Below are 57,671 nucleotides of genomic sequence, written 5' to 3'. Positions count from 1 at the left end.
GTCGACGAAGCCTACGAAGAAGCGCGACGACTCGGTTACGACATCGTGCATCCACTGACCACCGAGGAGTGGGGAGTCCATCGATTCCTGGTTCGCGCCCCTGACGGAAACGTCGTCAACATCGTCGGTCATCCCAAGCCGTAGTCGGGCGGTCAGCTGGTGAGGATCACGAGTCGTTGCGTTGCCCGGGTCATCGCCACGTAGCGGTCGACCGCGCCTTCGATCCCGGTGCCGAATGCCGCCGGATCGACGAGCACCACCAAGTCGAACTCGAGTCCCTTCGAGAGCGCTGGTGTCGACGATCGGATACGGGGGGAGGGTGTGAGCGCGGAACTTCCGATCACGCAACCCGTTCCATCTGGATGCTCCTGCACCCAAGCTTTGATCGTCGCATCAAGATCCGACGTGTGGCCGTGCGTCACCGGTATTCCGCTGCGGCGAATCGACGTCGGAACATTCGCGTCCGGGAACTCGCCCAAAATCACCGGTGCGGCCTCCCACATCACTTCTTCAGGGGTGCGGTAGTTGATGCTCAATGTCGCTATGTCGACGTGATCGAGACCCGCCCTTCTCAGTCGCTTCTGCCACGACTCGGTGAATCCACGGCGCGATTGAGCGCGATCACCCACGATCGTGAAGCTCGACGATGGACAGCGCAGCCGCAACATGTGCCATTCGGCGTCGGTCAGCTCCTGCGCCTCGTCGACGACGATATGCGCGAAAGGACCGGCCAGATGGTCGGTGTCGGAAGCGGGCAGTATGGCCCCGTCGACGAGGGCATCGCGGATTCCGCCCTGGCGTAGCTGCGCGATCATTCCGTCCTCGTCGTCTAGTTGCAGCATCTCGTCGACGACATGGTCCATTCTGCGACGCTCGGCGGCGATTACAGCGGCGCGACGTTGCTTTCTTTGTGCGGCCTTCGGGTCACCGAGCCTCTGTCGCGCGGCATCGAGAAGTGGAAGGTCCGACGTCGTCCATCTGTGTGCCTCTGTTCGCTGGAGAAGTCGAACCTCGTCGGTCGTCAGCCAGGGTGCGCACTCTCGCAGGTACGCCGGCACCGTCCACAGATCACCCACTAGATCTGTAGCGTCGATCAACGTCCATGCGTTGTCGAGTGTTGCTCGCAATACCTCGTTCTCCAGCAGGGAGTTTCGGACCACAGCGGTCGAGATGTCGCCGGTGTACTTGTCGACCAGGATGGTGACCAGCAGGTCCCAAATCTGTTCTCGCGCCTCGTTGTGCGGAGTGCCGACGTCGGGTGCGTCGAACGCTTCGACCCAGTCCCGAGGATCCAGTTGGATTTCGGCCCAGTCGGTCTCGACGGTCATCCCCGCAGTCGGCGGACGCTCATAGAACCTGACGGCGGTCTCGATCGCCTCGACCATCCGCGCGGTCGACTTTGCATCGGCCACAGCTCGATCTGCTTCGTCGGTAGCGGCCGCGCCCTCGGCGACAAGCTGACGCAGGGTGCAGGTCTGGACGCCTTCCTCGCCGAGACTCGGCAGTACGTCGGAAACATAGGCCAGGTAGTGCTCATGTGGACCCACGAAGAGCACACCGCCATGATTGTGACCGAGCCGCGGATCCGAGTACAGAAGAAAAGCCGTACGATGCAGTGCCACAACCGTTTTACCGGTTCCTGGTCCGCCGTCGACGACGAGAGCGCCGCGAGAGCCAGCACGGATGATCGCGTCTTGATCCGCTTGAATCGTGCCGAGAACGTCTCGCATCCGAGGCGAACGAGTAGCTCCGAGGCTGGCGATGAACGCGGATTGATCGTCCAGTGCCGCACGCTCCGGTTCGTCGAGTGAGTCCGCCGTGAATATCTCGTCCCAGTAGTCGTTTATTCGACCACTCTTCCAACGGTATCGCCGCCGACGAGACAGTCCCATCGGCCGGGCATGGGTCGCTCCGAAGAATGGTTCGGCCGCGGGGGAGCGCCAGTCGATCAGAAGTTGGTTGCCCCTGTCGTCGAGTAGCCCCACCCGTCCGATGTAGACAATGTCCTGGCCGCCTTCGACGACCATGTGTCCGAGGCACAGGTCCAGCCCGAATCGACGAAGTGACCGCAGTCGCGCAGTGAGCCGATGCACCTCGAAATCTCGTTCCATCAGTTCTCGGCCGGAGCCGTCGGTCGCCCAGCGCGCCTCGTCGAGCTTGGCAGTCGCGTCAGCCATGGACGATGCAAGACTCTCGGCGACCGCTACGAAGTGGCGCTCGTCGCCTGCGATCAGTTTCGGGTCGAGCTTGGGAGACTGGCTATCGTCGAACTCGAACAGGTTCGAGGCCGACCTTGTCGACGTGGGTGTGGTCGGTGATGTGTGCATGCGGTGGTTCCCATCTCTGCAGACTCAGCTTCGATGGGCAATTCTGGAGTATGCACGGGGTCTTGCGGCAAGACCCTGGGTGCGCTATAGATTGAAGGTGGAAAGGGGCAACGCCCCAGTTGGTGGCCACTCTCGGGGCTTGGCACGGCTGATGGCCCCTATTCTGCGAGCTTCTCCGAATCCCTGAACATGGAACCCGGTCGCTCCGTACTGAACGATCCTCAGCGCCTCTACAATCGGGACGATGTTACCGCTCGGACTGTCCATGCTCTGGGAATCCGTGGAGGCTACGACAGCACTCCGAGAGAGATTCGGCTTCGTCGACTTCGACACGATGGGGGATTGGGTCTCGGACACGCTCGACAAGACTTGGGGTGTTGCTGCCGGCCAATGCAGCCGGATGGTGATCAGTGACCACAATGCGCTCGTGTGGATGGAGACCGACCAGGGCCGCGTGGTAGTGAAATGGTCACGTGCACAGGAACGATTCGCCGCTCTGGACGCATCGACCCGACTCCTGCGCCTGCTTGCTGACAGAAAGATCCCGGTCGCAGCACCCATCGCGACCTCGAACGGTCTCTGTCGAGTGGAAGTTCCTGGCCCCACCTGCGCGCTGTCGATCGCTGTGCTTCCCGAGGTAACAGGGAGCTGGTTAGATGTCACCGACCGCGCCGCAGTCTTTTCGGCAGGAGCCTGCCTGGCAGGCGTACACGAAGCGCTGCGAGACATTTTGGACAGCCCCACAGCAATGCCGAAGCCGAAGAACAAATTGAACGATCGGATCGATCGTTGGTTGGCTGTTGCAGACTCCGGCCGCGCTCCCGAAGCGTCACGCAGGCTCGCGGAGCTGCTCTCGGCTGCATGCCCTCTCGATGACGAGGTTCAGCTGGTGCACAACGACTTTCGAGCAGCCAACCTCTTGATGCAGAACTCTCAGGTAGTTGGGGTCCTCGATTTCGACGACGTGATCGTCGACCATCGAGTGAAAGACCTGGCCAAGGCCAGCGTGTATCTGGGCACTTTGTTCACTGACTGGCGGCCGACACCGGAAGCCGCACGGAACATATTTCGCACGGGTTACGAGTCGGTACGGCCGTTGAGTCCTGCAGAAGATTCGTGGTTCGAGATTTTGGTGCTGTGGCTGGGCATTGCGGCAATACCGGAGAATGACTCCGCCGGATGGGCCTCTGCTGTATGAACACAGACGTGATCAACAAAGGTGGATGGCCGAAACCTGTTGACCGCCTTCATAGCAGGGCCTCGCGAACGACCATCAGTAATCCGGTTGATCCGACTACAGCTGGTCGGTGGCGCGAACGGCGTGCGGCCAACCGAACTGGGTGGACACGCCGGGTGCGTACAGCACCGAGTCCGGTGGCCGGTTGGAGACGTTGGGCAGCCCCGCCGCGCCGACGAGTTGGTCACGGCAATGGGTGACCTCGGCGTCCACCAACTGCCACCGTCGATGAACATTCGGCACATAGAGAAGCCGACCCGCCAAGGATGTGTGCAAACCCCAACGCGCCGTCAGGAATCGAGCGAGCGCGTCGTCGGACATGTCCCGCGATCCGCGCACAACGCCGAAGTCCGTCGTGACGCCTCGATGTGGCGGCGCCAAGCGCGTACTCCGGTATGAGATCGCAGATCGGTCGTCCTCGATCGCCATGGATCCCCAGCGATACGGAACGCCGGCGAGGTTGGTGCCGAGCACCACCGCGAGACGGCTCGCTTCGAGAGATCGGAACACCACGCCGCGGCGGCCATCGGCGTCCACCGAATACAGTCGGACATTGATCTCGGGGAAGGTGCCGAAGTAGGGGATAGGCCTCCGATATCCGAAACCAGCGCCGACCATGTGAAACCCGATCAGGCCAACCCAGGATGAACCATCGAATTCGTCGGGGCTACATCCCTTCGGTAGCAGCGGAGCTACGAGGCGGCTCGAGACACGCCAATGCAGAAAGACTAGTCGCTCCCAGCGTTGGTCCATCAGAATCGGGCGCGGCAGAATGGGTGGCCTCGGCCAGACTCGCCGTCCTCCATCGTGGTCCACACCATGAACAGTAGGCGTGATGTACTTTTCGAACCGAGAAGCCCAGGAATCGTGAGATTGTGCGGCCGCTGCACACACCACTATCTATCAGCGGACAACGCGGTAGCGCAGGTGAGCCACACCAGGTGCCTCGAGAACGCGCGCCAGTTCGAGTGAGGGGACACCTGCATCGAAGCCGTCGAACAATCGCTCACCCGAACCCAAGATCACCGGGCTCAGCTGGAGATCGATTTCGTCGACGATGCCTGCGCGGATCGCCTGGCGAGCGCAGGAGGCGCCGCCTGCGATGCTTATGGGGCGCTCGCCTGCGACCTCGACTGCCCGTGCATAGGCGGACTCGATTCCGTCAGTGACGAAATGAAAAGTTGTGCCGTCGAGTGCGATCGACTCTCGTGCATGGTGGGTCAGCACGAACACAGGGCAGTGGTAGGGCGGTTCGTTGCCCCACCATCCGGTCCAGTCCGAATCGGCCCAGTCGCCGCGAATCGGCCCGAACATATTGCGACCCATGATGGTTGCTCCCATGCCATCCATCATTTCACCGACAACTTGCTTGTTCACGGGGTGATCTGCCGCGGTTCCCATGTGCCAGTCGTGCAGGAGCTGACCGCCGACGCCCAGCGGATGGTCTTCACTTTGGTCGGGGCCGGCTACGTAGCCGTCGGCAGATATTGACATCGAGAGGTTGGTCCTCGGCATGAGCTTTCCAATCGTGGGTTCGGGGACTACGTAGGAGGCAGACTCGGATGGGCACTGAAACTCATCGAGGGGATGCTGCCACCGTAGCCCTCGGGATTGCTTGTGCCACCCGGACTACCAGCCCCACCCGCGCGGTCAGTCCAGCGGGGAATGGAAATACCAGAGCTGGCCCTCTGCATCGCGGGCGCCGTACTCGCGAACCCCGTAGTTTTGGTCCACTGGCTCCTCGATGATGACGGCGCCAGCCGCGACGCTTCTCGCGTAATGCTTATCAGCGTCCTCGACGTTGATGACGGTCATCCCGCTGACACCACCGAGTTCACTGGGTGACCTGAAGCCCTCACCGGCTGGGTGCATCCAGATCACCTGTTCACCGGCCCTGACCTCGCCGTGCACAACGGTGCCGTCCGGTGTGCGTTCCAGCGGCCCGGGCGTCAGGCCGTAGACCCGCACCAGGTATTCGTGCGCGGCTGGCAGGTCGTCGTAGATCAGTATCGTCGTAGTGCTGTGTACGGATGAATCGAGCATGGCCATCTCCTCGAGAGCCCCGAACATCTGATCCGGGGATGGGCTGGTGGTGTGTGTGGCCAGTTGATCGGCCATGACAGTGAGCCGGTCGCGCAGCGCGGATGCGACGGCGGCCCGCCGTTGGGTGTCGGTGAGGTGCCGCTGAACTGCAGCCGAAAGGTCCCAGTCGGGATCATCGAGGACGTGCGAGATCTGCTCCAGCGGGAATCCCAACCGTCGCAACAGGCTGATGCGATAGAGCCTGGCAACGTCCTTGGTGGTGTAGAGCCGGTGACCCGCGCCGTTTCGGCTGGTCGGGCAAAGTAAACCGACGTGATCGTAGTGATGCAGCGTACGAACGGTGAGACCGGTCGATTCCGCCAGTGCTCCAACTTTCCAAGGTTCGATCTCTGCCCTGATCGTCATGCTAGTGACGGTACGACCTGACGACGCGTCAGGCGCAAGCCAAGCAATCACGCCTTCATCACCGGCAGCGTTCGCCGCGGTCAACGGGTGCGGGTGCTCATGTAACCGCATGTGCGCATTATTGCCGATAGCCAATCCGTTAGTTGACATAATGTTGATTATCGGCATTTTGTAGGGCTGCAGTACACAAGTATTCGAATGTGTCAGCAACGCAACCGACAACCTGGAGGCACCGGCCGTCGGCGCCCGTGAGAATCATGCCCGCCGACCAGCTCGTCGGTGCCGTGAATATTTGGGCCGGATACCCTCGTGCACAACCACTGTGGCGAGTGATACGACGGCCGGAACCTCAGACATCAGAGCCGCGGCCGGCGAATGAGTTCATCGAGGCGCCGGCCACGCCCGTACATATTTGTCACTGTGACGAAAGAATGACGCCCATGTTCGGCTCGTGGACACCTCCGGCCAAACCCGCTGAATCCTGGTCGCCGAGTCCGCACCGTGCACGACGTCACCTTCCATGACGCAGCCGACGGGCCACACGATCTGATTGATTCCGCCTACGCGAAGAAATACCACAGGCTGGAAAGATCAATTCGTAAACCGTCAGTGACCGAGGTTTGGTTGAAAGACGCTGTTCAGCCCGTGACCCGAAACAACCAGTATTGCCGCTGGCCAACCAGTCACATTTCTAGCGTCGACCTCCAGCAGGTTTTACGTTGCGTTGCACCGCTCCGGTATCGCTGATATTCAGGCCCCAGAGATTGATCTCCACAAGGGATCTTCCGGACCGATGTCGTAGCTGCATTCCGACGGTCGTGGATCCGGAACAAATGCCCACAGAAGCGCACCCGCAGTGCCGGCAGCCCGCTGCCCATCAATTTTTGTTTCGATGCTTGCTGCGCGGTCCTCTGTCGCCCCACACGAGCCAGCGAGTTCTCCGATTTCGGCGACCAGAAGTGGCTTACCCGACTCGGTGCTCTGTGTGATGCGGCGGGCTAGACCGTTCCACTGATCGCCGGGTAGCGGAACACCGTCGGCGCCGTAGTCGTGATATTGCACGACGTCGACGAACGGTGACTCGGCAAGGTAGCGATACTCCTCGCCCTGGCTTCCACATTGACCGCCGCCGGTGAGCCCTGCCGTTATCAACGTGCGAGGATCGTGAGCACGGACCTGGGCCCCAGCAGTGTCGAAGAACGTCCGTAGGACCTGTGCCGCGTCGGGCGCACACGTGCGCGTCGACCAGGAGCACGTCGAGTCTCCGCAAGTACTGGTTTCGGGTTCACCCACCAACTCCCACGCGGCAAGAGCGGACGAGTTCTTCCACCGATCGACCGCTACCGTCATCCACTGCTGAAAGCTGAGGGGAGCACCGAGTTCCGGTGTCGACCATCCGTCGACATACCACTGGCGGTCCTTGAACACGTTGCTCTCGCAGGCACCGTCCTGAGGTGACAATACCGGTATGAGGAGTTGGTCGTGTGCTTCAGCGGCAGCGAACACCGCATCCATCGGCCCGAAGTCGAGCTGTCCTGTGAACTTGTTGGTTGCGAGAGCTTGAAAGGCGTTGAACCGCGTCATTGAATGCGGTGGCAGAGCCGAAACGTAGGCGTCGAGATCAACCATCGCCCCGCAGCCTGCGTTCACCGACCAATCGGTTGCCAGTTGATATGCGTTGAACCCCGTTGGCCACCACGGTTCGTCGTCGAGCCGCAAGCCTCCAGCCTCGACCGTAACCCTCGCCGTCGATTCCAGGGCAGCCGAGGCCGCCGGCGGAGTCGCGGCGCCGTGCATCATCGCGGCGAGCACTAACACGATACCCAGCCGTTGCGTGCGAGTCATGAACAGATGTTAGCCAGTGAACGCATTTACAAGCAGACAAAAAAATAAAACTTTGGTGTCCGAATATCGAAGCTTTCAGAAGGTTTTGGACGAATACAACGTTGAAACAGAATTCATGCCTATTTATGGTTGCTAATTCGGTCTCACGGTTTTTTGACGTGCGGACCTATCCAATGGAATCCGGGTCGTTGTCGTCGCGGACGAGGAAATGGCAGCGGTCCCAGGTAGTAAAGTCAGACTTGACTGTGTCGGTTCCTCTTCCCCGAAGGCCAAACTCAACCCATGCCCAGTGTCCTACGTATATCCACGCGACGCGCCTTCTTACTTCCGGTAATTCTCGCGATCGTTGTTCTGCAGGCCACTCCGGCATGGGGGCAGGACATCGACGAACCCGCCTCTGGACAACCCGAAACAGGGGACGGTCCGGAACCGACATTCTCTTTCGGTATCAGCGACCTCGGACTGGGAGGCTCGCTTCCTGTCTACGGCGTCGACGGTCGCACTCAGATCACCGTGCCTGTGCCGACGGGAACCGCCCCAACGACGTTTGATGCGGCAGTCACGATCCCGGCGTGGCTCGACCGGGGATGGATCGACTTCGAATCCGACGGCAGGCCCATCTCTCGTCTCGTTCTCGCCCAAGATGCTGCATCGATGCCTGTCTCGATCCCCCTCGGGGCGGCGCCGGTGATCGACGGAGCGGTGACGCTGGAGGTGTCATCGACACTGATCCCAGACGGTGGCTACTGCCCTGACGTACGGGTAGACCCTGTTCGGTTCATCGACGCCGCCGTCGCGTACACGGGGTCCCCGACCGTCCCGCGCACAATATCGGAGTTTCTGCCTCCGGTGCTGCGGCAACTCACCATCTTCGTTCCTGCCCAGCCCGACGCCGACGTCGTTGGTGCAGCTCTGGCGTTGACCACGTCGGTGACCCAGTACTACGGGGCGCAGACCGTTCGGGTAGTGGTCCGGCCGGATTCGGAACTCCTGGCTGCGCCATCCGACGGTCCGTTCGAACGGTCGATCGTCTTGACCGAGAACCAAGACACCGCCGCCGAACTGATCTACCCCATGGACGCCGCTCCCCCACGTCTGTTCATCACCGGATCAGAAGATGAACTGCAGACTCAGACGAGACTCATCACAAGCAACGTGGCAAAGTTGGCGGTCTCGACAAAAGCTCTTGCAGGAGAATCGAATCCACCTGCGGTCCTTGCCCCGGACCAGGCAACCCTCGACGCGCTCGGTGTCGGAACGGTCACCGGAACTCCCACTGCGTCGGTCTCCTTGGATCAAACCAGGCTCGGCCGCTCCGCATCCGGTGTGTCGGTGCACCTGTCCGGTTACTATAGCCCGGGCGAAGGATCACTGACCGCGTCGATCGACGACCGAACGGTAGACGTCTGGCCCGCTGACGACACCGGTCTTCTCGACCACTGGATCGAGATCCCCAACGCGTCGTTGGGGCGCGTCACTACCCTCGACGTCACCGTCGAACATCCGTTGATTGGTGCGAGTCAGTGTGGAAACGAGGCCTCGACCGTGACCGTCGACGGTTCGAGCACCGTCGAGTCCTCCAATTCATCGACGCCCACCCCCCTTGGGTTCGGTTCGCTTCCGCAGGCGTTGATGCCGAAGGTGAACGTCTCGTTGTCCGACAACTCGTTCGCGAACGTCGTTCGCGCGGTGACGATCGTGCATGGACTACAGAGGATGTCGACGAGGCCCATTCTGCCGACGGTGGTCTCGGTCGACGACGCGGTGGCCGGTTCCGATCCGGCAATTGTCATCGCGCCGAACGGTGCGCTCCCCGAGTCGGTGTCCCTGCCACTGTCCTCGACCGGGACTGCTACGTTCACGGTCGCCGGCGGCGACGTGCTGACACTCGGTACCGATGTGCCGTACGCGACCGTGCAGGTGGCGAATACCGAGAACGACGCGGCGCTGGTGGTTGCATCCTCGAACGATGCACCCGAGCAGCTGGACGGCCTCTTAGGGTGGCTCGATTCGGATCCAACGCGATGGTTCGGGCTCTCCGGTGACGTGTTGTTCGCAGCCGCGGACATTGCGCCCCTGTCGCTATCCAGCACAGACCTGGCCGGAGCCGAAGCGGACGCGCCCGCCGCGGACAACAGCATCAATTGGCTGACGGTAGCTGCCGCGTGCGCCGGTGGCCTCTTGCTGTTGGCCGGAATCGTCGCGGCAGTACTCGTGTGGCTTCGGTCCAGGAAACACCGTGACGGTCGTGGCGAACCCACGCCGGCGCCATGACCATCGACATCGGGATTCCAGATACCGAGAACGATGCGCCGACTCCGCTGCCGAAGAGGGCGCAGCGTTCCATCGGAGTGATCGTCGCGTACTGGCTCGTGCTCCTTGCTGGTTTGATCGTGGCGTTCTACCCGACGTGGGTCCGGCTCGTGGACGAGGCGGCCGACGGCGCGATCACCACCTACATCTTCGTCCTCCCGTTCCTGGCTGCGGTTGCGGCACAGGGGATCGCACGCCGTCGATCGGGTGAGCTGCCGATCCACGACCGTCAGACCGATATCATCGTCGGTGGACTGGTTCTGTTGACCGCCTTCGCGATCAAGGCTCTGTGGTTGCCGCGGTACGCCGACCAGTACGAACTCGTGCACCTCGACGTGCTGGCCGGTCTGGTGTTCTTTCTCGGCGGCACAATTCTACTGTTCGGTCTTCGCCCTGTCGGACGTTTTTGGTCGGTGTGGTTACTGCTTCTCTCCCTGAGCCCGCTGCTGTACCGAATGGCAGCAATCACCGTCGGTGGCAGCCGATTCGCCTACGGCGCGGTTCTTGTCGTCCTGGCCGGGGCGGCTGGAGCAATTGCCGTCGGCCGAACCCGACGCCGCGGCTGGCTCGGGTTCGTGTGCACGGTCATCGCCGGATTCGCAATTCTGGCAGTGATGTTGGCGGGATGGCCGGGTGCGCACATCTCGATGCTGCAGCTCATCCCGACGGTGGGAGCCGCTGCCACAACCGGCATCGTTTTCTATTTCGTCGCGCGCCGCGGAAAGTCGAAGAGCCCGCTCTCCGATCGCATCGCACCGGTGACAGCGAAGCGATCAGTCAGCTCGGTGGTCGTCGTTGGACTCTCGGCGCTCGTGCTGCTCATCGTTCCGCTACCGGACCAGACCGCGATCGCCGGGACCCCCGGCCCTCCCGGGACTGAATTGACGGTGCCCGATGGGTGGGCACAGAACGGTGTGGAGGAATTCAGCTGGGCCAAAACCTATTTCGGTCGTACTGCGACGCTCACCCGGCAAGAAATGCGGGCGAATGAGGGAAATCCGGCATGGGACATCGATTCTCGCCCCCGGACCGTCGTCGTGGATTCACTGTCGACGGTCAATCGCGCCAGCCTGGCGGTCTACCCCGAGAGCACGCTGTACCGTCTCGGTAATACACGGACCAGCAACGCACTGTCGGTCGATCTCGGGCACGATGTGACAGCGGCGTTGTACACCTCGGTCAGCGATGCGCTGCTGCTGACCTGGACGAAGCTGGTATACACCTGGGTGCGCGGTGACGTTACTCAGCGGGTCACCGTGATCAGCGTCGACAATCACGAAGCCGACGCCGTTTTCCCCCAGCCGGCTCCGTCCATGGCGTCGAACCTCCGTACCGGGTTCGCAACCTTCCTGCGCGGCAACGCCATCGCCGTCGACAACAATCCCGACTACAAGGACCGAGAACTCTTGACTGCTTTCGGCACTGCTCTCGTCGCCGAGCAATGGGATGCCTCGTGAGCGTCCCTCCTCGCGTCGTCAGCGTTCCTCCTCGCGTCGGGGAGGAATCGGATGAATTTCGAGCATTCGCGCTCGACGACGCCGTCAACGGATTGGCCCGGCGACACCCGTTGGCGTCCGCAGCGGTCGCTTTCGTTCCGTGGCAGAAGTACACCGCGCTCTCGTTCGTCGCCGTGATGGTGGTGTGCGCAGTGCTGGCGCCGCTCTACACGCTGTTGGCGATCACGGTCTCGAGCACCATCGGCTACATCGCGATGATGGCCGACAGATTGTTACTCTTTTCACGCGGACTGGATGCGTCGGCGATCGTCACAGTGACCGACGAGGAAGCGCTTGCCATTCCGTACGATCGGCTGCCCTTGTACACCATCCTCGTCCCTGCGTACGACGAACCAGAAGTGGTCGGTGACCTCATCGCGGCGATGACAAGCCTCGACTACCCAGCCGACAAACTGCAAGTCCTGCTGCTTCTCGAAGAGGACGACGACGTCACCATCTCCGCCGCGGCAGCGAGTGGAGTCAGCGAGATCGTCGACGTCGTACTCGTTCCTGCGAGTGACCCACGGACGAAGCCGAAAGCCTGCAACTACGGACTGCACTTCGCGACGGGCTCGATCATCACGATCTTCGACGCCGAGGATCTCCCGGAGCGATTGCAGCTGCGCCGCGTCGTGGCCGCGTTCGAACGGCTGCCCTCGACTGTGGCATGCGTGCAGGCGAAATTGGCCTTTCACAACGGTTCTCAGAATCTATTGACCGGCTGGTTCACCGCCGACTACGCGTTGTGGTTCGGCTACCTGCTGCCGGGGCTGATGAAAAGCACGTCACCGATCCCTCTGGGCGGAACATCCAACCATCTTCGCGCCGACGTCATCGAGGAAGTGGGCGCGTGGGACGGATTCAATGTCACCGAAGACGCCGACCTCGGGGTCCGCATCGCTGCCTCCGGATATTCCACCGCGGTGCTGGATTCGACAACGCTCGAAGAGGCGAACAGTGACCCGATCAACTGGATCAGGCAACGGTCCCGCTGGTACAAGGGCTATCTCCAGACCTGGTTGGTGCATATGCGTCGCCCGCGGGACACGTGGCGTGCGCTCGGACCGGTCGGAACGTACCGATTCACGCTCCTGCTTGCCGGAACGCCGATCACCGCGTGCATCAACATGATCTTCTGGTTCACGACCGCGGCCTGGATCCTCGGGCAACCGACGCTGATCGCGGCGTTGTTCCCTCCGTACATCTACTATTTCTCCTTGGTGTCGTTGATCGTCGGCAACGTCGCCACCGTGTATATGTACCTGATCGCAAGCCGGGAAAGCGGCAACGCGTACTTGCTCGTCCCGAGCCTCACGATGCCGCTGTACTGGATGATGATGAGCGTCGCCGCGATCAAGGGATGCTGGCAACTGGTTCGCAACCCGTCGTACTGGGAGAAGACTTTTCACGGATTGTCCGCACCAGCACGCGACCCCGCCGAGGAGCCGGTGGAGTGAGCGCGCGTCCAGGCCTGTTCTTCGCGGCCTTCGCGGGGTACTTGGCGATCGGCCTGACCCTCAGCCTCCGATTCGGCTACATGCTCGGTGACGCGCTCGCTCGGACCTCGGCCGCACAGTCGGTGCTGTTGAGCCGAGACCCTCACGTCTCGGCCATCGGTTTCATCTTCACGCCGCTCACCGCGCTGCTGCAGTTACCGCTCGTGGCGCTGTCTGCGTGGTGGACGGGCATCACGCGGTGGAACATCTCGGGCATCGCGGTCTCCGCATTGTTCATGGCCGGGACGGTGATGATAATTCTCGGAATCTGTCGCGACCGAGGACTCACCGGGCGCCACAGCTCATTGATCGCTGTTCTGTTCGCGATCAACCCGATGATCTTGTTCTACGGCGCCAACGGTATGAGCGAAGCGGTGTTCCTGTTCTTCACCTGTTGGGCTGTGCGGCGGCTGATTCGGTGGGTGGATACCGACGATGTGCACGATCTCATTGTCGCCGGGATCGCTTTGGCGCTCGCCTATCTCACCCGGTACGACGGTGTCGTGGCCATCGCCGGGGCGGCATTTCTGGTGGCTGGTGTGACGTTGCTGCGTTGCGGGCGAGGCTCGTGGCGGACCATGCGCCGTCAGGCACTTCTCGACGCGGTGCTCGTCGCCGGACCCGGTTTCGTCGCTTTCGTGGTGTGGAGTGTGACGAGTTGGCTGATCACCGGGGAGGCGCTGGCTCAGTTGTCATCGAGTTACGGCAACGCAGCCATCCTCGAGCAATCCGGGGGATCTACCGGAGCGCCGTTGAGCAATGCTGTCTATGCGGTCGCAGCGATCATTGTGCTGGGTCCGATCCTGCCGCTGGTTCTGCCCGCAACTGGAGTCCTTGCACGGGCGCGGCGGGACTTGGGGGCTCTGGTGGCTCCCGTCGTGTTCGGTGCGATTCTGGCGTTTCAAGCCGCCAGCTACATCAGCGGCTCGACCTTCGGATTCCTGCGTTTCTACATCTGCGCGATCCCGCTCGCCGTCGTCGCGTTGATCCAGATAGTGCCTGGTCGAGCTGCTGTACGCACCCGCAGACCAGGCGCGTTCCGCCGCGAACGATTTGCTGAGGTTCGGGTCGCTCCGGCGTTGATCGCGGCCACAGTGGTCCTGTCCGTACTGGCCATTCCCGTGACGGGGTGGGCCATGTTGCGGCAGTCATTGTCGAGCCAGCAATACGCGTTGGGTCACCTTCTGGACGACCGCCCACAAGCTGCCGACGCCGAAGCGGTGGCAGCGCAGCGCATCCTGGCGTCGTTCTCCACCGAGCGTAAGCTCGCCGCGTACCTCGATCGGCAAGATCTGCCCGACGGGTCGATCATCGTCGACACCGTCTACGGTTTCGCGGTGCTCGCAGCCTCTGCTCATCCGACGCGGTTCGTCGTACCGTCCGACCAAGACTTCACCACAATCCTCAACGATCCCGCAGCAGCTGGAGTCCGCTTCATGTTGACAGTGCCCAACACGGGCCGCGGGCAGTCCGACGCTCTCAACCGCCGGTATCCGAGCATCTACGACAACGGCGGCATGATCGCAACACTCGACTATGAGGTTCCCAACACCGGTGCCGATCAGCCGAATTGGCGGGTCTACCGCATAGGAAGCTGATGCGGCCTACCCCCTCCCCCAACCACCCACCCGCGAGTACCGCACGCGGTTGATGTACTCCACGCTGGTGAAATACGAACGCGAGTGCCTTTGGCCCCTCGGCCTGCAGACCGGCTCGCGTGTACCCCTGACGGTCTTCTCCGCGTAATCTACCAACCGGACATAATAGAACGATCTATCCAATCGGAGGGATTATGCCCACTGTGGTTTTACCAGCAGGTCCTCTCGACTACACCGACACCGGTGGGCGCGGACCCGTACTGGTGTTCGGACATGGCCTGCTGATGAACGAGTCGCAGTGGCGCAAGGTCATTCCGCAGCTCGACGCCTACCGATGTATCGCGCCGACTCTGCCCCTTGGTGCCCACCGTCGGCCGATGAACCGAGACGCCGATCTCAGCCAACTCGGTGTTGCTCGGATTCTCGCCGACTTTCTGGACGCGCTGGAGCTCTCCGACGTGACATTGGTACTCAACGATTGGGGCGGTGGCCAATTCATCGTCTCCGACAACCGCGCGGATCGTCTCGGTCGATTGGTACTGATCTCGTGTGAAGCCTTCGACAACTTCCCGCCCAAGCCTGCGCGTCCATTGGCGGCCTTGTGCCGGATCCCCGGTGGCACAAGGTTACTGATGCAGTTGTTTCGTACCAGATTCTTTCGGCACGACCCGAAGACTTATGGAGGGCTGAGCAAGCGCGGCGTTCCGGACGACATCATGGACGATTGGTTTTCGCCGGCTTCTGACGATCGCAAGATTCGGCGCGATCTGAGCAAGTTTGCGACCGGTACGCCGAGTCGGAAAAGTTTGCTGAAGTGGAGCTCTCGCTTGGCTACCTTCGATCGCCCGGCATTGGTGGTGTGGGCCACGGAGGATCGGATGATGCCGTTGCAGCACGCGCACCGACTCGTAGAATTGTTACCCAACGCAGAGCTGATCATGATCGACGACTCCTGGACCCTCATCCCTGAAGATCAACCAGGTGCGCTGATCGCTGCGCTCAAAGGATTCGTACCGATTCACTGACCTTTTCAGCGTGGCTGAGTTGTCGGTGACCGCCGTCCCGAAATTCGCGCGGCAGGCACCTGAAAACAGGTTAGGGTTTTCCAGTGGACTTTCGCGAGTATGCCTCGTTCGACGCCGTCGCTCTGGCGGAACAGGTTCGTGCCGGCGCAGTGACCGCAGCGCAATTGCTACAACTCGCGCGGAGCCGAGCCGATCTAGTGGACGGTGATCTCAACTCCATCGTGGTGGCGATCGGTCCGGAGGCCGACGCCCAAGCCTCGAGTGCATATTTGTCCGGCCCGTTAGCCGGTGTGCCATTCTTGATCAAGGACCTTGCTCAAGAATACCGGGGATATCCGACGTCCTACGGTTCGCGCTCGCTCTCGCGCGACATCGCCAGCGAACACGCACTGATCACGCAGCGTTTTCTCGACGCAGGACTCGTCATTTTCGGCAAGACCAACACTCCTGAATTGGGTGCCAAAGGGGTGACCGAGCCGGACTTCTGGGGACCATCCCGAAACCCGTGGAATCACAGCCGAACTCCAGGCGGTTCCTCGGGCGGATCGGCTGCAGCGGTGGCAGCCGGGATAGTGCCTGCTGCGGGTGCGAACGACGGAGGTGGATCGATACGAATCCCTGCTGCGTGTACCGGCCTGGTAGGTCTGAAGCTCGGTCGCGGTTTGTCACCGTACGGACCGCAGAGCGGCGAAGTGATGTTCGGCATGGTCAGTCAAGGAGTCGTCAGTCGGACGGTCAGGGACAGCGCCGCACTGTACGACGCGATCGTGGCACCCGACCCCAATGCCGACTATCTCGCCGGCTTCCCGACAGAGCCCTACGCGAAAGGCCTGAACCAGAGGCCTGCCGGGCTCCGAATCGGATGGACGACGAAGTCTGCGGTCAATCCTCACCCAGACCGAGAAGCGGTAGCTGCGGTCGAGAGGACAGTGAAACTGCTCGACGACCTGGGCCACAGAACGGAACAGGTCGCCCCGCCGTACGACGACTGGGCACTCTCACGTGACTTCCTGTCGATTTGGTTCGCTCAGGTCACAGCGCAGGTCTCCGACATCAAACAACGCACCGGCGCAAAGAATTCGGATTTCGAAGCCGATACTCTCGGAATTGCCGAGTTCGGTCGATATAGCGGGATGACGACTCCTGTTGCCGCGCTGGAGAACACCAAGACCTACGTTCGATCCCTCGCAGCATTTCACGAGGGTTTCGACTTTCTGCTGACGCCCACTCTTGCGACTCCCCCGCCGCTGATCGGCTTCACGGCCACCTCTCCCCTGGTCCACGCGGCCGCGCGCGTCGTACACGCCCTTCATGGAGGTCGGTTCATGTCGATCAGCGGAGTGTTGGATCAAACGGTCGAGGACGGCCTGGGGTGGGTTCCTTACACTCAACTCGCGAACGTGACAGGTCGCCCCGCAATCAGCATCCCACTCCACTGGACCGACGACGGGCTCCCGCTGGGTGTGCAGTTCGTCGGCGCATTGGGTTCCGAAAACGTCCTGTTGCGTCTGGCCGCACAACTCGAAGAAGCCCAGCCCTGGATCCATCGGTTTCCGCCCGTCCCACGCGATCGCTGACCGGGTTGCCCCGTCAGCGACTCAACGGTAGGCGCGTGGAAGAACGAACCACAGCCCCACAAGGATCAGCCCCACGACAGCCGCGGCCGGGGCGGCGGCGCTGAGACCGAGAACGATCTCGAACGTCAACGCCACGGCCCCGACAAGGGTAACCCCCAACATGATCAGTCCGCTGATCGCGAGGCGATTGCCGACTCGTACCAGCACGCCGAGCGCTCGTCGACGAAACAGCAAGCGGTGCATACCGACCGGGGCGACGAGCAATATCGTCGCCATGATCGATGCGGACACTGTAAACAAGTACACCACGTGCCCGGTTGTCGACAGATCGTCGAAGCGACTCTGAAACGGCACAGTGAGCAGGAAGCCAGTCAGAAGCTGAACACCGGTTTGTACAACCCTCAGCTCTTGCAGAAGCTCCAACCAATTCCTGTCCAACTGCTGTGTCGGAGTTTCGTTGCGTACCTTGCTGTTCCATGCAGTCTGATCGTCGTCCTCGTGTGCTGCCATCGGCTCAGACTAGACGGGTCCGAGCGTCACAGTTCGAATTCGACCGGGTCGATGCCCACAGCGAAGCAGGCATTGCGAACCGCAGTCTTCTCGTGGTCATCGAACAGCCCATCGGCGCCGCCGATGATGATGCCGATCTGGATCACCGCGCGAGCCTGATCCGGTTTGCTCTTCAACTTTCCGATCGTTGCTGTAGCTTCGACCTTGCCGAAGTCGAAATCTCCGTCGAGTTTGTCGCAGTACCAATCGAACTTCTGACGCAACTCGTCCGGTGGGAACACCTTGAGTGCTTCGTTGCTTGCGATCAACGCGGCTGTCTTCTGACGTTCGGCAGGGTCGATTTTTCCGTCCGCGGCGGCGATCAGTGCGCACATCGCCATGCTGCCGTTGGCAAATTCCTTGTTCTTGAACTGGACGGTCTTGGTCTGAAGTTGCCCGTTGAGTTCGGTGGCTTTCGCCTTCAATTGGTCCCAGAAAGCCATGAAAATCCTTCACTCTCGCATTTTCGCGCCGCACTGCCGTGCGATCGCCACCATTGTGCCCTTCAGACGACCGATATGCCCGAATCTGCTGCTAGGGCTGCAGTGGGCCGTCATATACGTGCACCGGCCATTCGCCGTAAGCGCGGAGTGTCCGGTTCCCGACCACGTTGCTGCCCGTCCCGCGAGTTTTCAGCGGAGCCGCTCGGCGTCCTTGGCTCGGGTCACCAAATCGGCGCACATCAGCGCGAGTTCGTTCGACTCAGCACCCTCGTTCACGGCCGTTGCCACGTCTTCGGCAGCACATCGCACCTCGAACATTCGGTCGACGAGTGCAGACGCCTCGTCCGCGGACAACACGACTGCATCCTCGGGAATCGACGTCCCCTTCACTGCGCTTCGATGCTCGTAGGCCCGCTGCCTGCAGGATTGTCGGCAATACCGTCGGCGACGACCCATTTCCGAGTCGGCGACCTCACGGCCGCACCATGCACACGCGTGGACCCGGCGCGACTTCACAGACATGGTCCCGAGCCTACGTCGGCGACGCGGTAGAATAACGCGGACGTGTGCGCGGAGCCATCCGTGTCGTCGGCCGAACCGGGAACGATTCGAACCGAACGCGCGTTGAACAATCTGTGAGTCGAGTGCAGCTCGCGTGAAGTCTGCGCGCCGCACAGCACCGGACCGGAAGGGTGACCTTCGGGCCGTGGACGAACACGCACTATCGAGGGAGAGGACTTCATAATGGCAGATCGCGTACTAAGGGGCAGTCGACTCGGAGCCGTGAGCTACGAGACCGATCGTGACCACGATCTCGCGCCTCGTCGGGTTGCTCGCTACCGCTGCGACAATGGCGAAGAGTTCGATATCCCATTCGCCGACGATGCAGAGATTCCCGGCACGTGGGCCTGCCGCAACGGCTTGGAAGGTTCCTTGCTCGAGGGCACCGCGCCCGAGGCGAAGAAGGTCAAGCCTCCCCGCACTCACTGGGACATGTTGCTCGAGCGGCGGTCCGTCGAGGAGCTCGAGGAGTTGCTGAAGGAAAGAATGGACCTTTTGAAGGTAAAGCGCCGCGGAGCCTGACTCCGCAATCCGAATAGCTGCGCCGCACGAATTGAAAACATTCGTACGGCGCAGTTTTTTGTTGGTTTCAGATCATGCGGTTTGTTTCGAGAGCCAGTTCGGCGTCGATACGAAAACAATTGTCCGACTCCCGGGTAGTCGGGATGCCACTGCCACAAGTAAATGCAATTATGGTGATCCTGCTATTCGATCGAAGGTAACGATCGACGCCGAGAGGACGATCAATTTGTCAACTGCCGTAGTAGAGCGAGGCAGGAAATCGACAGTGGACCAAGGGGGCGACGACACGTGATCGACGAGCATGGCATTCACTTGACGTCGCTACGCCGAGACCTCGATGCCGTGGACGAGCGACTACGTGAGTGCATCAGAGAACGCATCGAGATTTGCTCGCGTGTTGCACTCGTGAAGAGCGAGTTCGAGATTCCGATGATGCAACCGGGTCGCGTAGGCGTCGTACAAGAACGCGCTCGTGACTTCGCGCGGGAACATGGCATGTCCGAGGATTTTCTGGCCTCGGTGTACGAACTACTCATAGCCGAGGCTTGCCGAGTGGAAGACCTCATCATCGAGGCGGATTCCACCGCGGGCGATCGTGGATAGGTGACGACGATGGCAGTGCGCACTCTGTTGATCGACAATTACGACTCGTTCACATACAACCTCTATAGCTTGCTGTGTGAAGTCAACGGAACCCCTCCAGTGGTCGTCCGCAACGATGTGGACTGGGATTCGCTCGAACTGGACAGCTTCGACAACATCGTCGTCTCGCCCGGGCCCGGACGGCCATCGACTCCACATGACCTGGGGATCAGTGCGCGTGCAGTTCTCGACAGTCAGCTTCCCTTGCTCGGCGTGTGCCTGGGACACCAAGCCCTGTGCCAGTTGCTGGGCGGACGGGTCGATCTGGCGCCGGTTCCGATGCACGGCCGAGTCTCGGAGATCACCCACACCGGGACGGATCTCTTCGAGGACATCCCGTCTCCCTACTCCGTGGTCCGATACCATTCGCTGACTGCGCTGGAACTTCCCGACGAGCTGGAGCCGTGTGCATGGACGGCCGACGGAATCATCATGGCCGTCAGGCACCGGAGCCGGCCGATGTGGGGAGTTCAATTTCATCCAGAGTCGATCAGCACTGAGTACGGCCGCAAATTGCTCTCCAACTTCCGTGATTTGACGCGCTCGTTCGGTGCTGCGGCACCGGTAGCGGAACAGTCGCCGTATGTCATCGAAACTCGCTGCATCGAAGGCGATTTCGATACTGAACAGGTTTTCGGAGCTCTGTTCGCGTCGGGACCGAACAGTTTTTGGCTAGATGGAAGCGCGGCCGTCGAGCCGGATTCCCGGTTCACGATCATGGGAGATTCTTCCGGTCCGCTCGCGGAGTACATCACGTATCGGGTCGGCGAACGACGGGTCGATGTCCATCGACCGGACGGAACCGTCCACTCGGTCGATTCGACGGTCTTCGATTATCTGAATCAGCAACTCGAGAACAGAGCCACTCCCCCACTTCACGATCTTCCCTTCTCCTTCGCGCTCGGGTACGTGGGATACCTCGGGTACGAACTGAAAGCAGACGTCGGCGGTCAGTTGGTCCACACCGCGCCGACACCCGACGCATCCCTGGTGTTCGCGGACCGCGCGCTAGTTTTCGACCACAACACCGGAACCTGTTATGCGATGGCACTTGTGGTCGACCACACGGACCCTGAGGCTGCGAACTGGTTTGATTCGATCACCGCGTCGCTCGCCAGTCTTCGCGATGGTGGCAAAGCCCTGCCGTCATACCAATCACCTCTCATCGCACCGCAGTTCGACACCGAACTTCCGCTGCGCCACGACCGTGAGCACTACCTTGCTCTGATCGAGCAGTGCCTGGCCGAAATTCGATCGGGCGAGACATATGAGGTCTGCCTGACCAACAGCGCCACCTTTCCCGGGCCCATCGATGCATTCGGCACGTATTCTTACCTTCGAGAAATCAATCCGACGCCCTACAGCGCGTTTCTCGGTTTCGACGATCTCTCCGTCTCGAGTGCATCACCCGAAAGATTTCTTCGAATCGACGCCGACCGAATCGTGGAGTCGAAGCCAATCAAGGGCACACGTCCTCGCGGCCGGACTCCGGAAGAGGACTCGTTGCTGCGAAGCGATCTGCTCGCGAACGAGAAGGACAAAGCCGAGAATTTGATGATTGTCGATCTGGTCCGAAACGATCTGGCCCGGGTGTGCGTGCCTGGTTCGGTCCATGTGCCCAAATTGTTCGACGTCGAGACATATGCGCCCGTTCATCAACTGGTCTCCACCGTCAGGGGCAGGCTTCGCGATGACACATCGGCTGTCGATTGCGTCAGTGCTGCGTTTCCCGGGGGGTCGATGACCGGTGCGCCGAAAATCCGAACGATGGCCATCATCGACAAGCTGGAGGACGGCCCTCGCGGTGTGTACTCGGGCGCGATCGGATACTTCTCGCTCACCGGCACGGCCGACTTCTCGATCGTCATCAGGACGATCGTGTCGACCGAACACGACGTCACCTTCGGAGTCGGGGGTGCCATCGTTGCTCTGTCGGATCCTGAAGAAGAATTCGAAGAAACCATGGTCAAAGCGGTGTCCATGCGCCGCGCGTTGGCGAGACACACTAGCTGACGACGCAGGAATTCCGATACGAAAGGGGCGGTAGGACGCACTGCGTCTTACCGCCCCTTTTCGGGTCGATCTGCGAGTCAGGGAGCGGTGAAGTACTCGAACACCGCTGGCTGAACATTTGGATTGGCATTCAGTGTGCCGATGATCGTCCCCGCCACGACACCGATAGCGGTTCCGATGATGCACCCTGCGATGAAGTTAGGGAAGATCGACACGCACCCGATCGCAAATCCGAGTCCAGCCCCGACCGCGGTGCCCATCGCGCCGCCGTTGGTGTAGCCGATAACGATCTGATTGATCATGTTGTCGAGTGCGGCCTGCTTGCTCACCGGCCCGGCCACCTCGTTGACCAGTGACGCAGGCTGAGGCGTCAGGAGCAGTTGACGATCCCCCTGGAGCACCGGAGCAATCGAATACGTTGCGCCGTTGAGGAAATATGTCAGGGGCAGACTCGCCAGTACCATTCCTGAACTGCCCACGACATCGACGGTGTTACTGGACTGCTCGATGCGAAAAGCACCCGCATCGAGGACAGTACTGACCGCGCCTTCGGTGGTGACCGAGGTTTGGTAGCCGACAGATTCTGTCGGGTCCGCATTGGCTGTGCCGGCTCCGACCGCGATCGTCACCGAAGTGGCAGCCAAAACCGCGACCGCCATCGTCGTCACTGACTTCATTTTCTTCACAGGCATCCCCAGACCGTTGTCGGACAAATTATTCGAATGATGCGGGCAATCGTATTACTCGCGCGCCGATTTCAGTACACAAAGACACAATCAGTTGCTGAGATACTTTTCGAGAGCAGCACCGATTTCTGTGAGTACCTCGGGTTCGATCATCTGATTATGGGCGCAGTCGATAGTCCGGACATCTATTTTTCCTGTCACGAATTGGTTCCATTGCAGCGGATCGCGATCGATCCCGTCACCGGACCCTTGCGCGGCTGCGAAGAACAGCACATCACCGTCGTAGACGCCCGGTTCGAAATTGCCCATGATCTCGGTCGAGTTCGCAAAACCATCGTTGATCCGTTCCAGATGTGCCGGTGTCAGGCCGGTTTCCTGTCCAAACGACTGGTTCAACAGTTCCACTGCACCCTCGTAGGTCAGCGGTGAATCCGCCGCTTCGGGTGCAACATCTACGCCGAGACCTGCCAACAGTTCTTCAACAGTGAGTCTGCCCGCAGGGGCGTCACCATCGCCTTCGACGTAACTGTCCATGATCGTAACGGAGTCGACGCCTGAGCCGGACTCACGCAGATCCACCGCGACCGCATGTGCAATCGCGCCGCCGAGAGACCAGCCGAGCAGGTTGTACGGCCCCTCGGGTTGGACCCGCCGGATCTCCGACGCATATCGATGCGCCAGCGACTGAATCGAATCGAACGTGCCACCTTCGGAGATGGTCGGCAGCTGAAGTCCGTACACAGGACGGTCATCTGCCAGGTGGCGAACGATTCCCGCGTACCCCCAGGACAATCCGATTCCGGGATGGATGCAGAACAGTGGGATTCCGGTTCCCTGAGGTCGAAGGGGTATGACCACTCCGAACGCGCTGTCGAGACCGGAGGATCCCGTTTTCGAGTCACCGTCGATACGAGCAGCCAATCCCCCGGCGGTCGGATCCAGGAACAGCGATTGCAGTGGTACCCGGACACCGGTAGCAGTCTCGAGTGCAGGAACGACCCTGGTAGCCACCAAGGAAGTTCCGCCGAGGTCGAAGAAGTTGTCGTCCAGACCAATTCTGTCGACACCCAGTATCTCGGCGAAGACGTCGACGACCGCCTGCTCGGTTGCCGTCGACGGCGCGCGGTACGGAACTGTGCTGACTGTGAGCTCCGGAACCGGCAGTGCTCGTCGATCGAGCTTGCCGACGGGTGTCAACGGGATCTCGTCGAGCACCAGGATGGCGGTAGGCACCATGTGCCGCGGAAGTAGCGCAGCGACATGGTCGACCAATTCCGTGATCTCGACCGATGCACCCTGAATCACGCGGACGTACGACACCAGGACGGTATCTCCCGAAGGCGCGAGGTGACCGATCGTCGCTGCAAAGTTCAGAGCGGGGTGTTCGGTGAGCACGGTATCGATCTCGCCGAGTTCGATTCGGAAGCCTCGCACCTTCACCTGGAAGTCGCTTCGTCCGACGAACTCGATCTTTCGGTCGGGCGTCCACCGCACCACATCTCCGGTGCGATACATGCGCTCGCCTGGTTCGCCCAAGGGATCTGCCACGAAGCGCTCCGCCGTGAGACCGAGCCGGTGGAGGTAGCCCCGCGCGGTGCCCGGGCCTGCAATGTACAGCTCACCCGGCACGCCGCCCGGCACCGGGCGAAGCCTGGAGTCGAGGACGAGGAACCGGAATCCGATTGCGGGACTTCCGGCATCGACGATCTTCCCCGGCACCAAGGGGCCACCGACACTGGCTTGAATCGTCGTTTCCGTAGGCCCGTATCCGTTGAACATCATGCGGCCCTTGGCCCAGCGCGCGACGAGTTCGGGCGTGCACGCTTCTCCGCCCAACGCCAGGACCTCGACCTCCGGCAAACGATCACCCTCGATCGAAGACAGCGCCGCCGGTGTCAGGAACGCATGCGTGACGTGCTTGTCCTCGAGCAGATCGGCAAGCTCGTCACCACCGAAGATTCCCGGTGGCACGATGACGAGCGTGGCGCCGACACCGAACGCCATGGTCAGCTCGTAGACCGAGGCGTCGAAGCTCGGGGACGCGATGTGCGAGACCCTGGAATCGATCCTCGGATGGAACCTGAGGGTGACCTCGTCCTCCAGGTTCGACAGACCGCGATGGCGGACCGCGACGCCCTTCGGACGACCGGTCGAGCCCGAGGTGTAGATCAGGTACGCAGGGTTGTCCAGGTGCAGATCGGCCGTGCGATCGGTATCCCTGACGGGGTCGGTCGGGTAACGCTTGATGTCCGCTGCGAAATCCGGATCGTCGACGACGAGCCATGTCACGGTGTCCGGCAGTGCCTCTCGATGAGCGTGCACCGTCAGACCGATCGGAGCACGAGAATCGTCGAGCATATGGGCGATGCGATCCGACGGGTAGTTCGGATCGACGGGTAGGAAGGCGGCACCGGTCTTGGCAACGGCCCAGATCGACAGAATGGACTCGACGGACCGCGGAAGTGCGAGCGCGACATACGTTTCCGGGCCGACGCCGAAGTCGATCAACAGGCGCGCGATACGGGTCGACCATTGGTCGAGATCGCGGTAGGAAAGCGCAATGTCGCCGAACTCGACTGCCGTCCCGTCGGGGTTAGCGGCCGCTGCGGCATAGAGAATCTCCGGCCAGGTACGGGGCTGGCGTCCGTCTACGCCTCGAGCAGGCGCAAGCAGCGGCCGCTCTGTGTCGCCGAGGATGTCGATGTCGCCCACAGGCGCTGCAGCGTCGGACACCACGGCATCGAGAATCCGTACGAAGCGATCCGCGAAGGACTGCACGGTCGACGAGTCGAACAACGACGTTGCGTAATCGAACGCACCGGAGATTCCCGACGGTTCACCCATCTCACCGAAATTCTCCGACAACAACAGTTGCAGATCCTGTTTGGCGACCGGGACATCGAAGTCGAAACCTTCGACCGTGAGACCCGGTAGCTCGAGCCGTGCTTCGGTGTTGTTCTGGAACGACAGCGCCACCTGCGACAGCGGTGAGTACGAGGTGGACCGGACCGGGTTCAGTACCTCCACCACCCGCTCGAACGGGATCTCGTTGTGCTCGAACGCCTTCAGATCCTCGTCCACGACACGGTCGAGCAAGGACTCGAACGACTCCGCACCGTCGACAACGGTTCGCAGGACCAACGTGTTGACGAACATGCCGATCAGGTCGTCCAATGCAGCGTCACCGCGGCCGGCGACCGGCGTGGTGATCGCGATGTCGTCGGTGCCACTGAGCCGCGCCAGAGTTGCGGCGAAGGCTCCGTGCACCACCATGAACATCGTGGCCCGACGGGTCTGCGCGTAGGCGGCAATACGACCGTGCAGAGCGGCGTCGATATCGAACTTGACGCGACCGCCATGGAAATTCTGAGTGGTCGGGCGCTGCCGGTCCGTGGGAAGCGGAAGCAGATCCGGAACACCTTGTAGTGCAGTTCGCCAATACGCGAGTTGACTGCTGGCGACGCTGGCGGGATCACTCTCATCGCCCAACAGCTCTCGCTGCCACAGCGTGTAGTCGGCGTACTGGACTGGGAGTGGTTCCCATGCCGGAGCCGCGTTGCCCGTCCGCGCCGAGTAGGCGACCATCACGTCGCGCGCGAGCGGAGCCATCGAGGCGCCGTCTGCCGCGATGTGATGAACGACCACTGCGAGAACGTGAGTTGTCTCCTCCTGCGGCGAAGCGACCCGATACACAGCCAGACGGATCGGGATCTCGGAGGTTACGTCGAAACCTCGACCGGCGAACGCGCCGATCGACTCTGCGAGGGCACCTTCCTCGACGGTCGAGACATCGAGCTCGGGTAGAACATCCGACGCCGCATGAATCAGCTGCACGGGCCCCTCACCCACCGAGGGGAACGTCGTACGAAGAGACTCGTGGCGTTCGAGGAGGTCCGCTACTGCCGACCCGAGGGCTTCGATGTCGAGGGTTCCGGTCAACTTGACCACGAGCGGGACGTTGTATGCAGGCGAAGAAGGGTCGAACCGGTTGATGAACCACATCCGCTGCTGAGCGAGAGACAGTGGCACGTTCGAGGGTCGCTCGCCCGCCCGCAGTACCGGACGACCAGAGCCCGTCCCACTGTCGGAAGCAAGTGCGGCCAACGCTGCCACGGTGGGAGATTCGAAGATCGCCCGTACTCCGAGGGAAGTTCCCAGGGCCGAGTTGATTCGTGCGATGACACGCGTCGCCGACAGCGAATCGCCGCCACGATCGAAGAAATTGTCGAGCGCGCCGACACGATCGCTGCCGAGTGTGTCGGCGAAGACCTCTGCCACCGCGATTTCGGCAGGGGTACGCGGTGCCACGTACTCGCTTGCAGCGGAGGTGAACTCCGGCGCGGGCAGAGCACGACGATCGAGTTTGCCGACGGGAGTCAGCGGGATCGAGGTGAGCTGGACGATGATGGACGGCACCATGTGTCCGGGGAGGCTGGCCGCTGCATGCGCAGTCAGTGCGGAGTGGTCCAGTGCCGCGTCCATTTCGGAGGCCCGTACGTAGGCCACCAGAACGGTGGCACCCGACGGTGACTCGGCACCGACCGTCGCAACGAAATCCACCGCGGGATGCGACGCGAGTACAGCGTCGATCTCACCGAGTTCGATTCGGAAACCACGAACCTTCACCTGGAAGTCGCTACGTCCGACGTATTCGACGGTGTAGTCAGGAGTCCATCGAACGAGGTCACCAGTCCGGTACATCCTCGATCCCGGTTCGCCGAACGGGTCGGCGACAAATCGCTCAGCCGTCAGCGCCGGCCGATCGTGATAACCACGGGCCAGGCCTGCGCCCGCCAGGTACAGCTCGCCTCGAACTCCGACCGGAACCGGACGCATGCGCCCGTCGAGCACTACCTCGCGGACTGCTCTGATCGGTCCACCGATGGTCAACGAGGAACCCGCCTCCAGCGGATCGCTGATGTTCGACATGATCGTTGTCTCGGTGGGGCCGTAGCCGTTGTAAAGACGTCGCCCCGGTGCCCACTTCGAAACCAGTTCGGCGGGAACTGCCTCGCCGCCGACGACGACGTGCTGGAACGCGTCGAGTCCGGTCGGATCGACCGAGGCGAGCGCCGACGGTGTGATGAAGGCGTGTGTCACTTCTTCGCTCGAAAGAATGTCGTGCAGTTCGGTTCCGCCGTAGACGGTCGGCGGCACGATGACCATCGTTGCGCCTGCCCCGAACGCCAACAGGTATTCGAGAACGGATGCGTCGAAGCTCGGCGAGGACACGTGAAGGGTTTTCGACTCGGGCGTGATGTCATATCGCGCGGTCTGCTCCTCGGCGAAGTTCTCCAGCCCCGAGTGAGTCACGACGACACCCTTCGGTAGGCCCGTCGATCCCGAGGTGTAGATCGCGTAGGCAGCGCTCGAGATATCGACTCCGCGGACGCGTTCGCTGGCCTCGAGCGGCAGCGCGGAGAACTCGATCAGCTCGTTCGCGACGGACTCGTCGTCCAGCACTATCCAGCTTTCGCTGCCCGAGAGTGTGGGAAGGGCATCGGCATGCTCGGAGGCAGTGATGCCGAAGGCAGCCCCCGAATCGGTCACCATGTGCTCGATCCGATCACGAGGATACCCCGGGTCGACCGGTACGAACGCGGCCCCTGTCTTCGCAACGGCCCACACGGCGACGACGGACTCGATCGAACGTGCCAGCCCGAGAGCGACGAACGACTCCGCCGACACCCCTCGACTCAACAACATCCGGGCAAGTCGGCTCGAGCGCTGGTCCAGTTCGTCGTAGCCGACGCTCGTATCGCCGAAACGCAACGCAGTACGGCCGCGAGAGACCGTTGCGGCGCGTTCGAAGATGTGCCCCAGCAACACCGTTGATCCACCGCCCGGCCCATGTACCGGAGCAAGATCGGCGTGTTCGGACTCACTGAGCAGTTCGACCCGCGCCAGCGGCATCCGGTCATCGGCGACGACGGCGTCGAGCACCCGTTCGACCCGGGCAATGATTCGCTCGACATCACTCTGCGAGAACAGATCTGGAAGATACTTCGCCTTCAAGTGCAGCTGATCGTCGATGGACGCCACGAGTGTCAACGGGTAGTGCGCAGCATCGGTTCCGAGCACATCGGCGACGCGAAGGCCCGCAATGTCCGTGTCCTCCGACAGTCCTGCCCGATCGACCGGATACGACTCGAACACCGTCAGAGTATCGAACGACACCCCGTTTCCAGCCGCACGCTGGATGTCGGTGAGCCCCAGATAATGGTGGTCCAGCAGAGATGCCTGTTCCACCTGAATCCGATCGACCAGATCACCGATCGCCTCGGCGGGATCGAGGCGCACCCGCACCGGGAGTGTGTTGATGAACAAACCGATCATCGACTCGATGCCGGGGATCTCAGGCGGGCGGCCGGACACGGTGGCACCGAACACCACGTCGTCGCGGCCGGTGAGCGCCGCGAGCACGACGCCCCACGCACTCTGAACGATCGTGTTCAACGTCGACCCGCGATGAGCGGCCAGGTCTCGCAATGCTGCGGTGGCCTCACGTGAGAGCGACTGCGTGGTTTCGACGGAAGTCGTGGATAGCTGACGACCCCGGTCCGAACCGGCAAGCAGTGTAGGTTCCTCGACGCCCGACAGTGCTCTGATCCACTCGGCCTTCGATACCTCGGCATCGCGCTTGTTCATCCAGCTCAGGTAATCCCGGTATGCGGGGACTCGCGGCAACATGGAGTCGTCGCCCGCCGTTGCATACAGCGTCAGCAGCTCCTTGATGAGCAGAGGTGTCGACCACCCGTCGAGCAAGATGTGGTGATTGGTGAGTACGAGTCGCCATTCGCCGTCGGCCTTGGTTATGAGTGTGAAGCGCAGGAGCGGCGCAGAGTCCAATGCAAATCGCACCGCTCTGTCCGCGTCGAGGACGCTGTGCAGTGCGGCGTCCGCGTCGGGAGCTCCGCGCAGATCGACCTCTGTCCACGGCACGTCGATTCCGGTCTGCACGACCTGCAGCGACTCGCCGTTCGCGCCGTGCACGAATGCAGTGCGCAGGTTGGCGTGACGATCGAGGAGAGTCTGCGCAGCGGCCTTCATTCGCCTGCTGTCCACCAGGCCGCGGAGTTCGAGACCCAGCTGCACCATGTAGGCGTCGACGCCGAGGTCGAGCTGCTCGTCGACCTCACCCGCGAGCCGTGCGTGGAACAGCAAGCCCGATTGAAGCGGCGACATGGACCACACATCGTCGAGGCCCGGGAAACGGTCCTCCAGCGTTGCAATGGTTGGTTGATCGATCTCGACGAGATCCAGATCCGACGGCGTGTAGCCGCCAGAGGTGGGATCGTCGGCGTGCGTTGTCAGCGCGGTGAGCGCCGCCGTCCAGAGTTCGACGAGCCGCTCGACCTCGGGAGCGGTCAGCACGCCCGACGGGAACGCGAACGTTGCATCCAGGACAGGACCCGAGGACGTCGTGTTCGTGACCGCGTTGATGTCGAGCAGGGCCGGAACGGGCATGTTCGGGTTCTGTGCGTCGCCAAGATTGCTGTCCGACACCGGGATCCACCCGACATCCTCCATACCTTCGGACGAGGCGGTCGCGAACCGTCCCAGGTAGTTGAAGCTGATCTGCGGCCGCGCGAATCCGCCCAGCGCGTCTCGGCCTGCATCGGTGAGATAACGAGACATGCCGTAGCCGATTCCGTGGTCGGGAATGGCCAGCAGTTGTTCCTTGATTGCCTTGATGGCCTCGCCCGCAGACCGGCCACCGGCGATGGCGTCGGCGATATCGATGCCGTCCAAGCGCAGGCGCACCGGGAAGATTGTGGTGAACCAGCCCAGGGTGCGTGACAGATCGGCGCCGGGCACGACGGCGTCCTCACGGCCGTGGCCTTCGAGGCTGACGAGGGCGTTATCGACCGTCGTGCCCCGTTCCTGCCGCCACGCGATCAACGCGAGCGCAAGGCCGGTGAGCAGTCCGTCGTTGACACTGCCGTGGAACGCTTCCGGCACTCTGGTGAGGAGCCGTTCCGTGACCGAGACGGGCAAGGATACTTTGATCCGCTCGACGGTGGAGTCGACGTCGACCGTCGGATCGATTGCACGAGATCCGATCACAGGATCTGGTTCCGACAGCATGGCGGTCCACAGCGGCAGTTCGTCCGAGCGCGTCGCTGCAACCTCGACGAGGGCGGTCGACCAGCGTCGCATCGAGGTACCGGTCTCGGCCAGCACGGGCACTGTGCCTGCCATGACCTGCGACCACGCGGTAGCGAGATCCGGGACGAGGATTCGCCAGGACACACCGTCGATGACGAGGTGATGCGCGACAACGAGCAATCGGCCTGAGCCGGAGGGTGCTTGGAACCACACCATCTGAATCATCCGACCCGAAGACGGGTCGAGCCGATCGGCTGCCGCATCGAGTTCGTCAGCGGCCTGCAACGAGAATGCCTCTCCGACAACATCGTCGACCTCGACATGGTGCAGAACGCTCGCGGCGGACACCGCTCCGATCGGGGCTACACGTTCGGTCCACACTCCGTCGTCGCCCACGGAGAGCTGTGCCCTGAGCATGTCGTGTGTGTCCAAAACTGCCTGAAGGGTCTTCTCGAGCACATCCCGTTCGATGGCGGGAGGCAGCTGGAGCAACGCGGTCTGGGTGTATCGACCGAACTCCTGGCTACGTTCCAGCATCCACTGCACGATCGGAGTCAAAGGCATCTCACCGACACCGCCGCCGGGAAGTTCGTCCAACACGATCACCGGAGCGTCGACGGCGAGGGCCACCACCTCGGCGAGGCCCGCTACGGTCTTGCGTTCGAAGACGTCACGGGGCGCGATGATCAGCCCCGCTGCTTTTGCACGCGAGACGAGCTGGATCGACATGATGCTGTCTCCGCCGAGCGCGAAGAACGAGTCGTCCACGCCCACGGAGTCCAAACCGAGAACCTCGGCGAACAGCGCGGCCAGTCCTTCCTCCACAGGAGTGGCCGGCGCACGGCTGTGCGTGACGCGCGCCGAGAAGTCAGGCGCTGGTAGGACTTTCCGATCCAGTTTTCCGTTGGCCGTCAGCGGAAGCTCGGCAAGCACGACAAGAGCTGCCGGCACCATGTAGGAGGTCAGTGACGCACCGACCTCGTCCAGAATCACTGCGGTGTCGAGAGTACGACCGGCTTCGGGCACCACATACCCCACGAGCCGGTCACCGGCGCCGTCGTCGCGCACGGAAACGACCGACTGCGCGACACCTTCGCAGGCGAGCAGAGCAGATTCGATCTCCCCGAGTTCGATCCGGAACCCGTGCAGTTGGATCTGCATATCGCTACGGCCGAGGTATTCGAGTTGACCGTCGCGGTTCCACCTAGCGGTGTCACCCGTCCGGTACATCCTGGTACCGGAAGCACTCTCAGGGTCGGCCACGAATCGTGTGGCCGTCAATGCGGTGCGGCCGAGGTAACCGCGTGAGAGCTGTGCCCCCGACACGTACATTTCCCCGGTCACACCGGGAGGAACAAGCCTCAACCGACCGTCACGAACGGACACCGTCAGTCCGGGAATCGCTTGACCGATGACGCTGGCCGACGCCGAGGCGGCGAACTCCTGGTCGAGTTCGAGGTGGCTGACGTGGACCGTGGTCTCGGTGATGCCATACATGTTCACCAAGGTCGGCGAGGTATCGGAGTGTCTCGCGTACCAACGTCCCAGCTGGCCGAGGTCGAGCGCTTCACCACCGAAGATGACGTAGCGCAGGGAAAGTCGTTCGGAATCTGTCGGCGCGGATCGGTCGGCTTCGGCGAATTGATAGAACGCCGTCGGTGTCTGGTTGAGCACGGTCACGTGCTCGGCCACGAGCAGATCCCTGAACAGTTCGGGTGAGCGCGCGGTGTAGTAGTCGACCACGACGAGCGTTCCGCCATACAGCAGCGGCCCCCACAATTCCCACACCGAGAAATCGAACGCGTAAGAGTGGAACATCGTCCACACATCGGTTTCGTCGAACCCGAACTTGTCGATGGTGTTCGCGAACAGAGTCCCCACCGTCGAGTGAGTGACCTGAACGCCCTTGGGTCGTCCAGTGCTCCCCGACGTGTAGATGACGTACGCGATCGAATCGGCGGTCGGTTCACCATGTCGGTCGGAGGCGGTCAGCGCTTCGCCCGACAGAGTCTCGACCAATGCTGCAGTCTCGGCGTCATCGATCAACACCTGCGCCAGACCTCCCGTCGGCACTGACTCGATGTCCGCGACGGTCGAGAGCACGCACACCGGGCTGGCGTCGTCGAGCATGAAGGTAAGACGATCGGCCGGGTAGGTCACGTCGACGGGGAGATATCCGCCGCCGGCCTTGAGGACCGCGAGCAACGCGACCACGAGATCGGCGTTGCGCGGCATCGCTACCGCAACAAGTGACTCCGGTTCGACGCCGACCGAGACGAGATGACGCGCTAGCCGATTGGCTCGTACATCCAACTGCGCGTACGTCAGCTTGTCGGCTCCGAAGACCACAGCGGTGGCGTCCGGGAACCGCGCAACTACAGACTCGAATCGGCGTATCAGGGTATCCGCCGCCGGCCCAGCACCCGGGTGGTTCCACTCCGAAACCATGGAGTTCAGCTCACGAGGCGTGACGATCTCGATGTCTCCGACAGGAGAATCGGGAGCGGACGTGACGCCGTCTACCAGCGCAAGGAACCGGTCTGCGAACCGACGCACGGTCGAGGGCTCGAACAGGTCGACGGCATAGGTGATGGCTGCGGTGATACCTGCCGGCGCACCGTCGACGTCGTACTTCTCCGAGACCGTCAGCTGCAGATCGAACTTCGCGACGCCTGCATCGAACTGGAGACCCTCGACGCGAAGGCCGGGGAGTTCGAGTTGCGCGACCTCGTTGTTCTGGAATTCGAGCAGCACCTGGAACAACGGCGAATGATCTGTCGATCGACTCGGCGCCAACGCATCCACGAGCTTCTCGAACGGAACATCGGTGTTGTCGAACGCCGCAAGATCACCGGCGCGAGTAGCGGCCAGCAACTCGGTGAAACTCACATGCGGCGACACCTCGGTGCGCAGCACCAAAGTCCCGACGAACATGCCGACCAGATTGTCGAGCCCCGCCTCACCACGACCCGCGATCGGCGTTCCGATCGCAATGTCCTGCGTACCGCTCAGTCGAGCCATCAGCATGGCCCATATGGCATGAACTGCCATGAACATCGTCGACTGTCCTTGACGGGCAATACTGTTCAGAGCGGCATGCGTGTTTGCCGATATCTCGAACGAAACCGATGCACCGCGCATGGACTGCTGGTTCGGTCTTGGCTGATCGATCGGCAACGGCAGAACATCGGGCACGTCGGCCAGAGTCTGCGACCAGAAAGCCAACTGCTTCGACGCCAACGACTCCGGGTCGTCGTCGTCACCGAGCAACGATCGCTGCCACAGTGTGAAGTCTGCGTACTGCACCTCGAGCGGCGCCCACTCCGGGGCATTACCTGCCGCCCTCGACGAATACGCGACCATGACGTCACCCGCCAGCGGGGCCATGGATGCGCCATCGGCCGCGATGTGGTGGACGACAATGGCCAGCACGTAGCGCTCGTCGACCGCCTGCCTATCGGGGAAGCCCTGTGTGTCCGAGATGCGGTACAAAGACGCCCGGAACGGGCTGTCGGTCGTCACGTCGAACCCACGTGACGCATCGGCGAGGATACGCGCCGACACGCCCGCCTCGGCGACGTCGACCACATCGAAGACGAACCCGCTGGGAGCCTCGCCGATCGACTGGAACGGCAACTCCCCCACCGTTGGGAAGGTTGTCCGCAGACTCTCGTGCCGCGCAACAACATCGGACACGGCAGCACCGAGCGCTTCGATATCGAGGACCCCGGTCAGCGACACTGCCAGAGGAATGTTGTAGGCCGCCGACGATGTATCGAACTGATTGATGAACCACATCCGCTGCTGCGCCTGAGACAACGGCACCCGCTCCGGTCGCACCACCGGTGCCAATGCCGGACGCGTTCCATTTGCTACAGCATCGGAGCTACGTAGAGCAAGAGTAGCAACGGTCGGCGCTTCGAAAAGAGCGCGAACGGTGATGCCGGATCCCAGAGCCGAATTGACCCGCGAAGTCACCCTGGTCGCACTCAGCGAGTCACCACCGAGCTCGAAGAAGTTATCGTCGAGTCCGACGGAGTCGACCGCTAGAACCTCGGCGAAAACGCTTGCAATGATCCGCTCGGTATCAGTCGTCGGTTCGCGGCGATCAGCCCTGCTGCCTAGATCCGGCGCGGGGAGGGCCCGGCGATCCAACTTACCGGCAGGCGTCAACGGAATCTCGTCCAACACCACGAACGCCGACGGAACCATATGCGCTGGAAGCGAATTCGCAACAGCATCGCGAAGAACAGTCGCATCGATCCGACGTTCACGAACCGGATGTACATACGCGACCAGAGCGGTATTACCGTTCGGGCCGTCGACGCCGAGGGTGGCCACGAAATCCACCTCGGGCAGAGCAGCGATCACCGCATCGATCTCACCCAACTCGATACGGAAACCACGCACCTTCACCTGGAAATCCGAACGCCCCACATACTCGAGCGCACCGACACCACCCTCCCCGCCAGCTACCTCCCCGCCACCGACACCACTCCACCGCACCAAATCACCAGTGCGGTACATCCGCTCACCACCGGAACCGAACGGCGCCGCAACAAAACGCTCCGCCGTCAACCCCAACCGATCGTGATACCCACGAGCCACACCAGGGCCCGCCAGATACAACTCCCCCACCACACCCACCGGAACCGGACGCAACCGCGAATCCAACACGACGACAGAGAACCCGAGCAGCGGTGAACCGATGGCTATCGCTGCGCCAGGAGTCATCGGTTCACTCACCGAGGCGAACACGGTGGCTTCGGTAGGGCCGTATGCGTTGAACAACTGTCGACCAGGCGCCCAGCGTTCCACCAACTCCGGACCACACGCATCACCACCGGTCACCACCACCCGCAATGCATCCAACCCCACCGGATCCACCGACGCCAACGCCGCAGGCGTCACGAACGCATGCGTCACCGACTGCTCCGCCAACACCGCCGCCAACTCCACCCCGCCGTACACATCCGTCGGCGCAATCACCATCGTCGCCCCACCACAGAACGCCAACAACAACTCGAGAACCGACGCATCGAAACTGGTCGACGCGAAGGAGAGCACACGCGATTGTGTGGACACACCGAAAGTGCGACGTTCTTCTTCAGCTACGTTCGCAAGCCCGCGGTGAGCTACTACGACCCCCTTCGGCACACCCGTCGAACCCGAGGTGTAAATCAAATACGCCGCATCATCAAGAGACGGAACCGGCCACACAACCGAAACACCATCGCCAACAACACCATCGCCCACAACACCATCGCCCACGGCGTCATCACCATCGAGAACAATCCACCCCACACCCGGACCAGCCTCACCCAACACACCCACATACTCCGACACCGTCACACCCAGCACAGCACCCGAATCCGACAACATATGAGCCACACGCTCCACCGGATACGACGGATCCACCGGCAAGAACGCACCACCGGCCTTCGCCACCGCCCACACCGCAACCACAGACTCCACCGAACGACGCAACCCCAACGCCACAAAAGAACCAACACCCACACCACGCGAAACCAACAGCGACGCCAAACGCGACGACCGCTCATCCAACTCCCCATACGAAACCGACACATCCCGCGAAACAATGGCAACCGCATCCACACCGGCAACCGACACCGCCGAAGCAAACACCTCCGACAACAACCGACCACCCACCGACACACCACCACGCACCGGAACCAACAGCTCACGCTCGGAATCCGACAACAACTCGAGTTGTCCGACCTTCAGATTCGGTTGTGTTGCAAATGCTTCGAGCACACGCATTATCCGCGCCAGGATGCTTTGCACCTGGGTCGGAGCGAACAACTCAGGCAAATACCTTGCTTCGATATGCAGGCAATCGTCGACCATGGCCACCAGCGTCAACGGATACTGCGCTGTGTCGCTTCCATCGATGATGTTCGACACCCGTAGCCCCGCGATGTCGGTCTCGTCCGAGAATCCTGCTCTGTCAACCGGATACGACTCGAACACAGTCAAGGTGTCGAACGCCACGACCGGTCCGACTGCTCGCTGAATCTCGGTCAGACCGAGGTAGTGGTAGTCGAGAAGTCCAGCCTGTTCGGACTGCAGTCGACCGATGAATTCGGCCAGCGTCTCGTTGGCATCGAGAGTGACTCGGACGGGCAACGTATTGATGAAGAGACCGATCATCGCCTCGATGCCGTTGATCTCGGGAGGCCTACCCGAGACGGTCGCGCCGAACAGTACGTCGGTATGTCCCGTCAAGGTCGCCAACACCGTTCCCCAGGCAGCTTGCACAAGGGTGTTCACGGTGACTCCGCGCTCGCGCGCCATCGTCCGCAGTCGTTGTGTGTCCGACGCTGCCAGCGTGGTCAATTCATTCCCGGCGCGAGACGATTCCTGGCGGCGGCTCTCGATCGGCGTGAGCAGTGTCGGCTCCGACAGCCCGTCGAGCGCTGCGATCCAGGCAGTTCGTGCTTCCGTTACGTTCCGCTGACTCATCCAGCCGAGATAGTCGCGATAGGCGGGAACCCGAGGCATCACCGAAGTGTCGCTGTCGGTTGCGTAGAGGGTGAGGAGGTCGCGGATGACGAGCGGCGTGGACCATCCGTCGATCAGAATATGGTGATTTGTCAGTACCAGTCGCCACTGCCCGTCACCGAGTGTGATGAAGGTGAACCGCAGCAGTGGTGCATCCGCCATGTTGAAGCGTGTTGCGCGATCGGACGACATCACGGCGTCGAGCTCGACGCTCCTGTCGGACTCCGACAGGTGCGTCAGATCGATCTCGTGCCATGGCACGCGCACTGCGCGTTCGACGACCTGGATCGAATCACCTTCGAGATTGTGCACGAATGCAGCTCGGAGGTTTGGATGTCGATCCAGAAGAGTCTGGGTCGCTCGGTGTAGGCGTGCCTTGTCGACTGTGCCGGTGAGCTCGATCACAAGTTGGACAATGTAGGCGTCGACAGTCTGGTCGGAGAGCTCGGCGTGGAACAGCATGCCCGATTGCAACGGTGACATCGACCAGATGTCGGTCAGATCCGGATAGCGGAGTTCGACGTCGTCGATCGACCGTTGATTCAACGCGACCAAGTCGAGATCCGAGGGCGTGAATCCGCCTGCGCCTGGAGTGCGTGCGTGTCCCACGAGTGCAGTGAGCGCCTTGACCCACAGGTGCGTGAGCTCCTCGACTTCGCTGCGCGCCAGCACGTTCGACGGGAAGGCGAACGTCGCCTTCAGCACTGCTCCGTCGACCTCGGCCGTAGTGACCGCGTTGATATCGAGTACCGCGGCCGCTGGCAGGTCCTTGTTTTGAACGTCGCCGATCGCGTCGTTCTCGACCGGCAGCCAACCGACGCCCGTCAGGTTCTCCGGAACCCCTGTGTTGTAGCGACCGAGGTAGTTGAAACTGATTTGGGGCGAGGCGAATCGAGCGAGTAGTTCGCTGGAGCTCGAATCGAGGTATCGCAGCATTCCGTAGCCGATGCCGTGGTCGGGCACGGCCAACAACGATTCCTTGACGGACTTGATCAACGCGCCGGCGGCCGCGCCACCGGACATCGCATCGTCGAGATCGACATCTCCGAGCGCGATGCGAACCGGGTAGATCGTGGTGAACCAGCCGACCGTCCTGGCAAGGTCCGCGCCGGGGACGACGTGATCTTCGCGCCCGTGTGCCTCGAGGCTGATGAGAGCATTCTCGGACTCGACGCCGCGGGAACGTCGCCATACGGAGATCGCGAGTGCGAGACCAGCCATCAGCCCGTCGTTGACGCTGCCGTGAAATACCTCTGGAAGCTTCGTCAGAAGATCCTCGGTGACCTCTACCGGAACTGCGACATCGACGTGTTCCACTGTCGCGTACACATCGACGTCGCGATCGAGGGCTCTGGATCCGATGAGCGGATCGTCGCCGGCGAGTGTCGACTCCCACATCGGCAGTTCGGCGCGCCGACCTGCCGCCTTTTCCGTCAGACCGTGTGCCCAGCGCCGCATCGATGTACCGACAGGAAGAAGCGCCGCATCCTGACCAGCATTGAGCTGCGACCACGCGGTAGCGAGATCCGGAACCAGGATGCGCCAAGACACGCCATCCACGACCAAGTGATGGGCCACTATCAGCAGTCGACCGGAGCCGCGTGTGGAGTCCGGATTCGTGTCGAGGCCTGGGTCGAACCAGACGAACTGAATCATGACGCCCGCCGATGGATCGAGCCGGCCCGCCGCTCTGTCGAGCTCGGCGGCCGCCAACGACGAAAAACTGTCGCCGGTACATGATTCGACCGTTACATGGTGGATCACAGCGGCCGCAGCGATGGAGCTTACGGGCTGTACATCCATCGACCAGTCTTCGTCATGGCGAAGACGTGCTCGCAGCATGTCGTGATGATCGAGCACGGCTTGTACTGTCCGCTCGAGAACAGACTGCTCGATGTCCTCCGGCAGTGTCAGAAGTGCTGTCTGAGTGTGCCGATCGAACGAGGTCGTACGGTCGATCATCCACGACACGATTGGTGTCAGCGGAACGTCGCCGATGCCCCCACCAGGCAATTCTTCGAGGACCGTGATCGACGCGCTGTCCGCGGAAAGCGCGACCTCGGCGAGGCTGGAGACCGTCTTGCGCTCGAACACATCACGGGGCGAGAGAATAAGTCCGGCAGCCTTGGCCCGCGAGACCAGCTGGATCGACATGATGCTGTCGCCGCCCAAAGCGAAGAAGGAATCGTCCACCCCGACATGGTCGATTCGAAGGACCTCGGAGAACAGTCCCGCAAGCACCTTCTCGACAGGACTGGTGGCCGCGCGTGTGGAATCCGGACGGTTGTCGAACGTCGGTTCGGGTAGCGCGCGTTTGTCGAGTTTGCCCGCTGGGGTCAACGGGATGGATGTCAGTTCGACGAACGACGTCGGAATCATGTGGGCAGGAAGCGATGCCGCTACATGGTCCCGGAGCGCCGATACATCCAGGTTCGTACCGTCGACCGGCAGCACGTACGCAACCAGGATCGTGTTGCCGGCTGGCCCCGTGACACCTGCGGTTGTCACGAACTCGACATCGGAATGAGCGGCGAGAACGCTGTCGATCTCGCCCAGCTCGATGCGGAAGCCACGTACCTTGACCTGTGAATCGCTGCGTCCGACGAATTCCAGCGCACCCGCGCGGTTCCACCGCACGACATCGCCAGTGCGATACATGCGTGCGCCTGGTTCACCGAATGGGTCGGCGACGAATCGTTCCGATGTGAGCGCCGTGCGGCCGTGGTACCCACGAGCGAGGCCTGGACCCGCGAGATACAACTCTCCCGGAACGCCGACAGCAACCGGCTTCATCCTGACATCGAGAACAACTTCGGAGAAACCGATTGTCGGAGAACCGATATCAACAGCTGCCCCTGCCAGCAACTGATTGCTGATCGACGAGAAAATCGTCGCCTCGGTGGGTCCGTACGCATTGAACATCCGACGGCCGGGCGCCCACTTGGCCACCAGTTCCGGCGGGCATGCGTCACCACCGGTAGCGATCACCCGTAGCGCGGTCAACCCGGCCGGATCGACCGATGCCAAGGCCGCGGGCGTGACGAATGCATGTGTCACGTCGTTGTCCGCAATCAGTCGTGCGAGGTCCGGTCCGCCGTACATTGCAGGCGGAGCGATCACCATCGTGGCGCCCGACCCGAACGCAAGCATGAATTCGAGAATCGACGCATCGAAGCTCGGTGACGCGAATGCAAGAGTCCGGGAATCGGGACTCACTGCGAACCGGATGCGCTCCTCCGCGGCGAGGTTGGCCAATCCGCGGTGCGTCACGACCACACCCTTGGGAAGACCGGTCGATCCCGACGTGTAGATGAGGTACGCAGCGTCGCCGAGGCGCAGCGGCTCGACGCGGTCTGCGTCGGTGATCGGCAGTCCCGAGAGCTCCGCCGTAGAACTCTGGAAGCGTGGATCATCCAGCACGATCCATACGGTCGAATCCGAGAGTGCAGCAAGGGCAGCAGTGTTCGTTGTGGTTGTCAGGCCGAGTGTCGCACCGGAATCGATGACCATGTGCCGGATGCGGTCTTCCGGATACGTCGGATCGACAGGCAGGAATGCCGCTCCAGCCTTCGACGTTGCCCACATCGCGACAATTGTTTCCGGCGACCGCGGCAACGCCAACGCAACCACGTCACCAGGGCCGACTCCGTGATCAGCCAGAACACGCGCCAACTGGGATGACCGGATATCGAGTTCGTCGTAACTGACCACGGTGTCGTCGAAGATGATTGCGTCGGCGTCCCGCCCCGCAGTCTCCACGGCGGCGGCAAGTATGTCGGGTAGCGAACGCTCGGGCACTGACGCCGGGCCGCGAACGGGTGCCAGATCTCGGTACTCCTGCGGCGACAGCAGTACGATGTCGCCGACAGCGGCACCTGGATCTCGCGTCACTGCGTCCAGGATCAGCTGGAAACGCGTAGCAAACTCGGCAACCGTCGCTTCATCGAACAAGTCGGTGGCGTAGCGGAATTCGGCCTCGATGCCTTTTTGAGCGCCGAACTCGTCGAACGCTTCCGATACGGTCAACTGGAGATCGAAGTTGGCAATGTCGTGTGCGAGATCCATGCTCTCCACAGACAGACCCGGCAGAGCAATGCTCGGGCGATCAGTGTGCTGAAACTCGAGCATTACCTGGAACAACGGTGTGTACGACGTCGACCGAACCGGGTCGAGGGCGTCGACGACGCGTTCGAACGGTAGGTCCGCGTGAGTGAAGGCCGCAAGGTCGGTGGTGCGGACGTCCGCGAGAAGGTCGTCGAATGTTGCAGACGCCGAGACCTCGGTCCGAAGCACCAAGGTGTTGACGAACATTCCGACCAGCTCGTCCAACGCGGCGTCGCCTCGACCTGAAATCGGGGTGCCGACGGATATGTCGGTGGACGCCGACAGCGATGACAGCAGCACCGCCAGCGATGCATGAACGATCATGAACACACTGGAGTCGCGTGACGACGCGAGAACAGCCATCCTGGAGTGAAGCTCCGTATCGATGGCGAAGCCGACGGTCTTGCCGTTGAACGACGCCTCTGCGGGGCGAGGACGATCCGTGGGCAGTTCGAGGACCTCCGGCGCCCCCGAGAGGGAGTCGATCCAGAACGCCAATTGTTGCGACATCAGCGACGACGGATCTGCTTCCGATCCGAGAAAAGCTCGCTGCCACAGCGAGTAGTCCGCGTATTGCACCGGAAGCGGTTCCATCCGGGGCGCCTCGCCCTGGGTGCGCGCACTGTAGGCGACGATCAAATCGCGCGCCAGGGGGGCGCTCGAGAATCCGTCCGAAGAAATGTGATGGACGACGAAAGCAAGAACGTGCTCGTTCTCGCCGATTTCTATCAGCCGTGCGCGCACGGGAACCGTGCTCGACACGTCGAAGCCAGCCGCGGCCACTTCCGTGACGAGTTCGATGACGCGGGCCTGCGTATCGGCGTGGACAGGGGTGAGATCCGGGAGCGCCTGGTGCGGCCGGAGAATCGATTGCACGGGCCCGTCGTCGGTGAGCGGAAATACGGTCCGCAACGATTCATGACGGTCGATGACGTCGCCCACTGCACTACGCAGCGCATCGAGGTTCAACCTGCCGGTCATGCGCATCGCAAACGCGACGTTGTACGCCGCCGAGGAAGTGTCGTACTGATTCATGAACCACATGCGCTGTTGCGCAAGTGAGACCGGAATCGAATCCGGCCGATCGACCGGAACGAGGGCGGGTCTCGGATCGGTTCGGTATCCCTGAGACTCCACCGTTGCTGCCAACGCACGCACAGTCGGCGAATCGAACAAGTCGCGAACCGTCAAACTCGAACCGAGCGCTGTGTTGATTCGTGCAATCAAACGCATTGCAACCAAGGAGTTTCCCCCGACCGCGAAAAAGTTTTGCGTAACGCCGATGTGTGCACCGTCGCCATGGTCCGGGCGGAGCAGATCGACGAATTCAGCAGCGATGATCTCTTCGATCGGGTTTTTCGGCGCCACGATGTCGTCGTTGGACAGCACGAAAACCGGTTCGGGAAGCAACTTGCGATCCAGCTTGCCGCTCGCGTTGAGAGGGAACTCTTCTAGTTCCAACAACAGGGACGGCACCATGTACGCGGGCAGCGAGCCAGCGACCGAGTCCACAACGGCAGTTGCGTCGAACTCGAAACCACGAACAGGGACGACGTACGCGACGAGGATCTCACCGGTCGACTGGTTGCTGTGCACCAGTGCGACCGCTTGCGACACCGACTCATGACGGAGGAGTGCAGCTTCGACCTCGTTGAGCTCGATACGGAGACCCCGCAGCTTCACCTGGAAGTCGGTACGCCCGATGTACTCGATGTTGCCGTCTGCTCGCCACCGCACGAGGTCACCGGTGCGATAGAGCCGAGCCCCCGGCTCACCGTACGGATCCGCTACGAACCGGTCTGCAGTCAGGTCACCTCGGCCGACATATCCGCGGGCCAGCTGGACGCCCGCAAGATACAGCTCACCGGGGGCGCCGATCGGCGCAGGCTGAAGTGATGCGTCGAGCACGAATACACGTGTGTTCCACACTGGGGCACCGATCGGAACCGACGTCAGATCCGTCGAGGTGCAGGAATAGTAGGTCACGTCGACGGCAGCCTCGGTGGGACCGTACAGGTTGTGCAGTGCGGCGCTGGAGAAGTCGAAGAAGTTCTGGACGGTGGCGGGCGGCAGCGCCTCGCCGCTGCAGAACACCATCCGTAGCGAATCGCAGTCATCCGAGTGCGCGCCCTCGACGAACACAGCAAGCATGGACGGCACGAAGTGCATCGTTGTAATTCGTTCACGCAGAATCAGACGCGACAAGTACTGTGCATCGCGGTGTCCGTCAGCAGAGGCGATTACCAGTTTGGCACCGATCTGCAACGGCCAGAAGAATTCCCACACCGACACGTCGAATGTCGCCGGAGTCTTCTGCAGTACGTTGTCCGACGGCTCCAGCTTGTACTCGTTCTGCATCCAGAGCAACCGGTTGACGATCGCATCGTGACTGACGGCAACACCCTTGGGCCGTCCGGTGGAGCCCGAGGTGTAGATGACGTATGCAGTATTTCGTCCCGACAGGTTGCCGAGCCGGTCCTTCGGTCGAAGCGGCGAGGTGTCGCGGTCGGAGACGTCGATGAGGTCCACCGCGAGTACAGGCGTTGCGACAGCGACGTTGATCCAGTCACGGCTTGTGGTGAGTATGCATACCGGTTGGGCACTGTCGATAACGTAGGCGGAACGGTCGACCGGGTGATCGGGATCGATCGGAACGTAGGCGCCGCCCGCCTTCACGATCGCGTACATTCCCACCAGCAAATCCGTGGATCGTCTGATCGCCAAGCCGACGTGGGACTCGGGGCCCACTCCCAGCGACACCAGGTGGCGCGCGAGCTGATTCGATCGTTCGTCGAACTCCTGGTAGGTCACGTGTTCGTCGTCGAATACCAATGCTATGGAATACGGACTCCGAACGACCTGAAGATCGAAAAGTGTGTTGAGTGTCGGATCTGCGCCGACGACGGCCGGAAGCGCGCGCTCGGTCGAGTTCCACTCTCGTAGAACAGTGTCCCGCTCTAGGCTGGACAGAATGTCGAGGCTGCGAATGGCAGAGTCGGGCGATTCGGCGATCGACCTCAGAAGCCGGAGAAAACGATCGACGAATTTGTCGATTGTCGATGAATCGAACAGCTCGGTAGCGTAGGTGAAGGCAGCACTGGGTGCGCCTGTCTCAGTTGCTTTTTCGTCCACCCGCAGTTGGAGATCGAATTTGGTGGTTCCTGTTTCGATCTCTTCGAATCCAACCTGGAGTCCGGGGAGTTCGAGTTGCGCGGCCTCGTTGTTCTGGAATTCGAGCAGCACCTGGAACAACGGCGAATGATCTGTCGATCGACTCGGCGCCAACGCATCCACGAGCTTCTCGAACGGAACATCGGTGTTGTCGAACGCCGCAAGATCACCGGCGCGCGTAGCGGCCAGCAACTCGGTGAAACTCACATGCGGCGACACCTCGGTGCGCAGCACCAAAGTCCCGACGAACATGCCGACCAAATTGTCGAGCCCCGCCTCACCACGACCCGCGATCGGCGTTCCGATCGCAATGTCCTGCGTACCGCTGAGGCGAGCGAGAAGAATCGCCAGCGCCGAATGGACAACCATGAACAGTGTTGCATCGTGCGCCGCACCGAAACGAGCCAGTTCGCTGCGCAGATCCGCGGGGATCTCGAACGTGCGGGTTGCACCCAGAATGGATTGATGGCTCGGTCGCGGACGATCGATCGGCAACGGCAAGACGTCCGGCACATCCGCCAAAACCTCACCCCAGAACGCCAACTGCCGGGATACCAACGACTCCGCGTCATCGGAATCTCCCAACAACTCGCCCTGCCACACCGCATAATCCGCATACTGAACCGCCAACGGCTCCCACCCCGGTGTCACACCCGCCACCCGAGCCGAGTACGCCACCATCACATCGGCAGCCAACGGCGCCATCGACGCACCATCGGCGGCAATGTGATGCACGACAATCACCAACATGAACCGATCCACATGGCTCTCGCCCGCAACACCATCACTCACAAAATTGCCGTCGGCAACATCACCATCGACGACCCGGTACAGCGACGCCCGGAACGGGCTGTCGATCGTCACATCGAAACCACGCCTCGCATCCCCCGCGATGTGCTCGGCCAACTCATCGCCCGCCACATCGACGACCTCGAACACAAAGACACCTGGAACCGCACCCACCAACTGGAACGGCAACTCCCCCACTGTCGGGAAGGTTGTCCGCAGACTCTCGTGCCGCGCAACAACATCCGACACGGCAGCACCGAGCGCTTCGACATCGAGCACCCCGGTCAGCGACACTGCCAGAGGAATGTTGTAGGCCGCGGACGATGTATCGAACTGATTGATGAACCACATCCGCTGCTGCGCCTGAGACAACGGCACCCGCTCCGGTCGCACCACCGGCACCAACGCCGGACGCGTCGATGATCCAACCGTGCTCTCGGCTCGAACTGCGAGCGCTTCGACTGTGGGCGCTTCGAACAAGTCCAAGACGCGAAGCCCAGCACCGAGCTCGGCGTTGACGCGTGCCACCAGTCGGGTAGCCACCAGAGAGTTTCCGCCGAGATCGAAGAAGCTGTCGTCGATCCCGATCGCGGAGCCGCCGAGTAGGTCTTCGAACACGCCTGCAATTTTGTGCTCGCGCTCCGAACGAGGTGCGCGATAAGCCGTCTTACTGCCTAGATCCGGCGCGGGGAGGGCCCGGCGATCCAACTTACCGGCAGGCGTCAACGGAATCTCGTCCAACACCACGAACGCCGACGGAACCATATGCGCTGGAAGCGAATTCGCAACAGCATCGCGAAGAACAGTCGTATCGATCCGACGTTCACGAACCGGATGTACATACGCGACCAGAGCGGTATTACCGTTCGGGCCGTCGACGCCGAGGGTGGCCACGAAATCCACCTCGGGCAGAGCAGCGATCACCGCATCGATCTCACCCAACTCGATACGGAAACCACGCACCTTCACCTGGAAATCCGAACGCCCCACATACTCGAGCGCACCGACACCACCCTCCCCGCCAGCTACCTCCCCGCCACCGACACCACTCCACCGCACCAAATCACCAGTGCGGTACATCCGCTCACCACCGGAACCGAACGGCGCCGCAACAAAACGCTCCGCCGTCAACCCCAACCGATCGTGATACCCACGAGCCACACCAGGGCCCGCCAGATACAACTCCCCCACCACACCCACCGGAACCGGACGCAACCGCGAATCCAGCACGATTTGCTCGGATCCTGTTATCGGCGAACCGATATCGACTGGCTTCTGAGCGGTCAATGCAGAACTGACCGACGAAAATACCGTCGCTTCGGTCGGGCCGTATGCGTTGAACATCTGTCGACCAGGCGCCCAGCGTTCCACCAACTCCGGACCACACGCATCACCACCGGTCACCACCACCCGCAATGCATCCAACCCCACCGGATCCACCGACGCCAACGCCGCAGGCGTCACGAACGCATGCGTCACCGACTGCTCCGCCAACACCGCCGCCAACTCCACCCCGCCGTACACATCCGTCGGCGCAATCACCATCGTCGCCCCACCACAGAACGCCAACAACAACTCGAGAACCGACGCATCGAAACTGGTCGACGCGAAAGACAGTGTCCGCGAAGAAGGTTCGACCTCGAAACGAACGCGCTCCAACTCTGCCATGTCGCCGAGACCGCGGTGGGTGACTACGACACCCTTCGGCACACCCGTCGAACCCGAGGTGTAAATCAAATACACCGCATCATCAAGAGACGGAACCGGCCATACAGCCGAAACACCATCGCCAACAACACCATCGCCAACAACACCATCGCCCACGGCGTCATCACCATCGAGAACAATCCACCCCACACCCGGACCAGCCTCACCCAACACACCCACATACTCCGACACCGTCACACCCAGCACAGCACCCGAATCCGACAACATATGAGCCACACGCTCCACCGGATACGACGGATCCACCGGCAAGAACGCACCACCGGCCTTCGCCACCGCCCACACCGCAACCACAGACTCCACCGAACGACGCAACCCCAACGCCACAAAAGAACCAACACCCACACCACGCGAAACCAACAGCGACGCCAAACGCGACGACCGCTCATCCAACTCCCCATACGAAACCGACACATCCCGCGAAACAATGGCAACCGCATCCACACCGGCAACCGACACCGCCGAAGCAAACACCTCCGACAACAACCGACCACCCACCGACACACCACCACGCACCGGAACCAACAGCTCACGCTCGGAATCCGACAACAACTCGACGTCGCCGATCACGGTCGACGAGTCGTGAGCAGATGCTTCGAGCAGGCGAACCAGCCGTTCACCGAGGACGGTCATTGCGGAGTGGCCGATATCGGCTTCGTCGTGGACGAACCGGATCGTCAACCCGGCGGGTACGCCCAATGCGTCGTAGCGTTCGTCGACGGCGATGACCAGGTCGACGAGATCCAAATCATTCGGGGACTCAGTACCCCCGAACGCAAGAAGCACTCGAATCAGGTCCGACTTACCAACGACACTCGCACCGACAGCCTCGGCGACAGCCTCCAGGGACACTCCTGCGTGTGACAACGCACCAGCGTCGATGACGCGCAATCGATCCGCAACGCCGGCGAACGAGTCGACCGGTTCGATCGCCCCCCTGAGAACGACCGTATTGCCGTTGGTGTGCGGTGTTCTGGCACCGATCGCGATGTCCGATTCGCCTGTGATCCTGGCCAGCAGCGCTACGACTGCCACGTGAACGGAGACAACAACACTCGAGCTCTGACTGGTGGCCGCAGCAAGCAGGCGCCGATGAACGTTGCCCTCGACCGACACCGAGACCTCGCTGCGCTCCCGGCTACCCGTTCCATTCGCTGCCGGATACAACCGAGCCGGGTCAGGTGCGTCACCGAGTACGTCGGCCCAGTAGCGCAGCTGCTGATGCTCGACACGACGAAGCCGACCGAGTGCCGCACTATCGGGGTGCACGTCGTCGACGGAATCGTGTGGACTCGCCGCTACGAACGCATCGACCACCTCGATGAACGTTCGATGGTGAGCGGCGAGATCTTCGTCCACGTATCGGTTTGGGTTACCCCGGAAGTCAACAAAAGTCTTTGCAGGCGAACCACTTTGATAGATATTGACCAGCAGGTCCTCAACCGGACCTGATGTCACGATATTGAATTCGCCGATGATAGGTCCGAGTCGGATCTCCTGGTGAAAAAGCATCACGTTCACCATGGGTCCGACGAGACCGCTCGCGAGCCCTCGCCCAACCAGATCTCGACGAATATCTTCGATGCTGAAGCGCTGGTGGCGTAGTGCACCCATCAACTTCAGTTGAACCTTCTGCACCAGGTCGCCCACATTTTCGCCCGGAATCACACGGACCGTCAGCGGTGCGACATTGACCAGCATGCCGCCCGAACGCCGAAGCACCGCCGTGGTTCTCGCAGAAACGGGGATGTTGACGAGAACTTCCTCGCGCCCGGTCATTCTGGCCAGGTAGCACGCGAACGCAGCGATCACGACGGCTGCGGCTGTTGCATTCTTGGTTGCGTCGGAGTTCTCCAGCGCTTCGACGACATCGGCGGACAGCGCTGCACTCTCGAGCGTGCTCGCCGCGACGGTTGGTCCTGGATTGTTGGAGAGCGTCGCGCCGTCCTGCGCGCCGCCGACGTGCTCCGCCCAGTAGTCGCGATCCGTTTCGAAGCGACTCGATTCTCGATACTGCTCGTCCAGGTGGTAGAGCGTCTCGAGATCCGCCGCCTTCGCAGGTTTGGCCTCGCGGCCTTCGAGCTCGGCGGTGTAGAGCTCAGCCGTGCGGTTCACCATGGTCATGGCGCCGTATCCGTCGAGCGCGACATGGTGAATCTTGCTGTACCACAGGTAACGATCGTCCTCGACATGGATGACCCATACGCTCACGAGCCGATCACGCATCAAATCGACTGGGGTGGTGTAATTTTCATCGATCCACGCCTTGGCGGCAGCCATGGAGTCTTCTTTACCACGCAGATCGAGGTAGTCGACACTGTCGTCGATTCCATGATCCACCACCTGCAGCGGCTCGCCGTCGATCTCCAGAAGTCTGATGAACGCCGATTGGAACTCGTGCCCCGCCGTACGACTGGACTTGCGCAGCAGTTCCAGATCCAGCTCACCCCGCAAATCCACGTACTGCGCGATACAGACTGGCACCTCAGGGGCGAGCTGCTGGGCGAACCACATTCCGCGTTGAGCCGACGTCAGCGGAAATGCATCCGGTGATCCACCGGCAGGAGGAAGAGAGCCGTGTGACTCGCCTGAAACTGCGGCCCGCATTTACAAGCCTTTCTGGATCGACATGGTTGGGACACTGATCGGTCGCGACGCTGTTCGTCGGAGGAAAAGCAAGGCGTTGTCGATCAACGTTCAGTCCGTTCTCGAGCATGCGGCGAGTGTCCCAGGGGATTGGTCCTGTTCACAGGTCTTCTGCATGGCTTCATATAGGTCTTCGGCACGGCTTCACATGAGCTTTCGGCACAGCCTTCTCGGCCATGAGGGCCCATTTACGTTGGTTCGTTGCGCGCCGTGCCGTGGATTGGCCATGCGAAGGAGACGCCGGCACAACTGGCTCCCACATTGTCCGAGATGTGCCACTTCTTCGATTCGAACGGTCCTGACGACTCGGATACGACTCCGATCGCGGCAATCAGCATCGACGCCCCCTCCCGTGCGTACACACCACCGACCGCGCCAAATGCTTGCACTTCGCGCGCCACCTACTCTTCGCGATCTGCGAACTTACAGTAGTTGTCCGCCACTTTTGTTGCGGATCACTATTGAAGAATCGAGCCTACTTGACTGATTGTTACAACTCGTACCGAGTCGTGAGATACCGGTCGGATTGCTTCGGCTGAATGAACCCCGTTCGTTCATTTCGCCGGTCGACAACAGTCCGAACCGAACCGAAGTTGGTTTCACACGTCGTCTCCGGATTCTCGGATTGTTTTGCGGCCTCTCGTGATCGCAGCCAAGATGAACACCCCTGCCGCGATGCACAGCAGAATTTCGGGGATCGCCCCAAGATCGGTCGCGACGGTCGTGTCGTCCCTGAGTTCAATGCGTTGCGTGAGGGCCGCGGGGACGAACAAGTCGGATTGCTGCAAAATCTCACCTCGGGGCGAGACTGTTGCGCTGATTCCACTCGTGGCAGCAACGATGACCGGGCGGCCGTGCTCGACCGCTCTGATCCTGGACATTGCGAGTTGCTGGTAGGTCATCTCGGTATCACCGAATGTCGCGTTGTTCGTGGGAATGGCAATGAACTGCGCGCCGGCTCGGACCGATTCGGTCAGCGCACGATCGAATGCAACCTCGTAGCACGTGGCAATACCCACGGCGACGCCGGCGGCGTGGACGACGCCGTTACCGGTTCCAGGGACGAAATAACCAGCGCGATCGGCATATTCAGAGAACAAACGGAAGAAACTGCGGTATGGAAGGTACTCACCGAAGGGTTGAATGATCTTCTTGTCGTGACGCTCCCCCGGACCGTCCACACCATTCCACACGATCACGGAATTGGTCGTTGTTCGATCGGCGTTCACGAGTACCGATCCCACAAGTATCGGCGCTCCGATGGCCTCGGACGCAGCAGTGATCTCCTCCGCAGCATCGGAATTGCGCAACGGATCGATGTCCGAGGCGTTCTCAGGCCACACCACGAGGTCCGGCTTGGGCGTTCGACCGGCAGCCACGTCGTCGACGAGCCGGAAGGTCTCCCGTACGTGGTTGTCGAGCACCGCCCGGCGTTGCGCGTTGAAGTCGAGACCGAGCCGAGGGACGCTGCCCTGTATCGCCGCAACAGTGATCGTGCGACCCCCGTCCGTACTGCCCCCACCCCCAGTGCCATCGGCGACCTCGACATCGTCGGACGCAAGGGTCGGAATCAGGGCAACAGCCACCAACGACGCGGCCACGGTTGTGGCGAGGGCAGCCGTCCATCCCCTGATCGTTCGACGGCCGGTCGCCACGGCGACAACAGCGGCAAGCCCTGTTCCAGTCAGCGCCACGCCGAAGCTCAGAAGAGGAGCTCCGCCGATACTCGCCAGTGGCAGTAGCCATCCGTCGGGCTGGCCGAACGCCACACGGCCCCAGGGAAATCCGCCGAACGGAAACGACGATCGTAACCATTCGACCAAGCTCCACGCCAGCGCAACAGAGAGCGGCCACCACCTCGACCTGCCGAGGATCACGACGACAACACCGAACACACCTATGTAGACCGATTCAACCGCTGCCAGCGCCAACCACGGCAGTGGACCGACGTACACGCCGATCCAGGGGAGCAACGGAACGAAGAACCCGAGACCAGTCAGGAATCCGTATCCGAAGCCACCCTTCTTGGAGACACGGATGCCCCCGCTGGTGCTGATCAGAACCGTAACGAGCAGTGCAAGTCCAACTGGGGCAAGGAACCACAGATGCCGCGGAGGAAAACTCGCGAACAGCAGCAGTCCCGCAGCGACCGCCGCGATGCTGGTCAGACCGATGCGGACGGATGCCGCACGCATCGAATTCGCCCGGTCGGCGACGCGCTCATCAGGCTTCATGAATCACGCGACCGCGGTGAACAGTCCGAACGCACCGCGGACGTGCCGCGTCCGCTTCGAGGGAAGGCAGCGCGGGGACGCCGGCACGGGGGTCCGTCGACCACCGCGCGACGCCATCCGCAGGTGCTCTCACCACCAGCTCGTCGACATCCCACACTGCGTAACTTGCCGGCGCTCCCGGCACGAGGGTTCCCGCCAATCCGTCGCGTACGCCTCCTGCGCGCCAGGCACCCCGTGTTGCCGCCGAGAATGCCGCCCGGGGAGAAATCGCACTCCCCGGTGTCCGATGACGAACGGCAGCTCCTACCATGGCCCACGGATCGATCACGGTGACGGGCGCATCGGAGCCGAACGCAAGCGATACACCAGCGGATGCGAGTCGCGCGAACGGGTTCAACTCTTTGGCACGATCGGATCCCAGGCGGTAGGAATACAGTCCGCCGTCACCACCCCACAATGCATCGAACCCCGGTTGCATGCTGCCGATCACACCCCACGCTGCAAGTTTCTGCGCTTGAACATCGGTGACCATCTCCATGTGTTCGACTCGATGCCCGAGGGACGCGAGGGTAGGGCCGCCGACCCGACTCGCGACGCGCGCGAGCGCATCGGTGACAGCCCCGACAGCGCCATCACCGATTGCGTGGAACCCCGCCTGAATTCCCGCCTCGGTGCAAGCGTCGAGATGGGCCGCGATCGCATCGACATCCTGGAAGGCAATTCCTGTGCCTGCTGTATCGGCGTAGGACTCGGTCAGCCACGCGGTATGCGAACCGATCGAACCGTCGACGAACAGATCGCCGCCCAGCCCGTCAGCACCTGTCTCTGCAAGCAGCGCACGCGCACTGTGTGCATCCTCGACCGCTTGCCCCCAGTACCCCCGCACCTCCACGCCGTGTTCGGCTGCGAGAAGTTCTCGAAAATCCAGCAAGCCCGCGATGTCGGGTCCGCCGCATTCGTGCACCGCGCAGATTCCACGAGACGCAGCGAAGTCGAGCGCGGCCGAGCGCGCCTCACCGCGAACTCTCGAATTCAGGAGCGAACGTGCGAAGGCACGGACAGCATGGTGGGCATCGGCAGTCAACGGCTCTTCCGGATGAAATCCGATCGTCGAATTCGTCACCTCGCTCGCGCGCCGCAAAGGCGTCGAACAGGCTGCCGAGTGTGCGTCGATGCGTGAGAGATACACATTGCGGCCCGGCGCGACCTCGTCGACGTCGGACGTGAGCAGCGAACCTCCGTCTACCCAGCTGGAATCGTCCCAGCCATGTCCCCACACGATTGGTTCTGCCGAACTCTGGACGTGGACGCGCAGGCGTTCGATGCATTCGAGTCTGGACGTGCAGCCACTCAGGTCGAGACCGACGAGCGCGAGCCCGAGTGCTGTGGTGTGCACGTGTGTGTCGACGAATGCCGGAGCTACGAAGCAACCGTCCAGATCGATCTCGAGGGCCCCCGGGTGCAGCGCGCGCCCGGTTCGGTCCTCACCGGTCCACGTGACCACGCCGTCGGTGACGGCCATTGCCGTTGCATCAGGAGCAGTAGGACTGTAGATCCGCCCGCCGAGAAGAAGTTGGGTACGCACGAGTGACGATTCTGCCCTCAGCGGGTCGGCTTCTCGAAATCCCGGCCGTCGATTTCGATGACGTGTCCTGCGCCGGGAGCACCGGCAGTGTCGGGGACGACCTCACCGTCGATCACAGTCGGGCGCATTCTTCCCGTCGCCGCATGGGCGGAGGGCATCCACCTCGCAGTGGCACGCAGCACCAACGGACGCAGAGCGCACCGAGTGGGCGGAAGCAACAGGAGGATGCCGAACGCCGTTGTGACCAAACCGGGAACGAACATCGCTACCGAACCGATGGCGAACAGCACACCGTCTGCTACGGCACCGCTGGGAGACCGTTCACCGTGACTGGCCTCTCGCAAACCTTCCATCACTCGCTTGCCCTGCGAGCGAACCAAAACCAAACCGACGGCAGATCCTGCCATCAAAAGCAGCACGGTCCACAACACGCCGATGGCGCTACCGACCGCTACCAACGCGGCGACCTCGACAATCGCATAGAGGATGAAGAGCGCAAACACTGTCGTTCCTTTCGTTGCCTGTCTACGCAACGAACGATGGTGCCCGTTTGATCCCGACTGATGCATCTCTGATGAAGGTAACGATTAGGTTCCGGGTCGAACCAGGCCTGTTTCGTAGGCGAGCACGACCGCTTGAACGCGATCCCGAACGCCCAGTTTTGTCAGAATCCGACCGACGTGAGTCTTGACCGTCGCCTCCGACAGAACGAGGTGAGACGCGATCTCGGCGTTCGACAGGCCGGTTGCCAGCGATTGCAACACCTGTCGCTCTCGACCCGTGAGCGTGTCGAGCATTACCGGATCGCGCGTGAGAACCGACTCCTCCGACATCAACCGTGACAGGAGTCGCTTGGTGACCTTCGGTGAGACCACAGCATCGCCCGCGGCAACACTCCGAATCGCCGATACCAGATCGTCCGGCGGTGTGTCCTTCAACAGAAACCCGCTGGCACCTGCTCGCAGTGCTCCCAGCACGTGCTCGTCGAGGTCGAACGTCGTCATCACCAGCACCCGAGATCTGGTCCGCAATTCCATGATCTTGGATGTCGCTCCGATGCCGTCGATGCCCGGCATCCGAACGTCCATCAAGACGACGTCCGGCTCCAACTCGGCAACACCGACGATGGCCGACTCACCGTCGGCAGCCTCACCGACGACCTCGATGTCGTCCTGTGCGTCGAGGACCATGGCAAGGCCCATACGCATCAGTTCCTGGTCGTCGACGATGAAGACTGTGATCGGCACGAGAACCAACCTAGCGTCAGTCGAGTGGCAACTCTGCTCGAACCCGCCACTGACCGTCGGGCGTGCGGCCGACGTCCAACGAGCCTTGAAGTACCGCAACCCGCTCGCGCATTCCCAGAACGCCGTTTCCTGTCCCCTGGACCGTTTTCGTCTCGGGCTCGGAACCGTTGTCGACGATCTCCACCAGTACGTCCTCGTCTCGCCGCACAACCGATACCCGGGCCTTGGGGTTGTGTCCCGCGTGGCGCAGGACATTCGTCAAGGACTCCTGGACCAGGCGGTGGATACCCAAACTGATTGCGGGACTGATGTCGTCGAGATTTCCCGTCTGTTCCAGTTCGACGTTGAGCCCGGCGCGCGCCATCATCTCGACCACCTTGGCCAGACCCGCAGTCCCGTACTGCGGCATGTCGTCGGTGTTCTGGGTGGTCCGCAGCAATGCCACCGTGCGGCGCAGCTCGGCCAGCGCGGTTCTGCCGGTCGCGGATATGTTGGCCACTGCTTGCTCGGCTCGCTCGGGGTTACGCCGAATGGCATAGGACGCACCGTCCGCCTGCACCACCATGACGCTGACCCCGTGCGCGATCACATCGTGAAGCTCACGCGCAATTCGTGTCCGTTCCATGGCGACGGCTTCTTCGGCGCGACGATCCCGATCGTATTCGGCCACCACCAGCTTCGCTTCGACGGCTTCGTCGTACGCGCGCCGTGCACCGTTGAACTCTGCCGCTATCCATGCCAGCGTGTACATCATCACGGTGAACAACAACGTCATGACGACGGCTTGCCGGAGTATCAGGAGCGAGAGGATCGAGTCTGCTGCCACGAACACCGCGAAGATCGCGGCGTCCCGGCGTCCGACATAGGCCACAAGGGTGTAGAGCATGATGGGTAGACCCAGCACTGCAAGGTGCAGATTGGCGGTCTCACCCGCAGCGGCGCTCGCGAATGTAGTGAACAACGAAGCAGCGCCCACCGCGGAAGCGACGATACGTGGGTGGACGCGCCGCCACGGTACAGGCAGAGTCAGTGCGAGTGTCGCGATGACGAATACGAGCCAGCTCTTCATCTCGACGTTGCTTATGAAGGCCGCGGCATCCAACACGAACAGTCCCGCTGCCAAGAGAGAGTCGGCCACGAAGGGCTGGCCCCTGAGCCACAGGCTGAATCTTCGCATGTGATTGAGTGTGCCGCATGACTGCGGCCGACTGGGGATTGCTGATGGTCGCGGCATTTGCTGCGGGGTGGGTCGATGCCGTTGTGGGCGGTGGCGGACTGATTCTCCTTCCAGCCATCCTCGTCGTCGCTCCGGGGCTCAGCGCTCAAGCCGCACTTGCCACAAACAAGATGACCGCCGTCTTCGGCACCTTCGCTGCGGTCGTGACCTTCTCGCGAAAGATCGCACTCGACTGGCGAGTGATGGTGCCCGCCGGTGTACTGGCCGCCGCCGCATCGGCGTGCGGAGCCGCTGCAGTCTCGTTGATCGACCGTGAGCTGTTCATCCCGATCATCATGGCCGTGCTGATCGGCGTCGCTGCGTTGGTCACCGCACGTCCGACGATCGGCACTGCGACCGGACACAATCCGCCGGGACGCAGAAAGTTCCTGATCGTCGTACTCCTCGCAGCTGGCGGTTTCGGTTTCTATGACGGGATTCTCGGTCCAGGCACGGGCACGTTCTTCATTATCGCGTTCGCAGCATTCCTCGGAACCGAGTTCGTTCGAAGCGCCGCGATGGCGAAGGTACTCAACTTCGGTTCGAACATCGGCGCACTTGTGTTCTTCGCGGTGACCGGCCATGTGATGTGGCAACTCGGCGCCGCGATGGCCGTCTGTAACGTCGTCGGCGCACTGCTCGGATCTCGCACGGCGCTCTCGCGCGGCTCCGGATTTGTTCGGATTGTCTTGCTGGTGGTCGTGATCGGCATGGTCATCCGCCTGGGTTGGCAACAATTCGGCTAAGTTCACTGCGTGACCTCGCCGACACAACGATCCGTTGACCAGGATTTCCTCGCACTGCCACTACGCGAGTTGGCGGACGCATCCCTCGATGCTGCACGCCGGGCGGGGGCATCGCACGCAGACTTCCGGATACACCGGTTGGTGACACAGGCACTGAACCTGCGCGACGGCGTCGTCCAGTCTGCTCTGGACAGCTCCGAGATCGGTTTGGCGGTGCGCGTCGTAGTCGATGGGACGTGGGGGTTCGCGTCCCAATCCGAACTGTCGGTGACTGCGGCACTCGACGCCGCTCGCTCGGCGGTCCACGTGGCGACCGCGCTGCGCGCACTCAATCGCGAGTCGGTCGAGCTGGCTGCAGAACCGGTGTACCGAGATGTCCGTTGGGTCTCGCCGTACGACATCGACCCGTTCTCGGTGCCGACACAAGACAAGGTCGAACTACTGGCCGACTACTCCGAACGTTTGCGGGCATCCGACGGTGTCGATCACGTGACCGCGTCCGTGCTTCAAGTGAAGGAACAGACTTTCTACGCAGACTTGGCCGGAAGCACTATTACCCAGCAGCGCGTGCGGCTTCACCCCCAGTTCGAAGCGACCACCGTCGATCAGTCTGCGGGCGCCTTCGAAACCATGAGGACACTGGCTCCCCCTGTAAGCCGGGGATGGGAGTACTGAACCGCACCGGGTTGTCCGGAGGCTTCACTTCTTAGGAGAATGAAGCCATGGCACGACCGGCAAGCAACTACCCCACCGAGCTGCGTGAACGCGCTGTCGGCATGTTCACCGAGATCCGCAAGGA

General features: G+C 61.8%; 27 protein-coding genes and 1 pseudogene (1 of these 28 running past the window's edge). 13 read left to right on the top strand and 15 right to left on the bottom strand.

The window, feature by feature from the left end; genetic code table 11:
- Nucleotides 1-144: the final stretch of a VOC family protein gene (locus tag QMK17_RS12145; protein WP_283509391.1), read on the top strand. It extends 213 nt beyond the left edge of the window; 144 of the gene's 357 nt are visible here — the last part of the coding sequence; its start codon lies off the left edge, out of view; it ends in the stop codon at nt 142-144.
- An 8-nt stretch (nt 145-152) separates the two neighbouring features.
- Here QMK17_RS12145 and helR read toward each other — a convergent pair whose 3' ends face one another.
- Nucleotides 153-2,327, bottom strand: coding sequence for an RNA polymerase recycling motor ATPase HelR (gene helR / locus QMK17_RS12140; protein ID WP_283509390.1), 2,175 nt, complete (start codon nt 2,325-2,327; stop codon nt 153-155).
- Between the two features lie 244 nt (nt 2,328-2,571).
- On the opposite strand from helR, the gene QMK17_RS12135 reads away from it, so the two are divergent.
- Nucleotides 2,572-3,525 carry a phosphotransferase gene (locus QMK17_RS12135; protein WP_283509389.1) on the top strand — a complete coding sequence of 318 codons (954 nt, stop codon included), beginning with the start codon at nt 2,572-2,574 and terminating at the stop codon, nt 3,523-3,525.
- 96 nt (nt 3,526-3,621) lie between these two features.
- Here QMK17_RS12135 and QMK17_RS12130 read toward each other — a convergent pair whose 3' ends face one another.
- From QMK17_RS12130 to QMK17_RS12115, 4 genes are all read right to left on the bottom strand, one after another.
- A complete protein-coding gene (locus QMK17_RS12130; RefSeq protein WP_283509387.1) occupies nt 3,622-4,380 on the bottom strand; it encodes a YqjF family protein in 759 nt (252 codons plus the stop codon).
- A gap of 87 nt (nt 4,381-4,467) precedes the next feature.
- Nucleotides 4,468-5,079 carry a dihydrofolate reductase family protein gene (locus tag QMK17_RS12125; RefSeq protein ID WP_283509385.1) on the bottom strand — a complete coding sequence of 204 codons (612 nt, stop codon included), beginning with the start codon at nt 5,077-5,079 and terminating at the stop codon, nt 4,468-4,470.
- A gap of 135 nt (nt 5,080-5,214) precedes the next feature.
- On the bottom strand, nt 5,215-6,012 hold the full coding sequence (locus QMK17_RS12120; protein ID WP_283509383.1) for a MerR family transcriptional regulator: 798 nt from the start codon (nt 6,010-6,012) through the stop codon (nt 5,215-5,217).
- A 750-nt stretch (nt 6,013-6,762) separates the two neighbouring features.
- Nucleotides 6,763-7,857 carry a beta-mannosidase gene (locus QMK17_RS12115; RefSeq protein WP_442972747.1) on the bottom strand — a complete coding sequence of 365 codons (1,095 nt, stop codon included), beginning with the start codon at nt 7,855-7,857 and terminating at the stop codon, nt 6,763-6,765.
- Nucleotides 7,858-8,139: 282 nt separating this feature from the next.
- Between QMK17_RS12115 and QMK17_RS12110 the strand changes: the two genes are divergently transcribed.
- The 6 genes from QMK17_RS12110 to QMK17_RS12085 all read left to right on the top strand — a co-directional run bounded on the left by QMK17_RS12110 (nt 8,140) and on the right by QMK17_RS12085 (nt 17,362).
- Nucleotides 8,140-10,131, top strand: a complete 1,992-nt coding sequence (locus tag QMK17_RS12110; RefSeq protein ID WP_283509381.1) for a hypothetical protein — start codon at nt 8,140-8,142, stop codon at nt 10,129-10,131.
- A complete protein-coding gene (locus QMK17_RS12105; RefSeq protein WP_283509380.1) occupies nt 10,128-11,627 on the top strand; it encodes a hypothetical protein in 1,500 nt (499 codons plus the stop codon). The genes QMK17_RS12110 and QMK17_RS12105 overlap by 4 nt, the downstream gene beginning before the upstream one ends.
- A complete protein-coding gene (locus tag QMK17_RS12100; RefSeq protein ID WP_283509379.1) occupies nt 11,624-13,123 on the top strand; it encodes a glycosyltransferase in 1,500 nt (499 codons plus the stop codon). Before QMK17_RS12105 ends, QMK17_RS12100 begins: the two co-directional genes overlap by 4 nt.
- Complete coding sequence (locus tag QMK17_RS12095) at nt 13,120-14,760, top strand: ArnT family glycosyltransferase (protein WP_283509377.1); 1,641 nt, start codon at nt 13,120-13,122, stop codon at nt 14,758-14,760. Before QMK17_RS12100 ends, QMK17_RS12095 begins: the two co-directional genes overlap by 4 nt.
- 194 nt (nt 14,761-14,954) lie before the next feature.
- Nucleotides 14,955-15,785, top strand: coding sequence for an alpha/beta fold hydrolase (locus QMK17_RS12090; RefSeq protein WP_283509376.1), 831 nt, complete (start codon nt 14,955-14,957; stop codon nt 15,783-15,785).
- Nucleotides 15,786-15,868: 83 nt separating this feature from the next.
- The gene (locus QMK17_RS12085; RefSeq protein ID WP_283509375.1) at nt 15,869-17,362 is read left to right on the top strand and encodes an amidase; all 1,494 of its coding nucleotides are present in this window, start codon (nt 15,869-15,871) and stop codon (nt 17,360-17,362) included.
- 21 nt (nt 17,363-17,383) lie between these two features.
- On the opposite strand, the gene QMK17_RS12080 is transcribed toward QMK17_RS12085, so the two are convergent.
- The 3 genes from QMK17_RS12080 to QMK17_RS12070 all read right to left on the bottom strand — a co-directional run bounded on the left by QMK17_RS12080 (nt 17,384) and on the right by QMK17_RS12070 (nt 18,876).
- On the bottom strand, nt 17,384-17,872 hold the full coding sequence (locus QMK17_RS12080; protein ID WP_283509374.1) for a DUF6328 family protein: 489 nt from the start codon (nt 17,870-17,872) through the stop codon (nt 17,384-17,386).
- A 26-nt stretch (nt 17,873-17,898) separates the two neighbouring features.
- Nucleotides 17,899-18,354 carry a tellurite resistance TerB family protein gene (locus tag QMK17_RS12075; RefSeq protein ID WP_283509373.1) on the bottom strand — a complete coding sequence of 152 codons (456 nt, stop codon included), beginning with the start codon at nt 18,352-18,354 and terminating at the stop codon, nt 17,899-17,901.
- Nucleotides 18,355-18,543: 189 nt separating this feature from the next.
- Entirely contained in the window at nt 18,544-18,876 is a 333-nt protein-coding gene (locus tag QMK17_RS12070; RefSeq protein WP_283509372.1) for a hypothetical protein, read from the bottom strand.
- Nucleotides 18,877-19,098: 222 nt separating this feature from the next.
- Here QMK17_RS12070 and QMK17_RS12065 point away from each other — a divergent pair, with 222 nt between their 5' ends.
- From QMK17_RS12065 to pabB, 3 genes are all read left to right on the top strand, one after another.
- Nucleotides 19,099-19,437, top strand: a complete 339-nt coding sequence (locus tag QMK17_RS12065; protein ID WP_283509371.1) for an RNA polymerase-binding protein RbpA — start codon at nt 19,099-19,101, stop codon at nt 19,435-19,437.
- Nucleotides 19,438-19,725: 288 nt separating this feature from the next.
- Entirely contained in the window at nt 19,726-20,040 is a 315-nt protein-coding gene (locus QMK17_RS12060; protein WP_283509350.1) for a chorismate mutase, read from the top strand.
- 9 nt (nt 20,041-20,049) lie between these two features.
- The gene (gene pabB, locus QMK17_RS12055; RefSeq protein WP_283509348.1) at nt 20,050-22,092 is read left to right on the top strand and encodes an aminodeoxychorismate synthase component I; all 2,043 of its coding nucleotides are present in this window, start codon (nt 20,050-20,052) and stop codon (nt 22,090-22,092) included.
- Between the two features lie 77 nt (nt 22,093-22,169).
- Here the strand turns inward: pabB and QMK17_RS12050 are convergent, their stop codons facing one another.
- The 7 genes from QMK17_RS12050 to QMK17_RS12020 form a co-directional block, all read right to left on the bottom strand.
- Entirely contained in the window at nt 22,170-22,769 is a 600-nt protein-coding gene (locus QMK17_RS12050; protein WP_283509346.1) for a hypothetical protein, read from the bottom strand.
- Between the two features lie 99 nt (nt 22,770-22,868).
- Nucleotides 22,869-49,805, bottom strand: coding sequence for a non-ribosomal peptide synthase/polyketide synthase (locus tag QMK17_RS12045; protein ID WP_283509345.1), 26,937 nt, complete (start codon nt 49,803-49,805; stop codon nt 22,869-22,871).
- A gap of 638 nt (nt 49,806-50,443) precedes the next feature.
- Nucleotides 50,444-52,039, bottom strand: a complete 1,596-nt coding sequence (gene lnt, locus QMK17_RS12040) for an apolipoprotein N-acyltransferase (protein ID WP_283509603.1) — start codon at nt 52,037-52,039, stop codon at nt 50,444-50,446.
- Nucleotides 52,040-52,067: 28 nt separating this feature from the next.
- Nucleotides 52,068-53,663: an amidohydrolase gene (locus QMK17_RS12035; RefSeq protein ID WP_283509343.1), complete on the bottom strand. Its 1,596-nt coding sequence runs from the start codon at nt 53,661-53,663 to the stop codon at nt 52,068-52,070.
- A gap of 17 nt (nt 53,664-53,680) precedes the next feature.
- A complete protein-coding gene (locus QMK17_RS12030; RefSeq protein ID WP_283509341.1) occupies nt 53,681-54,166 on the bottom strand; it encodes an FxsA family protein in 486 nt (161 codons plus the stop codon).
- Nucleotides 54,167-54,250: 84 nt separating this feature from the next.
- A complete protein-coding gene (locus tag QMK17_RS12025) occupies nt 54,251-54,910 on the bottom strand; it encodes a response regulator (protein WP_283509340.1) in 660 nt (219 codons plus the stop codon).
- Between the two features lie 16 nt (nt 54,911-54,926).
- A complete protein-coding gene (locus QMK17_RS12020; RefSeq protein ID WP_283509338.1) occupies nt 54,927-56,087 on the bottom strand; it encodes a sensor histidine kinase in 1,161 nt (386 codons plus the stop codon).
- Nucleotides 56,088-56,104: 17 nt separating this feature from the next.
- Here QMK17_RS12020 and QMK17_RS12015 point away from each other — a divergent pair, with 17 nt between their 5' ends.
- Both QMK17_RS12015 and QMK17_RS12010 read left to right on the top strand, forming a co-directional pair.
- Entirely contained in the window at nt 56,105-56,872 is a 768-nt protein-coding gene (locus tag QMK17_RS12015; RefSeq protein WP_283509336.1) for a TSUP family transporter, read from the top strand.
- A gap of 9 nt (nt 56,873-56,881) precedes the next feature.
- Nucleotides 56,882-57,544: pseudogene (locus QMK17_RS12010) on the top strand (PmbA/TldA family metallopeptidase); the annotation flags it as partial.
- Nucleotides 57,545-57,671: the final 127 nt, after the last annotated feature.

This window comes from Rhodococcus sp. G-MC3 (assembly GCF_030063335.1).
Taxonomy (GTDB): Bacteria; Actinomycetota; Actinomycetes; order Mycobacteriales; family Mycobacteriaceae; genus Rhodococcoides.
This window is presented reverse-complemented; position numbering and strand designations above follow the sequence as displayed.

Bases quoted from the DNA above. Each gene is read 5' to 3' on its own strand.
- QMK17_RS12045 (WP_283509345.1), bottom strand. From the start codon at position 49,805: ATGCGGGCCGCAGTTTCAGGCGAGTCACACGGCTCTCTTCCTCCTGCC.
- QMK17_RS12120 (WP_283509383.1), bottom strand. From the start codon at position 6,012: ATGACGATCAGGGCAGAGATCGAACCTTGGAAAGTTGGAGCACTGGCG.
- QMK17_RS12015 (WP_283509336.1), top strand. From the start codon at position 56,105: ATGACTGCGGCCGACTGGGGATTGCTGATGGTCGCGGCATTTGCTGCG.
- QMK17_RS12050 (WP_283509346.1), bottom strand. From the start codon at position 22,769: ATGAAGTCAGTGACGACGATGGCGGTCGCGGTTTTGGCTGCCACTTCG.
- QMK17_RS12135 (WP_283509389.1), top strand. From the start codon at position 2,572: ATGTTACCGCTCGGACTGTCCATGCTCTGGGAATCCGTGGAGGCTACG.
- pabB (WP_283509348.1), top strand. From the start codon at position 20,050: ATGGCAGTGCGCACTCTGTTGATCGACAATTACGACTCGTTCACATAC.
- QMK17_RS12020 (WP_283509338.1), bottom strand. From the start codon at position 56,087: ATGCGAAGATTCAGCCTGTGGCTCAGGGGCCAGCCCTTCGTGGCCGAC.
- lnt (WP_283509603.1), bottom strand. From the start codon at position 52,039: ATGCGTGCGGCATCCGTCCGCATCGGTCTGACCAGCATCGCGGCGGTC.
- helR (WP_283509390.1), bottom strand. From the start codon at position 2,327: ATGCACACATCACCGACCACACCCACGTCGACAAGGTCGGCCTCGAAC.
- QMK17_RS12090 (WP_283509376.1), top strand. From the start codon at position 14,955: ATGCCCACTGTGGTTTTACCAGCAGGTCCTCTCGACTACACCGACACC.
- QMK17_RS12065 (WP_283509371.1), top strand. From the start codon at position 19,099: ATGGCAGATCGCGTACTAAGGGGCAGTCGACTCGGAGCCGTGAGCTAC.
- QMK17_RS12110 (WP_283509381.1), top strand. From the start codon at position 8,140: ATGCCCAGTGTCCTACGTATATCCACGCGACGCGCCTTCTTACTTCCG.
- QMK17_RS12080 (WP_283509374.1), bottom strand. From the start codon at position 17,872: ATGGCAGCACACGAGGACGACGATCAGACTGCATGGAACAGCAAGGTA.
- QMK17_RS12105 (WP_283509380.1), top strand. From the start codon at position 10,128: ATGACCATCGACATCGGGATTCCAGATACCGAGAACGATGCGCCGACT.
- QMK17_RS12070 (WP_283509372.1), bottom strand. From the start codon at position 18,876: ATGTCTGTGAAGTCGCGCCGGGTCCACGCGTGTGCATGGTGCGGCCGT.
- QMK17_RS12075 (WP_283509373.1), bottom strand. From the start codon at position 18,354: ATGGCTTTCTGGGACCAATTGAAGGCGAAAGCCACCGAACTCAACGGG.
- QMK17_RS12115 (WP_442972747.1), bottom strand. From the start codon at position 7,857: ATGACTCGCACGCAACGGCTGGGTATCGTGTTAGTGCTCGCCGCGATG.
- QMK17_RS12125 (WP_283509385.1), bottom strand. From the start codon at position 5,079: ATGCCGAGGACCAACCTCTCGATGTCAATATCTGCCGACGGCTACGTA.